53 protein-coding genes (2 of these 53 cut by a window edge) are annotated in these 55,905 nt (G+C 72.4%); 26 read left to right on the top strand and 27 right to left on the bottom strand.

Annotated features, from left to right (window positions below):
* Nucleotides 1–1,020, bottom strand: the 5' portion of a protein-coding gene (locus ACH499_RS06080) for a LuxR C-terminal-related transcriptional regulator (RefSeq protein ID WP_399014044.1). It extends 270 nt beyond the left edge of the window; only the first 1,020 of its 1,290 coding nucleotides appear in the window; its start codon is at nucleotides 1,018–1,020; its stop codon lies beyond the left edge, outside the window.
* 153 nt (nucleotides 1,021–1,173) lie between these two features.
* Here ACH499_RS06080 and ACH499_RS06085 point away from each other — a divergent pair, with 153 nt between their 5' ends.
* From ACH499_RS06085 to ACH499_RS06095, 3 genes are all read left to right on the top strand, one after another.
* A complete protein-coding gene (locus ACH499_RS06085; RefSeq protein ID WP_399014045.1) occupies nucleotides 1,174–2,259 on the top strand; it encodes an S-(hydroxymethyl)mycothiol dehydrogenase in 1,086 nt (361 codons plus the stop codon).
* A complete protein-coding gene (locus ACH499_RS06090; RefSeq protein ID WP_399014046.1) occupies nucleotides 2,256–2,885 on the top strand; it encodes an MBL fold metallo-hydrolase in 630 nt (209 codons plus the stop codon). The genes ACH499_RS06085 and ACH499_RS06090 overlap by 4 nt, the downstream gene beginning before the upstream one ends.
* A 247-nt stretch (nucleotides 2,886–3,132) precedes the next feature.
* A complete protein-coding gene (locus ACH499_RS06095) occupies nucleotides 3,133–4,620 on the top strand; it encodes a penicillin-binding protein 2 (RefSeq protein ID WP_356204768.1) in 1,488 nt (495 codons plus the stop codon).
* A 60-nt stretch (nucleotides 4,621–4,680) separates the two neighbouring features.
* Here ACH499_RS06095 and ACH499_RS06100 read toward each other — a convergent pair whose 3' ends face one another.
* From ACH499_RS06100 to ACH499_RS06125, 6 genes are read right to left on the bottom strand one after another with little or no spacing between them, the layout of a single operon-like run.
* Nucleotides 4,681–5,445 carry an ABC transporter ATP-binding protein gene (locus tag ACH499_RS06100; protein WP_399014047.1) on the bottom strand — a complete coding sequence of 255 codons (765 nt, stop codon included), beginning with the start codon at nucleotides 5,443–5,445 and terminating at the stop codon, nucleotides 4,681–4,683.
* Complete coding sequence (locus tag ACH499_RS06105) at nucleotides 5,442–6,242, bottom strand: ATP-binding cassette domain-containing protein (protein WP_399014048.1); 801 nt, start codon at nucleotides 6,240–6,242, stop codon at nucleotides 5,442–5,444. Before ACH499_RS06105 ends, ACH499_RS06100 begins: the two co-directional genes overlap by 4 nt.
* Nucleotides 6,239–7,111: an ABC transporter permease gene (locus ACH499_RS06110; protein WP_399014050.1), complete on the bottom strand. Its 873-nt coding sequence runs from the start codon at nucleotides 7,109–7,111 to the stop codon at nucleotides 6,239–6,241. The genes ACH499_RS06105 and ACH499_RS06110 overlap by 4 nt, the downstream gene beginning before the upstream one ends.
* The gene (locus ACH499_RS06115; RefSeq protein WP_399014051.1) at nucleotides 7,108–8,073 is read right to left on the bottom strand and encodes an ABC transporter permease; all 966 of its coding nucleotides are present in this window, start codon (nucleotides 8,071–8,073) and stop codon (nucleotides 7,108–7,110) included. Before ACH499_RS06115 ends, ACH499_RS06110 begins: the two co-directional genes overlap by 4 nt.
* A complete protein-coding gene (locus ACH499_RS06120) occupies nucleotides 8,073–9,590 on the bottom strand; it encodes an ABC transporter substrate-binding protein (RefSeq protein ID WP_399014052.1) in 1,518 nt (505 codons plus the stop codon). The genes ACH499_RS06115 and ACH499_RS06120 overlap by 1 nt, the downstream gene beginning before the upstream one ends.
* A gap of 46 nt (nucleotides 9,591–9,636) precedes the next feature.
* Nucleotides 9,637–10,365 (bottom strand): DUF1684 domain-containing protein, encoded by a 729-nt coding sequence (locus tag ACH499_RS06125; protein WP_399014053.1) that lies wholly within the window; start codon nucleotides 10,363–10,365, stop codon nucleotides 9,637–9,639.
* A 252-nt stretch (nucleotides 10,366–10,617) separates the two neighbouring features.
* Between ACH499_RS06125 and ACH499_RS06130 the strand changes: the two genes are divergently transcribed.
* Complete coding sequence (locus tag ACH499_RS06130; RefSeq protein WP_399014054.1) at nucleotides 10,618–11,328, top strand: class I SAM-dependent methyltransferase; 711 nt, start codon at nucleotides 10,618–10,620, stop codon at nucleotides 11,326–11,328.
* A gap of 37 nt (nucleotides 11,329–11,365) precedes the next feature.
* Here ACH499_RS06130 and ACH499_RS06135 read toward each other — a convergent pair whose 3' ends face one another.
* Entirely contained in the window at nucleotides 11,366–12,022 is a 657-nt protein-coding gene (locus ACH499_RS06135) for a DUF1326 domain-containing protein (RefSeq protein ID WP_399014055.1), read from the bottom strand.
* Nucleotides 12,023–12,136: 114 nt separating this feature from the next.
* Nucleotides 12,137–12,973: a DUF2182 domain-containing protein gene (locus ACH499_RS06140; protein ID WP_399014056.1), complete on the bottom strand. Its 837-nt coding sequence runs from the start codon at nucleotides 12,971–12,973 to the stop codon at nucleotides 12,137–12,139.
* A gap of 271 nt (nucleotides 12,974–13,244) precedes the next feature.
* Between ACH499_RS06140 and ACH499_RS06145 the strand changes: the two genes are divergently transcribed.
* Entirely contained in the window at nucleotides 13,245–14,003 is a 759-nt protein-coding gene (locus ACH499_RS06145) for a hypothetical protein (protein ID WP_399014057.1), read from the top strand.
* Between the two features lie 109 nt (nucleotides 14,004–14,112).
* On the opposite strand, the gene ACH499_RS06150 is transcribed toward ACH499_RS06145, so the two are convergent.
* The gene (locus tag ACH499_RS06150) at nucleotides 14,113–14,580 is read right to left on the bottom strand and encodes a hypothetical protein (protein WP_399014058.1); all 468 of its coding nucleotides are present in this window, start codon (nucleotides 14,578–14,580) and stop codon (nucleotides 14,113–14,115) included.
* 130 nt (nucleotides 14,581–14,710) lie between these two features.
* Here ACH499_RS06150 and ACH499_RS06155 point away from each other — a divergent pair, with 130 nt between their 5' ends.
* Nucleotides 14,711–15,097 (top strand): hypothetical protein, encoded by a 387-nt coding sequence (locus ACH499_RS06155; protein ID WP_399014059.1) that lies wholly within the window; start codon nucleotides 14,711–14,713, stop codon nucleotides 15,095–15,097.
* Nucleotides 15,098–15,220: 123 nt separating this feature from the next.
* On the opposite strand, the gene ACH499_RS06160 is transcribed toward ACH499_RS06155, so the two are convergent.
* Nucleotides 15,221–16,585 (bottom strand): serine/threonine-protein kinase, encoded by a 1,365-nt coding sequence (locus ACH499_RS06160; protein WP_399014060.1) that lies wholly within the window; start codon nucleotides 16,583–16,585, stop codon nucleotides 15,221–15,223.
* A gap of 589 nt (nucleotides 16,586–17,174) precedes the next feature.
* Between ACH499_RS06160 and ACH499_RS06165 the strand changes: the two genes are divergently transcribed.
* From ACH499_RS06165 to ACH499_RS06175, 3 genes are all read left to right on the top strand, one after another.
* Nucleotides 17,175–17,921, top strand: coding sequence for an IPT/TIG domain-containing protein (locus ACH499_RS06165; RefSeq protein WP_399014061.1), 747 nt, complete (start codon nucleotides 17,175–17,177; stop codon nucleotides 17,919–17,921).
* A 135-nt stretch (nucleotides 17,922–18,056) separates the two neighbouring features.
* Nucleotides 18,057–19,436 carry an IPT/TIG domain-containing protein gene (locus ACH499_RS06170; protein ID WP_399014062.1) on the top strand — a complete coding sequence of 460 codons (1,380 nt, stop codon included), beginning with the start codon at nucleotides 18,057–18,059 and terminating at the stop codon, nucleotides 19,434–19,436.
* Nucleotides 19,430–22,753, top strand: coding sequence for a beta strand repeat-containing protein (locus ACH499_RS06175; protein WP_399014063.1), 3,324 nt, complete (start codon nucleotides 19,430–19,432; stop codon nucleotides 22,751–22,753). Before ACH499_RS06170 ends, ACH499_RS06175 begins: the two co-directional genes overlap by 7 nt.
* Before the next feature lie 94 nt (nucleotides 22,754–22,847).
* Here ACH499_RS06175 and ACH499_RS06180 read toward each other — a convergent pair whose 3' ends face one another.
* From ACH499_RS06180 to ACH499_RS06190, 3 genes are all read right to left on the bottom strand, one after another.
* The gene (locus ACH499_RS06180) at nucleotides 22,848–24,194 is read right to left on the bottom strand and encodes an MFS transporter (RefSeq protein ID WP_356204793.1); all 1,347 of its coding nucleotides are present in this window, start codon (nucleotides 24,192–24,194) and stop codon (nucleotides 22,848–22,850) included.
* Complete coding sequence (locus tag ACH499_RS06185) at nucleotides 24,191–25,828, bottom strand: AMP-binding protein (protein ID WP_356204794.1); 1,638 nt, start codon at nucleotides 25,826–25,828, stop codon at nucleotides 24,191–24,193. Before ACH499_RS06185 ends, ACH499_RS06180 begins: the two co-directional genes overlap by 4 nt.
* 154 nt (nucleotides 25,829–25,982) lie before the next feature.
* Nucleotides 25,983–26,780, bottom strand: a complete 798-nt coding sequence (locus ACH499_RS06190) for an enoyl-CoA hydratase/isomerase family protein (protein ID WP_399014065.1) — start codon at nucleotides 26,778–26,780, stop codon at nucleotides 25,983–25,985.
* Nucleotides 26,781–26,970: 190 nt separating this feature from the next.
* Between ACH499_RS06190 and ACH499_RS06195 the strand changes: the two genes are divergently transcribed.
* Complete coding sequence (locus ACH499_RS06195) at nucleotides 26,971–27,891, top strand: LysR family transcriptional regulator (protein ID WP_399014066.1); 921 nt, start codon at nucleotides 26,971–26,973, stop codon at nucleotides 27,889–27,891.
* Nucleotides 27,892–27,934: 43 nt separating this feature from the next.
* On the opposite strand, the gene ACH499_RS06200 is transcribed toward ACH499_RS06195, so the two are convergent.
* From ACH499_RS06200 to ACH499_RS06210, 3 genes are all read right to left on the bottom strand, one after another.
* Complete coding sequence (locus tag ACH499_RS06200) at nucleotides 27,935–28,636, bottom strand: pyridoxamine 5'-phosphate oxidase family protein (protein ID WP_356204799.1); 702 nt, start codon at nucleotides 28,634–28,636, stop codon at nucleotides 27,935–27,937.
* 208 nt (nucleotides 28,637–28,844) lie between these two features.
* Entirely contained in the window at nucleotides 28,845–30,422 is a 1,578-nt protein-coding gene (locus ACH499_RS06205; protein WP_356204801.1) for a S8 family serine peptidase, read from the bottom strand.
* 305 nt (nucleotides 30,423–30,727) lie between these two features.
* The gene (locus ACH499_RS06210) at nucleotides 30,728–31,306 is read right to left on the bottom strand and encodes a Dps family protein (protein ID WP_399014069.1); all 579 of its coding nucleotides are present in this window, start codon (nucleotides 31,304–31,306) and stop codon (nucleotides 30,728–30,730) included.
* 355 nt (nucleotides 31,307–31,661) lie between these two features.
* Here ACH499_RS06210 and ACH499_RS06215 point away from each other — a divergent pair, with 355 nt between their 5' ends.
* Nucleotides 31,662–32,792, top strand: a complete 1,131-nt coding sequence (locus ACH499_RS06215) for a low temperature requirement protein A (protein WP_356204805.1) — start codon at nucleotides 31,662–31,664, stop codon at nucleotides 32,790–32,792.
* 102 nt (nucleotides 32,793–32,894) lie between these two features.
* Here ACH499_RS06215 and ACH499_RS06220 read toward each other — a convergent pair whose 3' ends face one another.
* Nucleotides 32,895–33,866, bottom strand: a complete 972-nt coding sequence (locus ACH499_RS06220; RefSeq protein ID WP_356204807.1) for an alpha/beta hydrolase — start codon at nucleotides 33,864–33,866, stop codon at nucleotides 32,895–32,897.
* A 354-nt stretch (nucleotides 33,867–34,220) separates the two neighbouring features.
* Here ACH499_RS06220 and ACH499_RS06225 point away from each other — a divergent pair, with 354 nt between their 5' ends.
* The 4 genes from ACH499_RS06225 (at nucleotide 34,221) to ACH499_RS06240 (ending at nucleotide 38,157) form a co-directional block, all read left to right on the top strand.
* Nucleotides 34,221–36,101, top strand: a complete 1,881-nt coding sequence (locus tag ACH499_RS06225) for an amidohydrolase (RefSeq protein WP_399014320.1) — start codon at nucleotides 34,221–34,223, stop codon at nucleotides 36,099–36,101.
* Between the two features lie 91 nt (nucleotides 36,102–36,192).
* Nucleotides 36,193–36,855, top strand: a complete 663-nt coding sequence (locus ACH499_RS06230; protein ID WP_399014070.1) for a hydrolase — start codon at nucleotides 36,193–36,195, stop codon at nucleotides 36,853–36,855.
* A 50-nt stretch (nucleotides 36,856–36,905) separates the two neighbouring features.
* The gene (locus ACH499_RS06235; protein WP_356204811.1) at nucleotides 36,906–37,439 is read left to right on the top strand and encodes a DoxX family protein; all 534 of its coding nucleotides are present in this window, start codon (nucleotides 36,906–36,908) and stop codon (nucleotides 37,437–37,439) included.
* Nucleotides 37,420–38,157 (top strand): YoaK family protein, encoded by a 738-nt coding sequence (locus tag ACH499_RS06240; RefSeq protein WP_399014071.1) that lies wholly within the window; start codon nucleotides 37,420–37,422, stop codon nucleotides 38,155–38,157. The genes ACH499_RS06235 and ACH499_RS06240 overlap by 20 nt, the downstream gene beginning before the upstream one ends.
* A gap of 39 nt (nucleotides 38,158–38,196) precedes the next feature.
* Here the strand turns inward: ACH499_RS06240 and ACH499_RS06245 are convergent, their stop codons facing one another.
* Nucleotides 38,197–39,048, bottom strand: a complete 852-nt coding sequence (locus ACH499_RS06245) for an NmrA/HSCARG family protein (RefSeq protein ID WP_399014072.1) — start codon at nucleotides 39,046–39,048, stop codon at nucleotides 38,197–38,199.
* A gap of 73 nt (nucleotides 39,049–39,121) precedes the next feature.
* On the bottom strand, nucleotides 39,122–39,958 hold the full coding sequence (locus ACH499_RS06250; RefSeq protein WP_356204908.1) for an alpha/beta hydrolase: 837 nt from the start codon (nucleotides 39,956–39,958) through the stop codon (nucleotides 39,122–39,124).
* 278 nt (nucleotides 39,959–40,236) lie between these two features.
* Here ACH499_RS06250 and ACH499_RS06255 point away from each other — a divergent pair, with 278 nt between their 5' ends.
* Nucleotides 40,237–41,316, top strand: coding sequence for a helix-turn-helix domain-containing protein (locus ACH499_RS06255; protein WP_399014073.1), 1,080 nt, complete (start codon nucleotides 40,237–40,239; stop codon nucleotides 41,314–41,316).
* A complete protein-coding gene (locus tag ACH499_RS06260; protein ID WP_399014075.1) occupies nucleotides 41,313–42,308 on the top strand; it encodes an alpha/beta hydrolase in 996 nt (331 codons plus the stop codon). The genes ACH499_RS06255 and ACH499_RS06260 overlap by 4 nt, the downstream gene beginning before the upstream one ends.
* Before the next feature lie 45 nt (nucleotides 42,309–42,353).
* Here the strand turns inward: ACH499_RS06260 and ACH499_RS06265 are convergent, their stop codons facing one another.
* Genes ACH499_RS06265 through ACH499_RS06275 form a run of 3 tightly spaced genes read right to left on the bottom strand, consistent with a single transcriptional unit; the run spans nucleotide 42,354 to nucleotide 47,385 of the window.
* The gene (locus tag ACH499_RS06265; protein WP_399014076.1) at nucleotides 42,354–44,612 is read right to left on the bottom strand and encodes an ATP-binding protein; all 2,259 of its coding nucleotides are present in this window, start codon (nucleotides 44,610–44,612) and stop codon (nucleotides 42,354–42,356) included.
* Nucleotides 44,613–44,671: 59 nt separating this feature from the next.
* A complete protein-coding gene (locus ACH499_RS06270) occupies nucleotides 44,672–45,973 on the bottom strand; it encodes an MFS transporter (RefSeq protein ID WP_399014077.1) in 1,302 nt (433 codons plus the stop codon).
* Nucleotides 45,970–47,385, bottom strand: coding sequence for a rhodanese-like domain-containing protein (locus ACH499_RS06275; protein WP_399014078.1), 1,416 nt, complete (start codon nucleotides 47,383–47,385; stop codon nucleotides 45,970–45,972). Before ACH499_RS06275 ends, ACH499_RS06270 begins: the two co-directional genes overlap by 4 nt.
* A 46-nt stretch (nucleotides 47,386–47,431) precedes the next feature.
* On the opposite strand from ACH499_RS06275, the gene ACH499_RS06280 reads away from it, so the two are divergent.
* The 5 genes from ACH499_RS06280 (at nucleotide 47,432) to ACH499_RS06300 (ending at nucleotide 50,699) form a co-directional block, all read left to right on the top strand.
* Entirely contained in the window at nucleotides 47,432–48,109 is a 678-nt protein-coding gene (locus tag ACH499_RS06280; RefSeq protein WP_399014079.1) for an ArsR/SmtB family transcription factor, read from the top strand.
* Nucleotides 48,106–48,309 carry a hypothetical protein gene (locus ACH499_RS06285; RefSeq protein WP_399014080.1) on the top strand — a complete coding sequence of 68 codons (204 nt, stop codon included), beginning with the start codon at nucleotides 48,106–48,108 and terminating at the stop codon, nucleotides 48,307–48,309. Before ACH499_RS06280 ends, ACH499_RS06285 begins: the two co-directional genes overlap by 4 nt.
* Before the next feature lie 91 nt (nucleotides 48,310–48,400).
* Nucleotides 48,401–49,660 (top strand): MFS transporter, encoded by a 1,260-nt coding sequence (locus ACH499_RS06290; RefSeq protein ID WP_399014081.1) that lies wholly within the window; start codon nucleotides 48,401–48,403, stop codon nucleotides 49,658–49,660.
* Entirely contained in the window at nucleotides 49,657–49,968 is a 312-nt protein-coding gene (locus ACH499_RS06295) for a sulfurtransferase TusA family protein (protein WP_399014082.1), read from the top strand. The genes ACH499_RS06290 and ACH499_RS06295 overlap by 4 nt, the downstream gene beginning before the upstream one ends.
* Before the next feature lie 158 nt (nucleotides 49,969–50,126).
* On the top strand, nucleotides 50,127–50,699 hold the full coding sequence (locus ACH499_RS06300) for an antibiotic biosynthesis monooxygenase (protein WP_356204831.1): 573 nt from the start codon (nucleotides 50,127–50,129) through the stop codon (nucleotides 50,697–50,699).
* 47 nt (nucleotides 50,700–50,746) lie between these two features.
* On the opposite strand, the gene ACH499_RS06305 is transcribed toward ACH499_RS06300, so the two are convergent.
* Both ACH499_RS06305 and ACH499_RS06310 read right to left on the bottom strand, forming a co-directional pair.
* Nucleotides 50,747–51,649, bottom strand: coding sequence for an aminoglycoside phosphotransferase family protein (locus ACH499_RS06305; RefSeq protein WP_399014083.1), 903 nt, complete (start codon nucleotides 51,647–51,649; stop codon nucleotides 50,747–50,749).
* Between the two features lie 62 nt (nucleotides 51,650–51,711).
* Nucleotides 51,712–52,149: a hypothetical protein gene (locus ACH499_RS06310; protein ID WP_399014084.1), complete on the bottom strand. Its 438-nt coding sequence runs from the start codon at nucleotides 52,147–52,149 to the stop codon at nucleotides 51,712–51,714.
* A 135-nt stretch (nucleotides 52,150–52,284) separates the two neighbouring features.
* On the opposite strand from ACH499_RS06310, the gene ACH499_RS06315 reads away from it, so the two are divergent.
* Both ACH499_RS06315 and ACH499_RS06320 read left to right on the top strand, forming a co-directional pair.
* The gene (locus ACH499_RS06315) at nucleotides 52,285–52,821 is read left to right on the top strand and encodes a GNAT family N-acetyltransferase (RefSeq protein ID WP_399014085.1); all 537 of its coding nucleotides are present in this window, start codon (nucleotides 52,285–52,287) and stop codon (nucleotides 52,819–52,821) included.
* Between the two features lie 334 nt (nucleotides 52,822–53,155).
* Nucleotides 53,156–53,536 carry an antibiotic biosynthesis monooxygenase gene (locus ACH499_RS06320; RefSeq protein WP_356204911.1) on the top strand — a complete coding sequence of 127 codons (381 nt, stop codon included), beginning with the start codon at nucleotides 53,156–53,158 and terminating at the stop codon, nucleotides 53,534–53,536.
* 209 nt (nucleotides 53,537–53,745) lie between these two features.
* Here the strand turns inward: ACH499_RS06320 and ACH499_RS06325 are convergent, their stop codons facing one another.
* On the bottom strand, nucleotides 53,746–54,066 hold the full coding sequence (locus ACH499_RS06325) for a multidrug efflux SMR transporter (RefSeq protein WP_356204837.1): 321 nt from the start codon (nucleotides 54,064–54,066) through the stop codon (nucleotides 53,746–53,748).
* The gene (locus ACH499_RS06330; RefSeq protein ID WP_399014086.1) at nucleotides 54,063–54,713 is read right to left on the bottom strand and encodes an FMN-dependent NADH-azoreductase; all 651 of its coding nucleotides are present in this window, start codon (nucleotides 54,711–54,713) and stop codon (nucleotides 54,063–54,065) included. Before ACH499_RS06330 ends, ACH499_RS06325 begins: the two co-directional genes overlap by 4 nt.
* Before the next feature lie 110 nt (nucleotides 54,714–54,823).
* On the opposite strand from ACH499_RS06330, the gene ACH499_RS06335 reads away from it, so the two are divergent.
* Entirely contained in the window at nucleotides 54,824–55,387 is a 564-nt protein-coding gene (locus ACH499_RS06335) for a TetR/AcrR family transcriptional regulator (protein ID WP_356204841.1), read from the top strand.
* 148 nt (nucleotides 55,388–55,535) lie between these two features.
* Nucleotides 55,536–55,905 carry the start of an LLM class flavin-dependent oxidoreductase gene (locus tag ACH499_RS06340; RefSeq protein ID WP_399014087.1) on the top strand. 662 nt of this gene lie beyond the right edge of the window, so only the first 370 of its 1,032 coding nucleotides appear in the window; it begins with the start codon at nucleotides 55,536–55,538; its stop codon lies beyond the right edge, outside the window.

Here is a 55,905-nt window from a genome sequence, read left to right on the forward strand (position 1 = left end):
GATGCCGGCCCGGCTGCCCCAGCCCGGTACGGCGTCGAGGTCGACCGTGGCACCGAGCGCGCGTGCGCGGCCCTCGAGTTGGCGGGACAGCGTGTGCGTGTCCATGCTCCCGGATTCCTGCTCCCGCACGTCGATCCGCAGCGACGTGCCGTCACAGGTCCAGGCGATGCGCAGGCGCGACGGGGCGGGCTGCGTGGTCAGGGCCAGCACTGCCGCCCGGGTCATCGCGCGAGCGGCGTAGGCGACTTCTCCGGGCAACGGCCGCGTCCCCTTGGCCGGCGGCACGAATTCGACGCGGGCCCGGTGGTGCTTGAGCACCTGCCGGACGTCCCTGCGCAGTTTCGTGAACGCGGCCGGGGCCGCTTCGTCGGTCAGGGCGAGGTCGGACTTCTGAGCGGAGCGCAGTGCCACCAGTGCGGCGGAGGCGGTCTCCGTCGCGGCCAGACGGGCCCGGCGGTCGTCGAGTGCGGCGGCGCGCAGTGTGTTCAGGACGGCGACCAGTGCGCTCTCGTGCGCCGCCGCCATCTCGGTGATGGTGCGGGCCCGCTCGCTGGACGCCGCGCGTGACTCGGCGAGGTAGTCCGGGCTGGCCTGGGCGACCTGCTGTCTGATCGACGTCGCGACGATCCCGAAGAGGGCCGACAGGGCCATGGGGTGAGGGAACTGCTTGCGGGAGGCGCGCGGCACGAGGACGAGCAGCGTGCCGACCGGGTCGCGGACGGCCCACACGGTGCGTGTGGCCCCGCCGATCGCCGCCGTGGTGCTTCGGGGCCGATCGGGCTCGACGAGGGCCTTGAGCTGCTCCAGCTCGTCGATCGTGACCTTGTTGACCATGTCGGCCGCGCCGGCGACCTTCCGGGGCCTCCCGGTGCACTCCCTGGTGAAGATGACGAGTGCGGTGTGCGGCCACCGGTCCGACAGGAAGCGGGAGAACCTGCGCGCGATCCCGTGCAGTGGCCCCTCGATGACCTCGCGCAGCGCCAGGAGATCCGCCTCCGGCAGTGTCGTGGTGTCGAGCATTCCCGTGACCATAGCCGGTCCGGCGGCCGGCCGGAAGTCGAGGTTTTACTAGTCGGCCGGACAGGTCGCCCGTACCCGGCCCGGAGCTAACGTCGCGGAGTGTGTGCGCCGGTGCGCACACGTTGTCACCGACTGATGAGGGATACAGGTCAGATGCCACAGCAGGTCCGCGGAGTGATTGCCCGTTCCAAGGGGGCTCCGGTCGAGCTCACCGACATCGTGATTCCCGACCCGGGACCCGGTGAGGTCGTCGTCGCGATCGCCGCGTGCGGCGTGTGCCACACCGATCTGACCTACCGCGAAGGCGGGATCGACGACGCGTTCCCGTTCCTCCTCGGTCACGAGGCCGCCGGCACCGTGGAGAGTGTCGGCGAAGGTGTCGAATCGGTGCAGCCCGGCGACTTCGTCGTCCTGAACTGGCGTGCCGTGTGCGGGCGGTGCCGGGCGTGCAGGCGCGGCCGTCCCCAGTACTGCTTCGACACGTTCAACGCCCGCCAGAGGATGACCCTGACCGACGGGACGGAACTCACCCCGGCCCTCGGCATCGGCGCCTTCGCCGACAAGACCCTGGTCCATGCCGGGCAGTGCACCAAGGTGGACCCGTCCGCGGACCCCGCCGTCGCGGGTCTGCTCGGCTGCGGTGTCATGGCCGGTCTGGGCGCCGCCGTCAACACCGGCGGGGTGGGCCGCGGGGACTCGGTCGCGGTCATCGGCTGCGGCGGCGTGGGCGACGCGGCCGTCGTCGGGGCCCGGCTGGCGGGCGCCTCGAAGATCATCGCGGTGGACCGGGACGAGAAGAAGCTGGCCTGGGCCCTCGACCTGGGCGCCACGCACGCGGTCGACGCCGGCACGTCCGACGTCGTCTCCGCGATCGCCGAGCTGACGGGTGGCTTCGGCGCCGACGTCGTCATCGACGCGGTCGGCCGGCCCGAGACGTGGAAGCAGGCGTTCTACGCGCGGGATCTCGCGGGCACCGTCGTGCTGGTGGGCGTTCCCACGCCGGACATGGAGCTGGAGATGCCTCTGCTCGACTTCTTCTCCCGCGGTGGTGCGCTGAAGTCGTCCTGGTACGGCGACTGCCTGCCGGAACGCGACTTCCCGATGCTCGTCGACCTGTACCTCCAGGGCAGGTTGCCCCTGGAGAGGTTCGTCTCGGAGCGCATCGCGCTCGAAGACGTCGAGAAGGCCTTTCACACCATGCACGCCGGTGAGGTGCTGCGTTCGGTGGTGGTCCTGTGAGCGGCCTGCGTGTCGAGCGCGTGGCCACCTCCGGTGTCTTCGCCCTCGACGGCGGCACCTGGGAGGTCGACAACAACGTCTGGCTCGTGGGTGACGACCACGAGGTCGTGATCATCGACGCGGCACACGACGAGCGGAGGATCATCGACGCGGTGGGGGACCGCGACGTGGTGGCCGTCGTGTGCACGCACGGCCACAACGACCACGTCACCGTCGCGCCGCGGTTGTCGCTTGAAGTCCAGGCGCCGGTCCTGCTGCATCCCGGCGACCGGGAGCTGTGGGAGATGACCCACCCCGGCCAGGCCTTCGGGCACGTGAGCGACAGGCAGCGCGTCGACGTGGCCGGCACGGCGCTCGAGGTGATCCACACTCCGGGACACTCCCCCGGGTCCGTCTGCCTGCACCTGCCCGAGGCCAAGGTGCTGTTCACCGGGGACACCCTGTTCTCGGGCGGCCCGGGGGCCACCGGACGCTCGTTCTCGGACTTCCCCACCATCATCGGGTCGATCCGCGACAGGCTGTTCACGCTGCCCGAGGACACCCGCGTCCACACCGGGCACGGGGACGGCACCACGATCGGCACGGAGGCACCGCACCTCGCCGAATGGATCGCACGCGGTCACTGAGCCGCTTCCGGGGCCGGCGAAGGGGCGAACAGCGCGTCCGCCCGCTTCCCCGGCCCGCAGGGCGGCATCGTCCGCCGCACGGTCCCGGTCCCTCGGCCGTACGGTCACCGGCCGGAGATCTTGTGACGGAACGGGGAGGCTAGGGTGTCGGCATGTTACGACGAACCACCTCCATATCCGCCCTGACCGGGCCCGGTTACCCCTTCTCCCGGACTGCCTCCTCCCCGAACGTCGACGGAGGCCGCCGGTGAACAAGCCGCTGAGGGCTGTGGCGATCTTCTGCGGGTTGCTGATGCTCGGGCTGCTGCTGCGCGCGAACTGGCTCCAGCACGTTCGGGCTCCCGAACTCGCCGCCGACACGAAGAACCGTCGGGTGCAGATCGAGCAGTTCTCCGCCCCGCGCGGGGACATCGTCGTCGGGGGCAAGGCCGTCACCGGCTCCGCCGAGGTGGAGGGCACCGACCTCAAGTACAAGCGCACCTACGCCGACGGACCGATGTACGCGCCGGTGACGGGATACGCGTCCCAGGCGCAGGGCATGACACTGCTGGAGAAGACGTACGACGGCATCCTGACCGGCAAGGACGACCGTCTGGCGTTCCAGCGGTTCGCCGATGTGATCGGCGGCAAGGGCCGGCGGGCCGGCTCGGTGGTCACCACCATCGACCCGAAGGCACAGAAGGCCGCCTACGAGGGGCTGACCGAACTGAAGGGCGCGCGGGGAGCCGTGGTCGCGCTGGAGCCCCGCACGGGCAAGGTGCTGGCTCTCGTCTCGGCGCCCTCCTACGACCCGTCGCAGTTCGCGGGCGGCACGTTCAAGGAGTCCGACCGTTTCGTGGCGCTCGACAAGGACAAGCGCAAGCCGCTGGCCAACCGCGCGCTGCGGGAGACCTATCCGCCGGGCTCCACCTTCAAGATCCTCACCGCGGCGGCCGCCCTGGAGCACGGGATCGTCACCGACATCGACGCCCCCACGGGCGCCGTCTCCCCGTACCCCCTGCCGCAGTCCACCAACAGGATCGGCAGTGAGGCGGGCGACGCGGTGTGCGGCAAGGCGTCGCTGAAGACCGCGATGCAGCACTCGTGCAACAACGTCTTCCTGGACGCCGCGTCCCGACTGGGGCAGGACAAACTGCGGGAGACGGCCGAGAAGTTCGGCTTCAACGAGGACGTCTACTCCGACGACTTCGGTGACCTGCTCGCCACCAAGAGCCTCTACCCCGAGGACCTCGACGCGCCCGGTACGGCGCTCACCGGTATGGGACAGGGCAGCCTCACCAGTACGCCGATGCAGATGGCGATGGTCACCGCGGCGCTGGCCAACGACGGCAAGCTGATGCAGCCCTACATCGTCGACGAGGTCCGCGGCCCGGACCTCAGCACCCTGGAGAAGACGCAGCCCGCGGTGATGAGCGAGGCGGTCTCCGCGGAGACCGCGCAGAAGGTGCAGCAGATGATGGAGTTCACCGCGAAGGAGGGCAGCGCCCGCCGCGCCCGGATCGACGGGATCACGGTCGGGGGCAAGACCGGTACCGCCCAGCGCGGTGTGAACGTGGCCGACGAGGTGCCGTACGGCTGGTTCGTCTCCTACGGCGAGAAGGAGGACGGCTCGTCGGTCGCGGTGGCCGTCTTCATCGACCCGACCGACATGGACATCTCGCGTGCGGACATCTCCGGCGGCCGTCTCGGAGCGCCCATCGCACGCAGTGTCATGAAGGCGGTCCTCCAGCCCTAGCGCCGGGCTGCCCCGCGACGCGGCGCGGCCGACCGCCGGGAGTGGTTCCCCTCCCGGCGGTCAGGCGGGCAGGCGGGGCACGCTGTCGATCAGGCGGCGGGTGTACGGGTGGGCGGGGTCGCCGAGGACACGCGCGGTGTCGCCCTGTTCCACGACCCGGCCGCCCTCCAGAACGGCGGTGCGTTCGCACAGGGTCGCCACGACCGACAGGTCGTGGGAGACCATCACCAGCGTCAGGCCGCGTTCCCGTTTCAGCTCGGCCAGCAGCTCGACGACCTTCACGCGGGTGGTGACGTCGAGGGCGCTGACGGGCTCGTCGGCGAGCAGGACCCGGGGCTCGCACACCGTGGCGCGGGCGATGGCGATGCGCTGGCGCTGGCCGCCGGAGAACTCGTGCGGATACCGCTCGGCGGCGTCGGCCGGCAGCCCCACCGCCTCCAGCGCGGCGGCCACCTTCGAAGCGGCGCCCGCCCGGGTGTCCAGGCCGAGGGAGCGCAGGGGTTCGGCGACGATCGAGCCGACCCGGCGGCGCGGGTCGAGGGAGGAGTAGGGGTCCTGGAAGACGCACTGGACGCCGCGGCGGAAGCTCCGCATCTGCTGCCTGTCTCGCAGGGCGAGGGGCGCGCCGTCGAAGCGGACCGTGCCGGCGGTGGGGCGGGCGAGGCCGAGGAGCAGGCGCAGCAGCGTGGTCTTGCCCGCGCCGGACTCGCCGACGAGGGCCAGGCTCTCCCCCGGGCGAACGGCGAGGGACACGCCGGAGACCACGTCGGCGCTGGCCCCGCGGTAGCGGGCGGACACGTCGGCGAGTTCCAGCACGGGGGTCACGGCGCGCTCCTCAGGTTCAGGGCGGATTCCAGCGCGCGGGCGCTGGCGACCAGGTCCCGGGTGTACTCCTGGCGGGGGGCGCCCACGATGTCGCGTACCGCGCCCTCCTCGACGGCCCGCCCCTCCTTCATGACCAGGACCCGGTCGGTGACCTTGGCGACGACGGCGAGGTCGTGGCTGACGAACAGCACGGCCATCTCCCGTTCCCGGACGAGGGTGTCGATCAGGCCGAGCATCTCCGCCTGTACCGACACGTCGAGGGCGGTGGTCGGTTCGTCGGCGATGAGCAGCGCCGGCTCGCACGCGAGGGCGGCGGCGAGGGCGACACGCTGACGCTGGCCGCCGGAGATCTCGTGCGGGAAGGCGCGGGCGATGCGCTCGGGTTCGGGCAGCCGCACCTGGGCGAGGGCGTCGAGGGTGGCGGCGCGCAGTCTGCCGCCCTTCAGACCGGTGCGCCTGGCCAGGGGGCCGGCGATCTGCCGGCCGACCCGCATCAGGGGGTCGAGGGCGGTCAGCGGCTCCTGGAAGACGACGGCGGCGTCCCGGCCGCGGACGGCGGTCAGTTCCTTCTCCCGGGCGCCCAGGATCTGCGTGCCGGCGAGGACGACGCTGCCGGTGGCGGTCATACCCTCGGGGAGCAGGCCCAGCACCGCGAGGGTGGTCAGGGACTTGCCGGAGCCGGATTCGCCGATCAGGCCGAGGCGTTCGCCGCCCGCGAGGGTGAGGGACAGGTCACTGACGAGGGGCCGCCCGTCGGCGGTGCGGACGGTCAGGTGTCGGACGTCGAGCAGGGTCATGTCCGCCTCCCGCGGCCGGCCGGGTCGAGGACGTCGCGCAGTCCGTCGGCGATCAGGTTGACGCCGATCACGAGGAGCACGAGGAGGATGCCGGGGGCGAGGGCGCCGGCCGGGGCGGTGGTGAAGGTGGCCTGGGCCTCCTGGAGCAGGCGCCCCCAGGAGGCGTTGGGCGGCGGGGCGCCCAGTCCCAGGTAGGACAGGCCGGCCTCGGCGAGGACGGCGAGGCCGAACTGGAGGGCCAGGTTGACGACCAGGGTGGGCCAGATGTTCGGCAGGACGTGGCCCGCGACGGTGCGGGGCCAGGAGGTGCCGGAGGTACGGGCCGCGGTGATGTAGTCCTGCGTGAGGACCCGCTTGACCAGGATGCGGACGAGGCGGGCCACGACCGCGCTCTGCGCGAGGCCGATGGCGAGGACCGCCGAGCCGAGGGTGGCCGAGCGGGCGGCGACGACGAGCATCGCCAGCAGCAGCGTCGGGAAGGCGATGAGGATGTCGAGGAACGCGGAGAGCGTGTCGTCGAGCCAGCCCTGGGCGAAGGCCGCGAGCACGCCGAGGGTGACACCGATGAGCGCGGCGACGGTGACGGAGCCGAGGCCCGCGCCGAAGGCGATGCGCGCGCCGGTCATGAGCTGGGTGAACAGGTCCCTGCCCAGCTTGTCGGTGCCGAGCAGGTGTCCCCCGCCCGGTCCGGCGAGGCGTCCGCCCGAGGTGTCGTCGGGGCTGTAGGGCAGCCACACGAACGACACGACGGCGAGCAGCGCGACCAGGCCGGTCAGGACGCAGCCCACGACGAGGGTGACGGAGCGCCGGCGGGAGCGCCGGCCCGTGACCGTTCCGGCCGGGCGGACCAGGAGGTCCGTGGGGGTCATCGTGTGCCTCCCGAGAGCCGTCCGCGCAGCCGCGGGTCGACGATCCGCTGGACGAGGTCGGCCAGGAAGCCGATGAGCAGCACCGCGAGGGTGGAAACGAACAGCACGCCCTGGATCACCGGGTAGTCGTGCTGGGTGATGCCGGTGGCCAGCAGCGAGCCGAGGCCGGGCAGCGCGTACACGGACTCCACGACGACGGCCCCCAGCAGGGTCGAGGCGAGTTCGATGCCGAGGACGGAGATGACCGGGACCGAGGCGTTGCGCAGGCCGTGCCTGCGCATGGCGGTACCGAAGCTCTCGCCGAGGGCGCGGGCGGTGCGCAGGTAGTCGCTGCCGAGGACGTCGAGGGTGGCGGAGCGGACGTACCGGATGAGGGAGGCGCTCATCACCAGGGCGATGGTGACGACTGGCAGGACCAGGGAGCGGATGGCGTCGGCGGGTGCCGCCCAGCCGTCCTGCGGGAAGCCGCCGGAGGGCAGCCAGCCCGCGTTCAGCGCGAACACGGCGATGAGGATCATGCCGAGCCAGAAGACGGGCACGGCGATGCCGAGCTGGGAAACGCCGCTGAGCAGTGCCCCGTACCAGGTGCGGCGCTTGTACGCGGCGACGAACCCGGCGGGGACGGCGATGAGGACCGCCAGGACGAACGCGGCCAGGGTGAGCGGCACGGTGACGTTCAGGCGGGCGGTGACCTCGGGGCCGACGGGCAGCGAGCTGACGAAGGAGGTGCCGAGGTCGCCGGTCGCCAGTTGCCCGAGCCAGTGGACGAACTGCTCGGGCAGCGGCCGGTCGGAGCCGATGGAGCGGCGGGCCGCGGCGATCTGCTCGGGGCTGGCGCCGACCGACGTCAGGGCGTTGGCCGGGTCCCCGGGGAGCATGCGCAGCAGGACGAACAGCACCACGCTCGCCAGGACCAGCGACACGGCCAGGAAGGCGAGCCGGCGCAGCAGGTAGCGGCCCATCAGCCCTTCTTCTGGATGTCGTAGGCGTAGAACTGGGAGTTCAGGCCGTTGAGCGGGTAGCCGGAGAGCTTGCTGTTGGCCACCACGATCTGCGGGTACAGGTACAGCCAGTCGCTGGCCGCGTCCTCGGCGGTCTTGCGGTTGGCCTTCTTCAGCAGTTCGGTCTGCTCCGCGGTGGTGGAGGCCTTCTCGGCCTGGTCGATCCACGCGGTGACCTGCTTGTTGTCGTATCCCCAGTAGAAGTCGGGGTTGCCGTACCAGACGAGGTCGCGGTCGTTGACGTGCTCCTGGAGCGTCGCCGTGAAGTCGTGGTTCTGGTAGACCTTCGTGTACCACTCGTCGGGCGTGATCGTGTTGATCTTGACGGTGATGCCGACCTTGGCGAGTTCCGACTTGATGAACGTCGCGGCCGTCGGGTGCGGGTCGTAGTTGGGGGTGTCGAGGGTGAAGGTGAAGCCGTCCTCGTAACCGGCCTCGGCGAGCAGCTTCTTGGCCTTGTCCACGTCGTGGGCGTTGACGTCGGTGAGGTCCTCGTACCACGGGTCGGTGGGCGGGACCATCGATCCGATGAGCCGGCCGTAGTCGCCCCAGACGGACTGGAGCAGCTTCTTGTCGTCGATGGCGGCGGAGACCGCCTGCCGGACCTTGACGTCGTCGAAGGGCTTGGCCCGGTCGTTGAAGGCGAGCAGCAGCTTGGTGGTGGATTCGCCGTCGTTGACCTTGTAGTTCTGGTTGTTCTTGAACTGCTCCAGGGCGTCGGGCGACTGCTCGCTGGTGACCACGTCGACGGCGTTGGTCAGCAGCGCGTTGTTCAGGGCCGTGGCGTCCTTGTAGTAGTGGAAGACCACTTCCTTGTTGGCGGCGGCCTCGCCCCAGTAGCCCGCGAACCGCTGGAGGCCGAGGGCCGAGCCGCGGGTCCACTTGGCGAGGGTGTAGGGGCCGGTGCCGTCCTCGGTGGTCTTGAGGTTCTTCGCCTCGGAGTTGATGATCCAGACGTAGGACAGGTTGTAGACGAAGGAGATCGACTTCTGCGACAGCGTGACCTTCACGGTCTTCGTGTCGGGGGTGGCGATGTCCTTGACGACTTCCAGGTTGCTCTTGCGGGCGGACTGGGAGTCCTCGGCGAGGACCTTCTGCAGGCTGTACTTGACGTCGGCGCTGGTGAGTTCCTTGCCGCTGTGGAACTTCACGCCGTCGCGGAGGGTGAAGGTGTACGTCAGGCCGTCGTCGCCGACCTTGTAGTCCGCGACGAGGAGCTTCTCCACGTCGCCGTCGTCGGTGAGCCTGAACAGGCCTTCGTAGACGTTGCCGTTGAGGGCCTCGGTGACGCCCTGGCCGCCGCCCGCGGTGTTGTCGAGGTTCTGCGGTTCGTACAGGGAACCGATGTTGACCGTGGCGTCCTTGTCCCAGGTGCCGCCGGAGGAGGCGGACCCGGTGGATCCGCCGCAGGCGGTGAGGGCCAGGGAGAGGGCCGCGGCGGTGGTGACGGCGTACAGGGACGTCTTCTTGAGGCTCATGGCGTGCGGGCGCTTTCGTGCGGTGGGGCGGGAGGAAGGAGGACCGTCAGTGCTGTCCGGTGAAGCCGTCGCGGAAGACGGGGAGCTTCTCGCCGGCCTCGACGGGCAGGTGGAAGCGGTTCTGCCGCGGCGGCATCGGACAGTTGTACTGATCCGAGAACCCGCAGGGCGGTACGAAGGCCCGGTTGAAGTCGAGGACCACGCGCTGTTCGTCGTCGGTGCGCTCGACGAAGAGGAAGCGCCCGGCGCCGTAGGTGGTGTCGCCGTTGGTGGGGTCGCCGAAGACGAGAAGCAGGGTGCCGTCGTCGTCGAAGGCGCTCAGCGTGTAGTCGCGGCCGTCCACGGTGAGGGAGATGTCGCCGGGGACGACGAGGTCGCGGGTGCCGCCGTTGTCGCGGATGTGCTCGAAGGCGACGCGGCGGGCGCCGGGGACCGGGGTGTAGGCGGCCTCCAGGACCCAGGCGGGGTCGTAGTCGAAGACGTCCACACGGTCGAAGGCGGTCAGGGCCGGTGCCGCGGCGTCCCAGAAGCGCAGGCCGTGCTCGGGCTCGCCGGTGACCATGTCGGTGCGGCTGAGGGTGGTGACGGTGACGGTGTCCGGGGTGCCCGCCCGGGCCGCTTCGGCGTCGGGGCGCTCCCCCGCCGGCAGCCAGCGGGTCTCGACGAGGGCGAGGTTGCCCGTGGGGGCGGTCAGGGCCGCGCGGCGCCCGGCACACCAGTCCTTCCAGCGGTCCTCGGGGTCGGCGGGGGTCGCTGCGGGGGCGGGCTGGTGCACGGCATGCTCATTCGGCTAGGAGGACGGCCGGTCAACGACACTGCGTTAATACATGGCCAAAGCAAGTTCTTTATCCTCCATAAGGTCATCTAATGTCAAACGCGCGTTTCACCTGTTGAGACCGCTGATGGACGCGCCAGGCGCCCGGCCCCGCGGCAGCGGGCGGGGCGCCTGGCGTTTCGGAGCACGAGGCGTGTGACCCCGTCGCCGGACCATGGGTACATCACCTGGATGACGCCTCACCGCCGGGAAGTGACCGGGACGACGAACGCGGACGCGCGCACCACGAGGGTCCGCGAGGTGCGCCGCCGGCTCACGGAGGAAGGACCGCCGCGCACGCGGGAACGGCAGGGGGACTTCGAGACCGTTTCCGTGCCGCAGCGGCACTGCGACCGGCTCCGCGATCTGATGGTCGCCGAGCGGGCCGGGAAGGTCGTCGAGGTCGGTCTCGCCTACGCCGGCTCCGCACTGGCCATCGGCGAGGCGCTGATCACCGCCGGCCGTCCGTTCCCCCGGCACGTCGTCATCGACCCGTTCCAGGAGAGCGAGTACCGCAACGCGGGCTGGGACCTGCTGCGCGCCGCCGGGCTGGACTCGATCGCCACGCTCATGCCCGTCCCGTCGTCGGTCGCGCTCCCGCGGCTCCTCACCGAGGGTTTCGTGGCCGACGCGGCCTTCGTGGACGGCAGTCACCGGTTCCACGAGGTCTTCGTCGACCTCTACTTCCTGCGCGGGATCGTCCGCCCCGGGGGCCTGATCGTGATCGACGACGACTGGTGGCCGTCCGTGCACACGGCCGCGCGGTACTACGAACGGAACCTCGGGTGGACGGAGATCCCCGACGCCTTTCCCGGCGAGGCGACCGGCGCCGGACCTCGGGACGGAGACGGGGTGCGGTGCAGGGCCTATCGCTTGCCCGACCCCTCGTTCGAGCCGTCCTTCGATGACTTCCGCGCGTTCTGAGCCGGGCGGTGGCGTGGCGTCGTCACCTGCCCCGCTCTCAGTCGGGCCCCGCCCAGTCGAACGGGAAGTACTTGCTCGACTTTCCCGAGCGTTCCCAGGAGAAGCCGAACGCGTCGGCGCGGTCGGTGGTGGCCCGGCCCCAGGTGGCGACCTGCCCGGGTCCGACCTCGGCGCCCGGAGCGTTGTGGACCTGGACGCGGGCGCCCTCCGGCGTCGTCGGACCGGTGAGCGCCTCGGCGGTGGCCGTGACCCGTTCGGGGATCTCGGCGCGCCAGGTGGCCAGGTCCTCGTCGATCTCCACGCGGATCGGCGCGATGTCCATGCCGCGCATCTCGGGCCGGAGCATCTCCCCGAACCGCGCCGGCCAGCCGCCCGCCTCACCTCCGAAAACGGTCCCGAGCGCGGCGCGCTGCCGGTCGTCGGCACGTTCGTCGAGGAAGACCGCCGCGTACGCGTCGCTGTGCTCGCCGCCCCAGACGTTGCCGGTGAAGGCGCCCAGCATCAGGACGTTGAGATCGTCGAGGCGTACGTCGCCGTAGTTGCCCTCACGGATGTGCCAGACCAGTACGCCTTCGCAGTCGCCGTAGGTCGGGGGCTGCGCGAACGTGCAGGGGCACGGTATGGCGCATTTACACACGTCGAACCAGTCGCCGGCCAGATGCCAGCTCGTCCCGGTGGTGACCTGTTCCGTCATCTCGCTTCCCTCCCGTCGAGTCCGGGGGACTCACTCGGAGTGGCGAGACCGCGCTTCCCGAGCCCGCACGCGGATCCGCGAGGCGGCCTCTCTCTTCCAGCTTGCCGCACGTGCTCACATGCCGTCCATCGAGGGAGACGATTCCTGCAATCCCGGCAACAGCCAGTCCTGGAACGGCGCGAGCACGGCGAGGACGAGGAGGACGACTCCCACCGAGCGGGCGAGCAGCGGCCCCCGCGACCACAGCTTCTCCACGAAGATCACCACTGCCAGCCCGGCCATCGCCGCCACGTTCATCATCCCGAGCGGCACGAGGACGACCATCAGTCCGGCGCAGCAGCCGACGCAGTAGGTGCCGTGGTGGACGCCCACCCGCAGATCGCGCGCCGGCTGCCGGAACCCGGCGTAGCGCACCAACTGGCTCATGGGGTCGCGGCAGTGCCGCAGACAGACGTTCTTGAGGGGCCCGAGCTGGTAGAGGCCCGCCAGCAGGAAGGCGACGGCGCCGATCCAGCGCCCCGCCGCCGGGTGATCGTCCACCAGGTCCCCGGTGAGGGCCAGTGCCGCGTAGGCCAGCAGCCCGAAGGCCGTCCACACCAGCAGGTACCCGCCCACGAACTCCAGCGTGCGGCCCGCCCGCCTCCACCCGGACGACCGCCGCCCGATCCCCCGCACCCAGGTGAGGGCCACCGGCGCCATGGACGGCAGCATCATGGCCGCCGTCATCGTCACCCAGAGCACCAGGAACAGCGGGATCGCCATGCCCATCGTGCCGGGCCCGACCCCCATGTCCCGGGCCTGCCCGACGGTGAGGATCCAGGCGGGCACGGCGATCAGGACGATCAGCGACCACGCGACGGCGAGTTCCTTCGCCGGCAGCAGACCCCCGCCCGCCGCGGTCGGCGCGGGGGACCGGGCGGAGACGGGGACGGAAGTCCGGAGATGCCGCATCATTGCACTCCCCTGCCTACACCCCCAGGACAGCACGCCCTCCGCCCCGCCGCGACTCCGCTCCGGTGGGTGGTGCGGCCGGCGAGGCGGGCCCTCCGCAGCCTCGGGGGGCCGCGCGAGCGGCGGGTCGGCGACGCGCTGTCCACGAGGGCCGTCCGACGCCCCGAAGCCCGCAGGGCGCCGCGTTGCCGGGATCCGGCACCCGGGCCGGGGTCTGCGCTGCCGCTCCGGTGTCTGACGGGGTGAGCGGCGAACTCGTCATGCTGCGGCCATGGTCGCCTTCCGCCACACCGTGCTCGTCGACGCCCTGCCCCGCCCCTGGTGCGCGGACGCCGTCGGTGTCCTCCTCGACCTGGCGGGGGCGAGCCGCGCCGAAGCCGGGCGGCTCCTGCTGCCGGACGGGAGCGCGGTACCCGGGACGCGGCTGGCCGAAGGGCGGCATCTGCGGCCCGGCGCCGTGTACACCACCGAGGACGACGCCGGAACGGTCCGCGTCCGTATCCGGGAGTGGAACCGGCACAGCCGCCTGCGGGCAGCGGTCGACGTACGGACCCCGGAGGGACACCTCGCCCTCCAGGTGGCGCTGCACGGCGCCGACCGGCTGCGGCTGCTGGAGCTGAGCGGCCGTGCGCAAGGCGCGGGCGGGCGGCCGGCGTCGACGGCGTTTTGGGGCTCGGCGGTCCTGCGGGGCGACGCCTGGTGGGCCGCGGCGGACCAGGGGCGCGCCGCCCGCACACCGCCCCTCCACGGCCGGCTGGACCACCGACTGTTCCGGGCCGGGATACAGGCGGTGCCGCGACCGGCCGACCTCGGCCGCTGGGAGGTCGGCGTCACCGTGACCGTACGCGGCCGGCATCTGCTGCGCCCGGTGGCGGCTGTGGTGCTGCGGGTGGCCCGGCGACGGCTGCACCGGTCCCTGGCACGGGAGCTGGGCGGTATGGCCGCGCGGTGGAACGCGGCCCTGCCGGGCCTGCTGCGGCACGACCGGGACGGCCTGCGGGCGGCGGTCCTCGCCGAACTCCGGCCGTAGCACTCACGGTTCACGCCGGGGCCGAGCCCGGCGAAGGGCCCCGGTCACCGCGGTCCGGAACAGGTGACGAGGCGTCGCATCGGCCGGGCGGGCGCCCACCTCACCGGCCTCACGTGCCCTTGCGCTCGTCCGCGTTGCGGCGCTGGGTGGTCTTCCGCGCCGGGCGGCGGATGATGTCGTCGTCCTGCGGCTCCCGGGGTACGTAGAAGAAGCCCTCGGCCGTGTCCGGGTCGTAGTGGACGACCGCGTCCTCCTCCTCCAGCATCGCCCTCCAGGACGCCAGCCGGTTGAGCCGGTCCTCGTCCAGCTCCATGCCGGCGCGACGCCGCCCCTCGACCCGTAGCATCGCGACCGGGTAGAGCTGCCGGTGCTCGGGCTTCACGGCCCAGGGGATCAGGTCGTCGTTGCGTGCGATCCGCCTGGTCAGGCCCTTGCGGTAGCGGAAGTTCCCCCACATCGAAGAGACGGTCTCTATGCCGTACTTCCTCTTGTACTCATCCATCATCTGCTGGTAGGTCCACCCCTGCTCGAACCAGCGGATGACTTCTCCCTCATCGACGATCTTGCGCTTCGCCATGCTGCCCTCTCCCTTCGTCAGGGGCGCCTCAAGCCCGTGCAATATTCACACGAACCTCATCCCGCCCACGAAGGCCCACGTGCACGCGGCTAGGCTCACGACCGCGTGAGAGGCATGCACAGGGAGCACCATGAAGATCCAGGTCGTCGCGTGCGACAACGACGAGCGAACCCCCGCCAGGACCTACGAGATCAGGGCGGACGACGGCCGTTCGGTGGAGAGGGACCTCTGCGGGAGCTGCGCGGCACCGCTGGAGGCCCTGCTGGGCCACGCCGGCGCGAGCGAGTCGGCGCCCGCGCGCGCCTCCGCGGGGGATCTGCCCCCTGCCGTGCCCGCCGCGCGGTTCGACGCGTCCACCCCGCGCAGGCCGGCCGCCGGTGCCCCGGCGCACGAGAAGCCGGCCGGGCGAACCACCCGCAGGCGCACGCGCATAACGACCCTCGAGGAGATCGAGGCGATGAAGAAGGCGGCCGCCGAGGAGGCCCGGCAACGGGCCGCCCGCGGGTCCGGCGCCTGAGCACTCTTCGCCCACCGCGGAGGAACCCAGGCCTGCCAGGGGCCGCCCCCTGACTCCCGGTCGGTCGGCTTCGACTCCGTCGGCATGTCCCCCTGCCCCCGGAGCCACCTCGTTCAGGCTTCGTCAGCCCTCGTCGAATCCTCGGTGGGTGATGCTGGCCGCCACGCCCGCCACCTTCACGTCCACCACGACGTCGCCCCTCGTCCATTTCGTCGTCTTGCCGTCGGGCGCGCCCAGGGTCGTCAGGGCGGCCACCGGCAGCCGCTCGCGGTCCTCCGGCTCCGGGTAGAAGACCACGAGGTAGAGCCGGCCACGGTCGTTGAAGCCGTACTGCGTGTCCATCACGATCCCGCAGAACGACTCCGGGCCACGGCCGGTGACCCACCACTCCCCGTTCTGCTGCGCGGCGCCGGGGAACCGCGCACGGAACTGCTGGACCGTCGCCCCCCAGGGCAGGCCGTTCCAGCCGTGCTCCACCGTGGCGGGGTTCGTGACCGTCGGTGGTGCCTCGGCCCTGTCGCGCCGACGCGCCGGGAGGAAGCGCGACAGGCCACGGCGCCTCTCACGGGGCCGTGGCGTCCCGGCGTCACCGGTCTCGGCCTCGCCGTTCTCGTCGTCGAACTCGACGTCTCCGAACCGGACGTCTCCGAGCTCGGCTTCGCACTCGACGTCAGTGATCATGGTGGTGACGGGCTGCGGCAGCCAGTCGTCGCTCGCGTCCGCTCCGGTGAACGCGTCCAGTACCTCGGTCGTCGCCGGCCGGGCGGCGGGGTCCTTGGCCAGGCAGGCCGCGACCAGTCCGCGCAGTTCGTTGTCGACGAGCGACAGGTCGGGCTCCTCCTGAACGATCCGGTACAGCACGGAGGCGGGGTGCCCGTCGCCGAACGGCGAGGCACCGGTGGCGGCGAACGCCAGCACGGATCCGAGGGAGAACACGTCGCTGGCGGGAGTGATCTCGGCGTCGCCGCGCGCCTGTTCGGGCGACATGAAGGCGGGAGTACCCGCGATGACGCCGGTCACCGTCTGCGAGGTGGCCTCCAGAGCCCGGGCGATACCGAAGTCGATGACCCGTGGCCCGTCCGCGGCGAGGATGACATTGCCCGGCTTCAGATCGCGATGCACCAGTGCGCACTTGTGGATGGCGTCCAGGCCCTCGGCCAGCCCCGCCGCCAGTACCCGCAGGGTCCTGGCCGGGAGCGCACCGTGCTCGGCGACCGCCCGCTGCAACGACGGTCCCGGCACGTAGGCGCTGACGAGCCAGGGGCGTTCCGTGTCCGGATCGGCGTCGACGATCTGCGCGGTGAAGAACCCGCCCACCCGCCTCGCCGCCTCCACCTCCCGGGCGAAGCTCCGCCGGAACGCCGGGTCGGCTCCGTACTCCGGACGGATCAGCTTCACGGCCACCGGCCGGCCGCCGGCGGAACGACCGAGGAAGACCTGCCCCATGCCACCGGCGCCCAGCCGGCCCACCAGCCTGAAAGCGCCCACCCGGTCCGGATCTCCTGGCTGCAGAGCCTCCATGGACTGTCCCTTCGTCTGCCGACGTCCCCCGTGGGAATGAATCCTTCCAGAGGAGAACGGGCCGTGGGTGGAATCGACGACAATCCCAACACCCCTACAGAGAGGGCGAGTTGTGCAGTCGGCCGGGCCCGCCACTCCGAGTCGGGCGGGTGGAGGGAGAACACCCGGACTCCCCGGGGCGCAGGCGATCGCGGTGACCGGCGTCGCCACGAGCCCGACCACGTGCGGGACCGCCCGAGTGCTGGCCTCCGAACCGGAGGGTGACCCGATCGAGTGATTGAGGCAGGTGGGCCCTTGTCACTCGGTTGGCCCCGTGCGTCACTGGAACATGTGAACCGGCGGGCTGCCCATCCCCGGCCTGGGGGAACCATCAGACAGGCAGCCGTTGCCGGTTTTCTCTTTGCCTCCGAGGCGGGCCGGATGCTGTGGGTGTGACCGCCGCCGTTCGTGGTGCTGACCGCATGGCGTCACTGTCCCCGTGACGCTCACGGTGGCCGGCCTGCTGGGGGCTGCTGGTTCCTCGTCATGTCCCTGAGAGCGAGCGAGGAGTACCGTCATGCCCATTTCTCCGAACCAGGGTTCCACCGGTGGTGGCACGCTGGTGACCATCACGGGTACGAACCTCTCCGACACCAGCCAGGTGCTGTTCGGCAACAAGCCGGCCACCGGGATCACTCAGGTCTCCCCGACCCAGGTCACCGCCGTCTCCCCGTCCGGCACGGGCAGCGTCGGGGTCACGGTGAAGACGCCGGGCGGGACCAGCAACCCGGTGCCGTTCTTCTACGTCGGCGCCCCGTTCAAGTCCGCCCTGGGCACCAGCTCCGGTCCGCTGGCCGGCGGCAACACCATCACCGTCAGCGGCACCGGCCTGTCCACGGCCACCAGCGTGTCGTTCGGAGGCGTCACCGCCACCCCGACCGTGAACTCCGACAGTTCGCTCAGCGTCGTCGTGCCGGCGGGTACGGCGGCCGGACCCGTGAGCGTGAGCGTCACGACCGCGGGCGGCACCAACAACGGCCTCTCCTACACCTACGTCGACAGCCCGACGGTCGCAACCGTCGCCCCGGCCTCGGGTCCGGCCTCGGGCGGGACGGCGGTGACGATCACCGGAACCAACCTGGACACCACGGACTCGGTCACCTTCGGCGGTACCCCGGCGCCGTTCTCGGTGATCAACGCCACCACGCTGTCGGCTGTCACCCCGCCCGGCACCGCGGGGGCGGTGGACGTGGTGGTGACCAACCCGGCGGGATCGGACACGGCGACCGGCGCCTTCACGTACGTCGCCGGCCCCGGCATCTGATCCGCCCCCACCTCGGCGGGGCGCCGCGCCGTCGGCCCTGGCACGGCGCTCCGTCACCTGCCCGCCCACGAGACCCGACCGGCCTCATGGGCCGGGCACGCCCGGCGAGGGCCGTCCCGAGGAGAGGGAGCTGCCATGTCCGTCGATCTGTTTCCGGGCGCGCGTGCCGTCGCTGCCGCGCTTCCCGCCGTTCCGATTGCTGTCATTCCGGTGGGCGACAGCCCGGCCGGTGTCGCGCTGGGCCGTTTCGGTCGTTTCGGGTACGTGACGAACTTCGGCTCGGACTCGGTCACCGCCCTGGATCCCGTGACCCGTACCGCCGTCGCCACCGTCCCTGTGGGTACGGGCCCGTGGGGCGTCGCCGTGGACCCGGCCGGGGCGGAGGCGTACGTGGGCAACTCCGGTTCCGGGACGGTCAGTGTGATCGCCACCGCCACGAACACCGTCACGGCGACGATCGGCGGCATCTCCTGGCCGGCCGGCATCCGGTTCTCCCTCGACGGCAGCCGCGCCTACGTGGTCGACCGGGACACCGGCCGCCTCGTCGTGCTCGACACCGCCACGCGCACCGCCGTGACGAGCGTGCCGGTGGGCAGCACCCCGTACGAGGTGGCCCTCTCCCCGGACGACCCGTACGCGTACGTCAGCGCTTCCGGCGACGGCACCGTCACGGTCGTCGACACCGGCTCGAACACGGCGGTGGCCACGATCGACGGCTTCACCCAGCCGCGCGGGCTGGCCGTCACCCCGGACGGCCAGCGCCTGTACGTCGCCGACCAGGGGGCGGGCACGGTGAGCGTGGTGGACACCACCACGTACGCCGTCGCCACCGTGATCGGTGGATTCGACGCCCCCGTCTCGCTGGCCATGGGTCCCCGCGGCGTCCTGGCCTTCGTCGCCGAGAGCGGCTCCGGCTCGCTCACCGCGATCAACCTGGCCACCGACGACCGTGCCGCCACGGTCACCGGGCTCGGCGCGCGGGGCGGACTCGCCGTCACCCGCGACAGCCGCCACGTCTACGTGGCCGACGCCGGCACCGACACGGTCGCCGTGCTGAGGATCCCGGTGCCCGTCTCCCCCGACCAGGGGCCCACCGGCGGCGGCAGTCCGGTCATCCTCTCCGGACGAGGCTTCCTCGGCGCCACCCGGGTCCTGTTCGGAGACCGCTCGGCCGCCTCCTTCCTCGTGGTGGACGACACCACCATCACCGCCGTCGCCCCCGCCGGCACCGGCGCCGTCCCGGTCACCGTCACCGCCGCCGGCGTCACCCGCACGCTCGGCAGCTTCTTCTACCTGGAGGCCCCGCGGATCCGGGCCGTATCGCCCGCCACGGGCCACACGGCCGGAGGCAACACCCTCACGATCACCGGCATCGGCCTGTACACCACGCAGGAAGTACGCCTGGGCACCACCAGCGTGTATCCGACCGTCGTCTCCGACGGCCGGCTGACCCTCACCGTGCCGCCCGCTCCCCCGCTCCTCCCGGCACGGTCACCAAAGTCCCCGTGGTGGTGACCACACTGGGCGGCATCGCCGACGACCGCTCCTACACCTACGCCGACCCGCCGACGACGACCGCACTGACGTCCTCAGCCGCACAGTCCGTCGTCGGTGAGCTGGTCACCTTCACCGCGGCCGTCGCGCCAGCCGTCCCCGGGACGGGCACCCCCACGGGCACGGTCTGGTTCGACTTCGGGGACGGAGCCGTCCCCGTCACCGCCGTGGTGACGGACGGGGTGGCGACGGCGACGCACACCTACCTCGACACGGGTGGCAGCCCGTACACGGTCACCGCCGCCTACAGCGGGGACACCGACTTCGCGCCCTCGTCCGACTCCGCCGAACAGACGGTGGCATCCGCGCCGACCTCGACGACCGTCCTCTCCAGCCCCGAGCCGTCGGATCCGGTCGACTCGGCGTCCGTCACGGCGCGGGTCATCGTGGCGACCGCCAGCACCGGGCGGCCCACCGGCTCGGTGACGATCGATTTCGGCGACGGCACACCGGCCGTCGCGCAGCCACTCTCGGACGGCGTGGTCACAGCCACCCACACCTATCCGGCGGTCGACAACACGTACACGCTCACCGCCGCCTACAGCGGGGACACGTCCTACGCTCCCTCCAGCGACGTCGGCACCCACCGGGTGAGGGCCGGCGTCGTGGCCACCACCACGACGGTGACCTCCGCCCCGGACCCGTCGACCGTCTGGCAGCCGGTGACCTTCACCGCCACCGTCACATCCGCCGACCCGGAAGCGGGCACCCCCACCGGAACCGTCAGCTTCGACTTCGGCGACGGCACCCCTCCCACGACCGCCACGCCGACAGCGGGCACCGCCACCGCCGACCACACCTACACCTCCGGCTCTGGCAGCCCGTTCCCGGTCGTCGCCCTCTACACCAGCGACAACGCCCAGTTGAGCTCTTCCGCCGGGCACGACGGCCAGACGGTGAACCCGGCCTCCACGACCACCTCGGTCAGCTCCTCGCCCGAGCCGTCCGTGGCCGGGCAGCCGGTCACCTTCACCGCGACCGTCACGCCGGACGCCGCGGCCGCCGAGGCGCCGACGGGCCCGGTCGTCTTCGGCTTCGGCGACGGTACGGCACCGGCCGCCGCCCCGGTCGTGGACGGCACAGCGGTGATCACTCACGTCTACGCCTCCGCCGGCGGCAGCCCCTACACGGTCACGGCCGCCTACGACGACGAGCCGGACTTCGCCGGGTCCACCGGCACGGACACGCAGACCGTGGTCCAGGCGTCGACGCGCGTCTCTCTGGCGTCCGTGCCGAACCCCACGGTGGTCGGCGAGACGGTCGCCTTCACCGCCACCGTCGTGCCCGTGGCCCCGGGAGCAGGCACGCCCACCGGCACGGTCACGCTCGACTTCGGCGACGGGACCGCCCCGGTGTCCCTGCCTCTCACCGAGGCGGTGGCCACGACCCACCACACCTTCACGAGCGCCGCGAACAGCCCGTACACGATCACCCTCGCCTACGACGGCGACGCGGACTTCGCCGGCTCCACCGGAACGGACACCCACAGTGTGCGCCGGGCGCTGACCACGGTCGCCGTGACCTCGGCGCCGGATCCCTCGGTGGTCGGCGAGACGGTCACCTTCACCGCCACCATCGCGCCCGTCGCCCCCGGGGAAGGCACGCCGACCGGCACCGTCACGTTCGACTTCGGCGACGCGACCACCCCCGCCACCGCCACTCTGGCAGGCGGCACCGCCACCGTGAGCCACTCCTACACCAGCCGGTCCGGCGTCCCCTACCCGGTCGTCGTCACGTACAGCGGGAACCTCGACTTCGTCTCCTCCGCAGGCGCCGCACCGCACACCGTGAACCGGGGGTCCACCACGACCTCGGTGACGGTGACGCCGGAACCGTCGGTCGTGGGCCAGCCGGTCACCCTCACCGCCACCGTCACGCCCGTCAGCCCCGGCGCGGGCACCCCCACCGGCACCGTCACCTTCAACTTCGGCGACGGCACCACCCCCGCCACCGCCACTCTGACCGGCGGCACCGCCACCCTCACCCGCCCCTACACGAGCCGGTCCGGCGGCCTCATCACGGTGACCGCCACCTACGGCGGTGACACGGACTTCGCCGGCTCCAGTGACAGCCGCTCGCACACTCTGAACCGGGCGTCGACCACGACTTCCGTGACATCGGCGCCGGACCCCTCGGTCGTGGGCCAGCCGGTCGCCTACACCGCCACCGTCGCGCCCGTCAGCCCCGGCGCGGGCACCCCCACCGGCACCGTCACCTTCAACTTCGGCGACGGCACCACGCCGGTCACCGCCACTCTGGCCGGCGGCACCGCCACCGTGAGCCACTCCCACACCACCAGGAGCGGCAGCCCCTACACGGTCACGGCCACCTACAACGAGAGCACCGCGTTCGCCGGTTCCAGCGGGACGGACACCCAGACCGTCGACCGGGCGCCGACCACGACCTCGGTGACGGCGACGCCGGAACCGTCGGTCGTGGGCCAGCCGGTCACCGTGACGGCCACCGTCGCGCCCGTCAGCCCCGGCGCGGGCACCCCCACCGGCACCGTCACCCTCGACTTCGGCGACGGCACCACCCCCGTCACCACATCCCTGACCAACGGCACCGCCACCGTCACCCGCCCCTACACGGTCAGGTCCGCCAGCCCCTACACACTCACCGCCACCTACAACGGGAGCCCCGACTTCACCGGCTCCAGCGGCACCGTCCCGCACACCGTCAACCGGGCGTCGACCACCACGACCACGGCCTCCGCGCCCGATCCGTCGGTGGTGGGCCAGCCGGTGACGTTCACCGCCACCGTCGCGCCCGTCGCCCCCGGGGCCGGCACCCCCACCGGCACCGTCGCCTTCAACTTCGGCGACGGCAGCAGCCTCGCCCCCGTTCCCCTGACCGCAGGCTCCGCCCGTGTCACCCGCCCCTACACGAGCCGGGGCAGCGGCCTCTACACGGTCACGGCCACCTACATCGGCAGCACCGAATTCACCGGCTCCAGCGGCACCGACCCGCACACCGTCAACCGGGCGCTGACGACCACCACCCTGGTCTCCTCGCCGGACCCGTCGCTGCCGAACCAGACCGTGACCCTCACGGCGACCGTCGCACCCGTCACGCCCGGAGCCGGGACCCCCACCGGCAGCGTCGCCTTCTCCATCGGCAACCGGTCGCCCGTCAGCTCCCCCCTCGTCAACGGCAGCGCCTCCCTCACCGTCAACGTCCCCCTGAGCATCGGCGTCCACCCCGTGACCGCCGCCTACGGGGGCAGCGCCGACTTCTCGGGCTCCACGGGCACGGACACGCACACCGTCATTCCCTGACCCTCCCGCGGTACGCGCCGAAGGGGCGCACACGACGCCGTGGCCGGCCCGGAGAGACCCGGGCCGGCCACCGGCTCGCCGTCCTGCCGACCGGCTACTTCTCGAGCACGGTCGTCCGCGTCAGCGGCAGGTGCAGCGTCTCCCGGAAGGAGAACAGCACCACCAGGGCCGACACGGCCGCCAGGCTCATCAGGTAGAAGCCGGGCGCGAGCGGGGTGCCCGCCAGGGAGACGAGGCCGGTCGCCACGAAGGGCGCGGTCCCGCCGAACAGGACGTACGCGGCGGTGTAGCCGATGGCGGACCCGCTCGCCCGCAACTGGCCCGGGAACATCTCCACCATCGCCGGCACATTGGACGTACCGATCACGGAGACCAGCACGGCGAGCACCATCGTGCCGGCGATCGCTCCCGGCAGTCCGGTGCCTATCAGCCAGAAGGCGGGCAGCGTGGCCACGGCGAAACCGCCGCACGCCACGAGCAGCATCGGCTTGCGTCCGAACCGGTCGCTCGCGGCCGCCATCAGCGGGCAGGCAGCGCTGTAGGCGAGCATCGCCAGCACACTCGTCAGCATGGCCTGCGACTTCGAGTAGCCGACCTCCTCCGACATGTACGCGATCATGTAGCTGCTCATCAGGTAGTACCCGACGGCGTTCGTGATGCTGTAGCCGAACAGAGTCAGCACCTGCCTGCGGCAGACCTTCCACGCCTCGCGCAGCGGCGCTTCCTGGACCGCCTCGCGCTTCTCCATCGCCCGGAAGACCGGGGTGTCGTCGATCCGGCTGCGCAGGTACAGGCCGATGAGGCCGAGCGGCCCGGCCAGCAGGAACGGCACCCGCCAGCCCCAGCTCTCCAGCGCCGTCTCGCTGAGCGACGACGTGATCGCCAGGCCGGTCAGCGCGCCGGCGACGGACGCCAGCCCGACGGTGAGCGGGACCACGCTCGCATAGCGGGCGCGCCGGCCCGCCGGGGCGTACTCCATGATGAACGCCGAGGCGCCCGTGTACTCGCCTCCCGTGGAGAAGCCCTGCACGGCACGGAGGAGGAAGAGCAGGACCGGCGCGGCGATGCCGAGTGTGGCGTAGCTCGGCAGCAGACCGATCAGGAGCGTCGAGCCGCTCATGCACAGCACGCTCAGTGCCAGCATCCGGTTGCGGCCGATGCGGTCGCCGTAGCGGCCGAAGAACGCGGCACCGACCGGCCTGGCGACGAAGCCGCCGGCGAACACGGCCCAGGTGGCCAGCAGGGCCGCGGTCTTGTCGTACTGCGGGAAGAACAGTCCGGCGATGGTGGCGGACATGATGGCGTACGCCCCGGAGTCGAACCACTCCACGAAGTTGCCGATGGCGGTCGCCGTGGCGACCTTGCGGCGCACCGCCGGCGCGTCGGGGGCCTCCTCGGCCGGGACGGCGGGCGACTGGGGGGTGCGGCTGTCGGTCGTCATGTCCGTGCGTCCTTCCGGGATGGCGTCACGGCCGCGGGGCCGGCGGGGCCGAGGTCTCGGGCGCGCAGCGCGGCCCGCTGGATCTTGCCGGTGGCCGACCTGGGCAGTGCGTCGACGAATTCGACCAGCCGCGGGTAGGCGAACCTGGAGTGCGTCTCACGGGCGAAGCGGGAGATGTCCCGGGCCAGGCCCTCGTCCGGCTCGTAGCCGGGGTTCAGCTCGATCCAGGCCTTGACCGCCTGGCCGCGCACCGGGTCCGGGACGCCCACGACACCGGCGTCGGCGACGGCGGGGTGGCCTCGCAGCACTGCCTCCACTTCGTACGGTCCGACACGGTAGCCGGACGTCTTGATGACGTCGTCGGTGCGGCCGAGGAACCAGAAGTACCCGTCCTCGTCCCTCACGGCCTGGTCCTTGGTGCGGTACCAGGTGCCGCCGAACGACTCCGCGGACGCCTCGGGGCGGTTCCAGTAGCCCAGCGGGAACTGGGGGTTGGAGCCCGCCCGCAGGCAGATCTCCCCGGGCTGCCCGACCGGGACCTCCCGGCCCTCGGCGTCCAGCAGCGCGACGTCCCAGCCGGGCAGCGGGCGGCCCATGGAGCCGGGCTTGACCGGCACGCCGGGGAAGTTGCCGAGCAGCGGGTACGACTCGGTGGACCCGTAGTAGTCCAGCGGCGTGACGCCGAACTCGGCCCTGAACCACTCGATGAGATCCGGGGTGAGCGGCTCGTTCGAGCAGCACACCACCCGCAGTGACTGGGGGTGACGGCTGCCCGCATCCGGGACATCCTGCATCATCTTACGCAGGAAGGTCGGGTTGACCAGGGCCGTGGTGACCTTGTTGCGGGACATGCTCGCCAGCAGCCCCGCCGGGTCGAAACCGCCGGCCGGCCGGTACACGAGGTGCACGGCGCCGGCCCGCAGCGGACCCATCAGCTTGGCCATCGACCAGGCCCAGTCCCCCGCGCCGTAGAACACGTCCCCGGGGCGCAGATCGTGGCAGTAGCGGAACTCGTTGTGCCCGAGCAGGGTGCGGTGGGCGTGCACGATGCCCTTGGCCGTCCCCGTCGTGCCCGACGTGTAGAAGATGAGCGCCGGGTCGTCCGCGGCGGTGTCGGCGGTCTCGTACACCGGGGGCAGCGCGCCGATCTCCGGGTCGTCGACGTTCACCACGACGCCGTCGAACCCGCCGGTGCGGTCGAGTGCCGCGGTCTCGGTGACCAGCACGGTGGTGCCGGAGTCGGCCAGCCGGTAGCGGATGGGGTCGTCGGCCCACAGCAGCGACATCGTCACCAGCACGGCGCCCGTGCGCAGCACGCCGAGGTAGGTGGCCGGGGTGTCGGGGCGCTGCGGCAGCAGGACCGCGACCCGGTCGCCCTTGCGCACGCCGAGTGCGTGGAGGTGGGCGGCGATCTGCCGCGAGCGGTCCTGGATCTGCTGCCAGCGGACCTCCTCCCGGTGGCCGGTGTGGTCCTCGAAGACGAGTGCGAGCCGGTCGCCGGGGTGGCGGTCGGCGACGTCCGCCGCCATGTTGTACCGGTCCGGGACCTGCCACTGGTGGTCCTCGACGAGGCGGCGGTAGGCGCGCTCGCCGTCGGAGGCCGCATCGGTGTGCGGCGTGACGCTGGTGGTCATGGAGGGTCCTCTCGTGCGAATGGGGGTGGGGAGGGGTGCGGCGGGCCCCCGTACTCGGGACGCGGAGCGACGCGCCGGCGGGCGGGGCGGGGGTGCGGGGCGTGCGGTACGGGGCCGGCGGGAGCGGTGGCCGGGTTCTGTGGGGGCGCCCGGCTCAGCGGCGGCGTCCCGCGAGGAAGCGGGCCATCTCCTGCTGGGGCTCGCCGGTGGCGTAGGCGGCGGTGTGCACCTTCTTGGCGGCCTCGATCGCCTCGTCCAGTCCGGCGTCGTCGAGTTCGCGCAGCCGGCCCTTGGTGAGGGCGACGGCACCCGGCGGGAGCGCGGCGAGGCGGGCCGCCTCGGCCAGCGCCTCGGCCTTGACCCGGTCCTCGTCGACGAGGCGGGACAGCAGTCCGAGCCGCTGGGCCTCCACCCCGTCGACGAGGCGTCCGGTGAGCGCGAACTCGGCGGTCTTCGCGCGGCCGAGGATGCCGCGCATGGCCCAGATGCCGGTGATGCTGGGAATGCCGGAAAGCACCTCCGGCTGTCCCATCCGGACGCCCGCGTGTCCGATGCGCAGGTCGGCGAGGAGCGCGAACTGGAAGCCGGAGCCGGCGGCGACACCGTTGACGGCGGCGACGACGGGCTTGTCCAGGGCGCGGACGGCACGGAAGAGACGGCCGAAGTCGTCGATCCACGCCTCGGCGGCCGCGTGGTCGTCGGGGTCGATGGCCGCGGTCTCCGCGAGGTCCTGACCGGCGCAGAAGGCGCGCCCGGCCCCGGTGAGCACGACTCCGCGGCAGGTGTCGTCGGCGGCGGCGCCCTCCAGGGCGGCGACCAGGAGGCCGCGCATCTCGCCGGTCCACGCGTTGAGCTTCTCGGGGCGGTTGAGCGTGACTTCGGCGACGTGGGCGTCGGCGGACAGGCCGTCCACCGGATGGCGGGTGACGACGACGGTGCTGTGTGCGGTCATGAGGACATGCCTTTCTGCGGCGTGCGGGGGCCACGGCGCGGGTGGCGGAAGGGGGGCGGTGACGGGACGGTGTCCGTGCGGGGACGTCCCGTGAGCAGTCATGCAAACAGGCACCGATGTGATCCGGCCAACACCAATGAGGACTGACGGTGATATCGGATCGATATGACCGCACGGTTAGGGTCGGGTCATGGAGCTACGTCATCTGCGCTACTTCGCCGTGCTCGCCGACGAGCTGCACTTCGGCCGGGCCGCGGAGCGGCTGCACATGGCCCAGCCCCCGCTGTCGCAGCGCATCCGCGACCTGGAGCGGGAGCTCGGAGTACGGCTGTTCGACCGCACCCGGCACCGGGTCCAGCTCACCGAGGCGGGAGCGCTGCTGCTGGAGCACGTGCGGCCGGTGCTCGCCGGCGTCGACACGGCGCGCGAGGCGATGCGCAGGATCCGGCCGGGCGAGGCGGGCGCGCTGCGCGTCGGCGTGCCCCCGGACACCGGCGCCCTGGCGCTGCGCACCCTGACCGCCGGTTTCGCCCGGCGGGCCCCCGATGTGCTCATCGATCTGCACGAACTCACCACGGACGAGCAGCTCGCCCGGCTGCGGGAGGGCGAGCTGGACGCCGGCGTCGTCCGTCATCCCGCGGACACGGTGGGGCTCGAATCGGGTCCGGTGGCCCGGCGTGAGCTGGGGGTGGTGCTGCGCGCGGACCACCCGGCCGCGGCCGGCGGGGGTGCGGTGCGGCTGCGGGACCTGGACGGGACCCCGCTGGTGATCTTCCCGCGGGCCATGGCCCCTCGCCTGTACGACCACATGCTGACCCTCTGCCGCGACGAGGGTTTCCTGCCCGGCTCCATCCGGCACGCACGCAACCCGAACTTCGTCCACGGGCTGGTGCTCGCGGGCCGGGGCATCCACCTCAACGAGGCGCCGGCCACTCCACTCACCGAGGGCCTCGTGTGGCGGCCGCTGGAGACCGGGGCCCTGGCGTGGCAGACCTCCGTGGTGTGGGTTCCGAGCCGTCACAACGAGGCGATCGCCGCGTTCACCGAGGCGGTCTCGGAGGGCCTCGCCGAGGCCGGGCACCTCGTCGCCGAGGCGGGCACGGCCGAGTGAACGCAGCGGCCGGTGGGCCCGCCCGGGGCAGCGGGTCCTGCGGCTATTCCTCGCGGAGCGGCCGGATGACGCGGCCGGTCACCTCGTGCGGGCGGACCCTGACCCACAGGTCGCGCCTGCCCCCGGCCCACGGCTTCGACCCGTGCCGCCGTGCGAGGGCTTCGAGCGCCTCGGGATCGGCGGGGTGTTCGGCGGTGCCCCTCAGCAGAACGCTCCATCCCAGACCGGTCGCCTCGTCGAGGTGATCGGTCTCGAAGGCGACCGGGGCTCCGGCGCGGACCGCGGCCACGCCGGACGGGTCGGTGCGGTAGACGACGCTCCGCCCGTCCACCAGGAAGTTGACCGGCACCACCACGGGAGCCTCACCGGCCGTGCCGGACGGTGAGGAGAGACGGCCGATGCCGTGCGTGCCCAGGCGCTGCCAGCACTCCTGCTCGGACAGCCGCATCAGAACGGGATGTGCCGCCGGCCCGCCCCGGCCCGGCGGCGTGTCGCGGCGGCCCCTCGTCAGCTCCTCGTACGACATGTCCAGCACGGCGGCGAGCCGCCTGAGCGCCCCCGGGTCGAAGCCGGTCGCCAGCTCCTCGACCTGGCGCAGATAGGCCGTCGACATCCCGGCCCGCGTTGCCAGTTCCTCGCGGGACATGCCCATCAGCTCCCGCCGCGACGCGAGGCGGCCGGCAACGCTGTCGTCCCCGGAGGAGGGGCCTTTGGCGGCCCCGGACCGGTCCCGATCGCCTCGCACGGCGGTTCACCCCACTTCGTCCGGCTCCCTTTCAGGGGAGCAGACGGTCCGCCGATCCGCCAGCGCAGAGGCGCCTGCCGGGACGGGAGCCGCGAGGCCCGCCCCGCCCGGCGTCGGCGCGCTCACGCCTCGTCCTCGCGGCGGTCCGGGTCACCGGACCCTGGGCCGTGCCGCGAGGACGAGGAGGTTCACCGGGTGCGAACCGGGGTCAGAACTGCAGGGCCCAGGCGTCGATCCGCCCGGTGTCGTACGTCGCGTTGTCGGAGACGCGCAGCTTCCACGTACCGTTCGCGGTCTCCGAGGAGGCGTTCACGGTGTACGTGGTGTCGATGTTGTCCGCGCTGCCGCCGGTCCCGTACGACTTCAGCGTGTAAGCCGAGCCGTCGGGGGCGATCAACTGGACCTGGAGGTCACCGATGTAGCTGTGGACGATGTGCACCTCGACGGCCAGGGACGAGGGCGCGTTGCCCGCGACGCCGGAGACGGTCACCGGGGACTCGACGGTGGCCCTGTCGTTGATGGTGTAGTCGCTCGTGTTCTCGAAGCGGGCGCCGGGCGGGGTCGTCGTGCCGCCGCCGACGTACAGCAGCCGGTTGGGCGAGCCGGTGCCCGGGTTCGAGACGACGCCGCTGGTCGCGGCGGTGGTCAGCGCGGACGAGACCTGGGCGGGAGTGGCCGTGGGGTTGTCGGCCAGGTACAGCGCGGCGGCGCCGGCGACGTGCGGGCTCGCCATGGACGTGCCGGAGATGGTGTTCGTGGCCGAGTCGCCGGTGTTCCACGCCGAGGTGATGGAGGAGCCGGGCGCGAACAGGTCCAGGACGGAACCGTAGTTGGAGTAGCTCGCGCGGGCGTCGCTCGACGTCGTGGCGCCGACCGTGATCGCCTCGGTCACCCGGGCGGGGGACTTGGTGGAGGCGTCGGTCGACTCGTTGCCGGCCGCGACGGCGAAGGTGACGCCGGAGGCGATGGCGTTGCGGACGGCCGTGTCGAGGACGGAGTCGGCGCCGCCGCCGAGCGACATGTTGGCGACGGCCGGCTTCACCGCGTTGCGGGCGACCCAGTCGATGCCGGCGACGACCTGGGCGGTGGTCCCGGAGCCGGAGTTGTTGAGCACCCGGACGCCGACGATCTTCGCCTTCTTCGCCACGCCGTGCGCGGTCCCGGCGACCGTGCCGGCGACGTGGGTGCCGTGGCCGTGGCCGTCCTGGGCGGTGTTGTCGTTGTCGATGGCGTCGTAGCCGTAGGAGGCACGGCCGCCGAAGTCGCTGTGGGTGATGCGGACGCCGGTGTCGATGACGTACGCCGTCACCCCCTGGCCCGCGGAGTCCGGGTAGGTGTACGAGCTGTTCAGCGGCAGGTTCTTCTGGTCGATGCGGTCCAGGCCCCAGGAGGGCGGGCTGGGCTGGGTCGCGGTGATGTGGAAGGTGCGGTTCTGCACGACGGAGGCGACGGCCGGGTCGGCTGCGAGACGCTTCGCCTCGGTCTCGGAGGCCTCGATCGCGTAGCCGTTGAGGGCCTTGGTGTACGTGCGCTCGATGTCGGCGCCGTAACGTTCGGCGAGGGCGCGGCCCTTGGCGGTGCCGGCCTTCGCCTCGTCCGCCTTGAGGGTCACGATGTAGCTGCCGGGGACGGCGTTCGCCGCGTCCTCGTACTGGATGCGGCCTTCGGCGGCCGAGGCGGGCAGGGCGGAGACGAGACTCGCGGCGAGTACCGCGGAGGCCGCCGCGCCGATGGCGGCCAGTCTTCGCCGGGTGGTGCCGTGGGGGTGGTGACGCAGCGCTGCCATGTGAGGGGTCCTCCTCAGTCGGTGGTGCGTGGTGGGGGTCGTGCACGCCGAGCAGACCGCCCATAGACATGGTCATGTCAACCTTGGGCGGCATTGGTGCGTCAGCCGAAAGATTGAGGCCTCCAGAGGAATTGCACAAGGGTCCTGCACGCCTGCGCAGGACCCTTGTCCGTATGAGCGCGTTCGTTTTCGGCCTCGGTCGGCCGAAGCCGGTGGCCGGGTGCGCTTCTTCCCGGCCTCGATCTCCGCGGGTATCCGGCCGAGGTGGCCGAGAACCGCCGCCCGCCGTTCGGCGGCCAGGTGGGTCAGGACCGGATGAGGGGCGTGTCCACCAAGTGCTCGGCCAGGAACCAGGACTGGAGCTCGCCGGTCCTGATCACTTGCGAGACGAAGAGGTCGTTGGTGCCGTCGTCGCCCAGGGCGGCGGTACGTGCGGCGGCGTCGTGGGCGTCGACGAGAATGGCCTCGTGCGCTTCCAGCAGCCGCGACAGCATCGCGGGGACCTCCTCCACACCGTCCGGGGGCCGCGGGACGGACGTGATCTCCGCGACGTGCCGGGGGTCTCCCACCGCGACTCCGCCGAGTGACTGGACGCGTTCGGCGAGGGTGTCGACCAGTTCCAACTGCTCGCCCGCGTGCTTGTCCAGCACCAGGTGAAGCTGGTAGAAGGTCGCGCCGCGCATCAGCCAGTGGTGCTTCTTGTAGAGGCCGTACAGGATCTGGGTGTCCGCCAGGACCTTGTTCAGGCGCTGGCACGAGTACATCCGGGCCTCGTACGAGAGGCCGAGCGGGAACTGCTTGACGGTCCCGAAGTCCTGGATCACCTCGCCCTTCTGATGCAGCCACGGCTGGCTGCCGCTCACGTGGTGGGAGCTGGTGGTCATGATCCGCCTCCTGCGGTGCCGTGCTGTGCGTACCCCGGCGACGCTAGGCGGCACCGCGCCGGCCGCTTGCCCGGCAGCGCATGCGCCGGTGCCCCTCCGTGCACGGCACGGCTCCGGGAGCACCCGTTCGCTGTCGTGCAAGCATCCGTGCACCGGCGGACTCCCGCGGCCCTCCCGGACTCCTAGCCTCTGCGGGCAACCGCGCCCGGCAGACGGGCCGAAGAGGAACGGCAGTGAGCATGAACAACCGCACGTACCCCGCCCTCCACCGGACGGTCGGGACAGCCCAGGGAGCCCCCCGCTGAACCGCACGAGAACCCGCCGGCCGGTCCCCTCCGAACGCCGGCGGCACACGATGACCGGGCGCGACCCCGGGCAGGCCCACCGGTCCGCCACCCCGCTGGAACTCTTCGTCGACCTGTGCTTCGTCGTCGCCGTGGCCCAGGCGTCGGAGAGTCTGCACGAGGCACTCGCCCACGGGCACCACGCCTCGGGCGTCCTGCGCTTCGCGCTGGTCTTCTTCACCGTCTGGTGGGCCTGGATGAACTTCACCTGGTTCGCCTCCGCCTACGACCCGGACGACACTCCCTACCGGCTGACGGTACTGGTGCAGATCACGGGCTCCCTCGTCCTCGCCGCCGGCGTCGGCCGCGCCTTCGACCACGGGGACCTGCTCGTCATCACCCTCGGGTACGTGGTGCTGCGCACGGCACTGGCGGCGCTGTGGCTCCGGGCGGGGCTCGCCGACCCCGCCCGGCGCAGGACCACGGTCCGGTTCGCGGCGGGGGTGACGGTCTGCCAGCTCGGCTGGGTCGGACTGCTGTTCCTTCCGGCGCAGGCGCGGCTGCCCGGGATCGCCGTGATGATCCTCGCGGAGGTCACGGTCCCGGTGTGGGCGCAGTCCGCGGGGATGACCCCCTGGCATCCGCGCCACATCGCCGAGCGCTACGAGCTGTTCACCCTGATCGTGCTCGGCGAGTCCGTCGCGGCCGCCACGGTGGCCGTCCGGGGAGCGTTCGACCGGCATCAGGGCACCGGCGCCCTGTACGCGCTGGCCGGCGGTGGCCTGCTGATGGCCTTCGGCATGTGGTGGCTGTACTTCGCCCGGCCCGCGCACACGCTGCTCGCCACCACGCACCGGGCGCACGGCAGGCGTTTCACCTGGGCCTACGGCCACTACCTGGTCTTCGCCTCGGCCACGGCCGAGGGAGCGGGCCTGGCCGCCTACGCCGATCACCTCACGCGCCCCACCGGCACGTCGCCCGTGGGTGCCGCGATGGCGGTCACCGTCCCCGCCGCCGTCTTCGTGACCACGGTGTGGGCGGTGCACCTGCGGCCGCACCAGAGACGGACCGCCGAGTGCGTCCCGTTCGCCGCCGCCGTCGCCGGGATACTGCTCGCGGCATGGTCCCCGGCGCCCGCGCTCGTCGCCGGGGTGTCGCTGAGCGGGCTGGTCGCGGTGGTCACCGTGCGGCAGAGGACGTGAGACGACCACGCGCGAAGGCCGCGCGGCCCCTCGGGGGGGGATCCGCGCGGCCTTCGCGCCGGCCGCCGGTCACGGCGGCACCAGGGGGTGGCGCGCCCCTCGTCAGCGGCTGTGCAGCGCGCCGCGGAGGACGGTGACGGCCTGGTTGATGGCCGCGTCGGCGCCGTGGGTCTCGCGCAGGGCGTTGAGCATGACGAAGTCGTGGATGACGCCCTGGTAGCGGACGGCGGTGACGGGGACTCCGGCCTGGCGGAGCTTGCCCGCGTAGGCTTCGCCCTCGTCCCGCAGGACGTCGGCCTCGGCGGTGACGACCAGGGCCGGGGGGAGGCCGGTGAGCTGTTCGGTGGTGGCGCGCAGCGGGGAGGCGGTGATCTCGGCGCGCTGCGTCTCGTCCGTCGTGTACTGGTCCCAGAACCACTGCATGCCGTCGCGGCGCAGGAAGTACCCGGTGGCGAACTGGTGGTAGGAGCCGGTGTCGAAAGCGGCGTCGGTGACGGGGTAGAACAGGACCTGGTGGACCAGTGGGACGTCACCGCGTTCCTTGGCCATGAGGGTCAGTGCGGCGGCCATGTTGCCGCCGACCGAGTCGCCGGCCACCGCCAGCCGTGCGCCGTCCAGGCCCTTGGTGGCGCCCTGCTGGACGATCCACCGGGCGACGGCGTAGTTCTGCTCGATGGCGACGGGGTAGCGGGCCTCGGGCGAGAGGTCGTACTCGGGGAACACGACGGCTGCTCCGGCGCCGACGGCGAGTTCCCGCACGAGGCGGTCGTGGGTGTGGGCGTTGCCGAAGACCCAGCCGGCGCCGTGGATGTAGAGGATCACGGGCAGGGGGCCCTCGGTCCCGGCGGGCCTGACGACGCGGGCGCGCACGCTGCCCGTCGGGCCGCCGGAAACGGTGATCCACTCCTCGTCGACGACGGGCTTGTCGATCTCGCCGGACTGCACCTCGTCGACGGCCTTGCGGCCCTCGGCCGGCGGCAGGTCGAACAGGTAGGGCGGGTTGGCGGTGGCCTCGGCGAAGGCGGCGGCCGCGGGCTCCAGCACCGGCTCGACCGGCTCAAAGGTGTGGGACATCTGCACTCCTGGGATTCATGTTCGTGCCAGTGGTTCCGGCGCGGCGGCCGTCGGCGGAGGGGGGATCCGCCGGGCCGTCCACAGCCACGTTAGGAGCGGGGGACGGCGGTCCTTGCACACCTGCGCACCGGCTCTGACCCCAGCGTGCACGGCGGGCCGCCCAGTGCGCTGACGGGCAAGTTCCCGTGCGCCGATCAGAAACGGGGCCAGGACCGTCCGGCGTAGCGTGACCGGCGAAGCAGCCGCGGCACGCCCTTCGTGCACCTCGCCGATGTCCCCTCCGGCTCGAGCGCGCGGCCCTGACGCAGATCCCATGCTGTACGCCCCGCAGGAGGTTGTCGAAAGGTGTCCACGATGCCGGTCGGCGGGCTGATTCCCCGCGCCACCGACGACGCGGCGGACCTGATTGTCCGCAACGCCAAGATTTATACCGGTGATCCCCGCCTCCCGCAGGCCGAGGCGATCGCCGTCCGCGACGGCGTCATCACCACGGTCGGCGGTGACAAGGACGTGGCCGACCAGGTCGGTCCCGCCACGCGCGTGGTCGACGCGCTCGGCCGCAGGATGATCCCCGGCCTCAACGACGCGCATCTGCACGTGATCCGCGGCGGCCTCAACTACGTACTGGAGCTGCGCTGGGACGGCGTCCGCAGCCTGCGCCAGGCCCTGGCCATGCTGCGGGAGCAGGCGGCCCGCACGCCCAAGGGCCAGTGGGTGCGGGTGGTCGGCGGCTGGTCGGCCGAGCAGTTCGCCGAGCGGCGGCTGCCCAACGTCGCCGAACTGAACGCCGCCGCACCGGACACCCCGGTGTTCGTGCTGCACCTGTACCAGTCCGCGATCCTCAACCGCGCGGCGCTCAAGGCGGCGGGCTACGGCAAGGACACCCCCGACCCGCGCGGCGGTCAGATCATGCGGGGACGTGACGGCGAACCCACGGGCATGCTGCTGGCGGCCCCGAGCGCCCTGATCCTCTACTCGACCCTGGCCAAGGCGCCGGTGCTGGACGAGGAGCACCGGAAGACGTCCACCCGTCACTTCCTGCGGGAGCTGAACCGGTTCGGGCTCACCTCGGCGATCGACGCGGCGGGCGGCTTCCAGAACTTCCCCGACAACTACGAGACGGTCACGGAACTGGCCAGGGAGGGCGAGCTGTCCCTGCGCATCGCCTACCACCTGTTCCCGCAGACCGCGGGCCAGGAGATCGACGACCTCACCCGCTGGATCGGCATGGTCCGCCCCGAGGACGGAGACTCATGGCTGCGCCTCAACGGCGCCGGCGAGAACCTCACCTGGGCGGCGGCGGACTTCGAGAACTTCGCCGAGCCGCGCCCCGAACACACGCCCGACTACGAGGTGGAGTTCGAGAAGGCGGTACGCCTCCTCATGGAGAACGGCTGGGGCTTCCGCCTGCACGCCACCTATGACGAGACCATCCGCCGCGACCTGGCCGTGTTCGAGAAACTCGCCGCGGAGGGACTCTTCCCCGGCGGGAACCGATGGCTGTTCGACCACGCGGAGACCGTGTCCGCCGACAGCCTCGACCGCATCGTCGCCCTCGGCGGGGCCATGTCGGTGCAGAACCGGCTGTCCTTCCAGGGCGAGGCGTTCGTACGCCGCTACGGGATCGGAGCCGCCGCCGACGCCCCGCCCATCCGGGCGATGCTGGGCCGGGGCCTGACCGTGGGCGCCGGCACCGACGCCACCCGGGTCTCCTCGTACAACCCGTGGATCGCGCTGCACTGGCTGGTCACCGGCCGTACGGTCGGCGACCTGACCCTCCACCCGCCGCACAACCGGGTCGACCGGGAAACAGCACTGGGGATGTTCACCGCGGCCGGTGCCGCGCTCACCGGTGAGCAGGACCTCAAGGGCGTCCTGCGCCCGGGCTTCCTCGCGGACCTCACCGTGCTGTCGGAGGACTACTTCACGGTTCCCGACCCGGAGATCGCGCACATCGAGGCCCTGCTGACGGTCGTCGGCGGCCGGATCGTCTACGCCGCCGGCGAGTACGAGGGCATCGACGAGCTGCTGCCTCCGGTGACCCCGGAGTGGAGCCCGGTGGCACACTTCGGCGGCTACCAGGCGAACCCGGTGCAGGGCAGGTCGGGAGTCCGCCAGGCCGAGCTCCTCGGCGAGGCCGCCGCCGAGTCGGAACAGCACCGCCGGTGGCGCGCCCGCCGGGGCCTCGTTCCCGAGACCGCCGGCCCGGTCTTCGATCCCTGCTTCTCCCTCTGAGCCAGGCACACCACCACCCGGCCCCAACACCTTCTCTCCCGGTCGCGGACGACCGTCCGCGACCGACAACCCTCGATGGAAAGGCATTCTCATGGTCAACATCTCCGAGGTCACCGCTGCCCCCGGCCCCGACCTGCTGACGCCCGACAACTGCGCGGTGCTGTTCGTGGACCACCAGCCGCAGATGTTCTTCGGCACCGGCAGCGGCGACCGCACCGCGATCATCAACGCGACGGTGGGCCTCGCGAAGGCCGCCAAGGTCTTCGACGTTCCCACGGTCCTGAGCACCGTGGCCGCCGAGTCCTTCTCCGGTCCGCTCATGCCGCAGCTCGCGGACGTCTTCCCCGGCCAAAAGATCATCGACCGCACCACGATGAACGCCTGGGAGGACGAGGCCTTCGTCGAGGCCGTCAAGGCGACCGGCCGCGAGAAGCTGGTCATCGCCGGCCTGTGGACCGAGGTCTGCGTCGTCCTGCCCGCGCTGTCCGCGCTCGCCCAGGGCTACGAGGTCTACGTCGTCACCGACGCGTCCGGCGGTGTCAGCCCCCAGGCCCACGAGCACGCCGTCCAGCGGATGGTCCAGGCCGGTGTGGTGCCGGTGACCTGGGTGCAGGTGCTCCTCGAGCTCCAGCGCGACTGGGCGCGTACGGAGACGTACCTGCCGGTCATGGACGTCGTGAAGGAGAACTCCGGCACCTACGGTCTCGGCGTCGTCTACGCCCAGGCCTTCATCGGCGAGCACGCCGCCGGCTGACCGGCTCCTCACGATCGACGACGGACGTCAGGAACAGGCAGACGAACGCGATGGACAACGGATTGTTGGTGCTCCGGCTGGTGGTGGGACTCCTCGTCGCCGGGCACGGAGTGCAGAAGGTCAGTTTCCGGCTGGGGGGTGACGGGCTGGCCGGCGGGGCGGAGGAGTTCCGCCGTGACGGCTTCCGCGGTGGGAGACTGACCGCCGTCGCCGCCGGGGCCGGCCAGATCGGTTCCGGCCTGTTCCTGGCGGCCGGCCTGCTCACTCCGCTGGCGGCGACGGCCGCCATGGGAGTGATGACGGTGGCCGGCACCGTCAAGTGGCACAAGGGGCTCTGGGTCCAGAACGACGGCTACGAGTACCCGCTGGTCCTCGTCGCCGTCGCCGCTGCCCTCGCCCTCACCGGACCGGGCCGTTGGTCGCTCGACCACGTCCTCGGGACGGTGCCCTGGCCGCTGTGGGTCTCGCTCGCGGCGGTCGTTCTCGGCCCGGCCAGTGGACTGGTCACCCGCACGGTGCTGCGGCGCCCCGCCGCCGGTGACACGACGAAAGGAAGGACGCGGCATGCGCACGCTGCTGACTGACGCCGCCCGGACCCTCGTCCCGCCGAAGGACGACCGGCACGGGCCGCTGCCGCCGCTGATGCTGGTGCTCACGGTGGTGACGGGCCTCATCGATGCCGTGAGCTACCTGGCGCTCGGGCGGGTCTTCGTCGCCAACATGACCGGCAACGTGGTCTTCCTGGGCTTCGCCCTGGCGGGCGCGCCCGGTCTGTCCGCGCCCGCGTCCCTCGTGTCGATGGTGTCGTTCCTCGTCGGGGCACTGGCGGGAGGACGGTTCGGCACCCGGTTCGCGGCACACCGCGGCCGGCTGCTGGCCACGGCGACCGCCGTCCAGGCCCTGCTCGTCACCGGGACGGTGATCGCGGTGGCGGTCGCGCACGGCGAGGTGACCGGCCCGGTGCGCTACCTCCTGATCGTGCTGCTCGGCATCGCGATGGGGATCCAGAACGCGGTGGCGCGACGTCTCGGGGTCCCGGACCTGACCACGACGGTGCTGACGCTGACCCTGACGGGACTGGCCGCGGACTCGTCCCCGGCCGGCGGGGCGGCTCCCCGGCCCGGCCGGCGCGTCCTCTCCGTCCTCGCCATGTTCCTCGGGGCCCTCGCGGGCGCCCTGCTCCTGGGACACGCCGAGCTGCTGTTCGTTCTGGGTCTGTCGCTGCTGCTGCTGGTGGTGACGTCGGCGGCCGCCCACCGCCTGTCGGCCTCCGACCCCGCCTGGATCAGGCCGGGTTCGTGAGACCGGACGCAGGCGGCCGGCGGCGCCCGGGCGGACGGCTCAGCGCGTGCCGGTCCAGGTGTGCTCGGCCCAGTCGGCGAAGCGGGTCCACGCGATCTCCGGGTGCGCCTCGTGCAGCGCGGGGATGTCGACGCGGTAGCCGGGGCCGTTGAGGAACGTCCACATCGCGTGCATGTCGGGATTGCCGATCGCCGCCAGTGGGGCTTGCGCGTGGCGGACTTCCCGTCCCAGCGCCCTGCTCAGCGACGCCGCCATCTGCGCCGGAGTGGGAGCGTCGCCGGCCAGCTCGATGCGCTGCCCGATGTAGTCGGCGGGGTCGAGCATCACTTCCGCCGCGAACGCTCCGAGGTCGGCGCGGGCGAGCTGCTGCAACGGCCGGTCGGGGGGCAGCGGCAGGTCGAGGAAGCCGCCGAGGACGCGGTCGCGTCCGCCCAGCGCGTTGTCGAAGAAGTACGTCGGCCCGAGGATCGTGTACGGCACGTCGCCGGAGGCCAGGTCGGCCTCGATGCGGGCCTTGCTCTCGAAGTGGGGCACTCCGCTGTCCTGGTCGGCTCCCGCCACGGAGCTGAACACGAGGTGCGGGACGCGCTCCCGCGTGGCGGCGGACAGGATCGCCCGCCCCTGGCCCACTTCCGCCTCCAGCCCCGCCTCGAAGGGGGTGGTGAACGCGAAGACGCTCGCCACCCCCCTCATGGCCGTGGCGAGGGAGCCGTCGTCGCTCAGCGAGCCCGCCACCACCTCCGCTCCCCGGTCCGCCAGTTCGCGCGCGTCTTTGCGGTCGGGGTCACGGACCAGCACCCGGATCCGGGCGCGGCGTCGCAGCAGCGCCTCCGTCACGGCTCTGCCCTGGCCGCCGGTGGCCGCGAGTACCAGTACGGGTGCGTCGGACATCGAAGTCTCCTCTTCTCCAGTGGTGCATTGATCATCACAGGCCCACAGCGTGCTGTGGGCCTGTGATGCGGCGTCACTTCTTCAGGAAGGTGAGCAGCGCGGCGTTGACCTCCTCCGCGTGGGTCCACAGCAGCCCGTGCGGGGCGCCCTCGACCTCGACGTAGTCGGCGGACGGGAGGGCCTTGCGGAAGAGCCTCGCGGTTCCCTCGACCGGCAGGATCCTGTCGGCCGTGCCGTGCAGGATGAGGGCCGGTACGTCGATGGCGGGGATGTCGGCCCTGAAGTCCGTGGGCCAGGTCGACGGCGCGGCGGCGGCGGCGAAGAAGCCGCCGCCCGCGGCGACGTTCCAGCTCTTGCGGACGGCCTCCTCACTGATCCTGGTGCCCAGGTTCTCGTCCAGGTTGTAGAAGTCCTCGTAGAAGGCGGTGTAGTACGCGTAGCGGTCCGCCTTCACGGCCGCCGCCACGCCGTCGAAGAACTCCCGCGGGGCGACCCCGTCGGGGTTGTCCTCGCTCTTGAGCAGGCAGGGTTCCAGCGAGGCGAGGAAGGCGGCCTTGGCCACCCGGGCGGAGCCGTGGGCCGAGAGGTACCGGGCGACCTCACCGGTGCCCATGGAGAACCCGACCAGGACGGCGTCGTGCAGGTCGAGGGTCTCCATGACGGTGTTCAGGTCGGCCGCGAAGGTGTCGTAGTCGTACCCGGTCGTCGGCCGGCTGGACCTGCCGAAACCGCGGCGGTCGTAGGTGATCACGCGGTGGCCGGCGTCGAGCAGGGCGGCGGTCTGCCGCTCCCAGGAGCCGCCGTCCAGCGGGAAGCCGTGGATGAGGACGACGGGCTGTCCGGATCCGTGGTCCTCGTAGTAGAGGTCGATGGTGGTGGAGTTCTCCTGGCCCACGGTGATGTACGGCAAGGTCTTTTCCTTCGTCTCGAACGGTCGGTGCCGCACCACGCTAGGACGCGATGTTCCGCCCTGTTTGTCCACGAACGTACCGCTCCTTGCCCGCACGTGCCCGAGGTCGAGCCGGGCGCGGGCGGCGGAAGTTTCTGCCTGCGGTTCTGCCTGGGATCACCGGCCGTCCGCTGCTTGGCTGTTCTCGCGGGCGGCAACCGGACCTCGCCGAAGACACGGCGGTCCGTTCCGTTTCCGTCCCACGCAGCCTTCGGACATTCCCCTGAGCGGAGAGCAACTTGAGCCTGGTGCTGACGACCGCTTCCGTACCCGACCAGGACAAGGTCGCGTACTGGAACGAGGTGGTGAGCAGGACGCTGGTACCGATGACGGTCGCCCCGCGCGACGACGGTCCCTTCGACGGCCGGATCACCGCCCACCGCCTCGCGTATCTCCAGGTGTCCACCCTGGAGGCCGACGCGGAACGCGTCAGCCGCACTCCGGCGCTGATCTCCCGGTCCTCCGAGGCGCTGATGGCGGTCGGGGTCCAGATATCCGGCACGGCCACCTTCGTCCAGGACGGCCGGCGGACTCAGGTGCACGAGGGAGACCTCGTCGTGTACGACACGACACGGCCCTACTCCTTCGACTATCCGGGGCGTTTCGCCGCGCACGTCTTCCAACTGCCGCGCCGCGCGCTGGGCGTGTCGGACGCCGACATCCGCCGGGTGACGGGGGATGCCATCGGCACGGGGGACGGCTTCGGCGCGATGCTGCTCCCCTTCCTGGCCACCCTCGCCTCCTCGGCCGACAGCTACCCCGCGGGCGTCGCCAACCGGCTGGCCGGCAACGTCGTGGACCTGTTCGCCACTCTGATCGCCGAGCGGGCCCACCCCGGCGGCGACGCCCCGGACACCGCGCGCAGCCACCTGCTGCTCCGGGTCCGCGAGCACATCGACCGGAACCTGGGCGACCCGGGTCTGTCGCCGGAGAGCATCGCCCGGACGTTCCGGATCTCGGTCCGGTATCTGCACCGGCTGTTCGAGGGCGAGCACGTCACCGTGGCCCGGCTCATCCAGCGACGGCGTCTTGAGGAGTGCAGCCGGGAACTGGCCCGCCGTGCCGGGACGGCGCCCACTGTCTCCTCGGTGGCCCAGCGGTGGGGTTTCGTCAGTCCCGCCCACTTCAGCCGTGCCTTCCGCGCCGCCTACGGCGTCTCCCCCCGTGAGTGGCGGAGCCTGCGCACCGCCCAGGACCGGGGCGGGCGGCTCCCGGCCGATCCGTCCGTGCGGTCGTCGGCGGTGACCGAGAGGTACCCGGTGTCCCGCACCGCCGTCCCGCTCCGTACCGCCCTGCCTTCCCGGCTGGAGACGGTGTGAGCGAGTTTGTCCCCGAGCCCGGCCCCCGTACGGTCCTGAACGAGTCCACGCGAGCGTTCGTGGACAGGTACTCCTGCCCGCGGTCGGCGCACGCCCCGGACCCGCGACAGGCCAGGCTGGAGCTGGCCCGCCTCCAGGTGGGGAGCGGCGCCGGCCCTCTCGACGAGGAAGCCACCTCCGCACAGTGGTTCACCCTGCCGGGCGGGCCGACCGGTCACGTACGGGTGCAGGTGGTCAGGCCCGCCGACAGCGCCGGCAGGATCCCTGTCGTGCTCTTCCTGCACGGGCTGGGCTGGGTCCTGGGCGATGCCGGCACGCACGAGCGCCTGGTGCGCGCGTTCGCCCTCGGCGCGGACGCGGCCGTCGTCTTCGTCGAGTACCAGCGTGCCCCGGAGGCGCGGTACCCGGTCGCCGTCGAGCAGTGCTACGCGGCGGCGAGATGGATCTGCGAGCGAGGAGGGGAGATCGGTCTGGACGGCAGCCGGATGGCCGCCGTGGGCGACTCGGCCGGCGGCAACCTGGTCGCGGCGCTCACCTTGCTCGCCAAGGAGCGCGGCGGCGTGCGGCTGCTGCACCAGGTGCTGCTCTGCCCGGTCACCGACGCCGACTTCGACACCCCTTCGTACCGTGAGTTCGCCGAGGGGTATTTCGTCGGCCGCGAGGCCATGCGCTGGTTCTGGGACCAGTACCTGCCCGATGTGCGGCAGCGGAGCACGGCCACCGCGTCACCGCTGCGGGCGACGGTGGAGCAGCTCACCGGGCTCCCCCCGGCGCTGGTGGTGACCAGCGAGGCCGACGTGGTGCGCGACGAGGGCGAGGCCTATGCCGCGAAGCTCCGCGCGGCCGGCGTCGCCGTGGTCTCCATGCGGTACCACGGGACCATCCACGACTTCATGGTGCTCGACCCGCTGTGCGACACGGCTGCCGCCCGGGCGGCGCTCGTCCAGGCCCTGGACACCGTCCACGTCGCGCTCCACCGGCATCCCCGGTGACCCTCGCCCGCGGCCCGCGCCGCCTCCCCGCCGGGGGGGCGTTCCTCACTCGGCCGGGAGCGAGTCCAGGAGCTTCTGCGCCTTCGTCAGGACCACGCCGTCGGCCGCGTCGCCGAGGTCGAGGGCCTGACGGAAGCAGGACCGGGCTTCCGCGCCCGCTCCCAGCTCGCTCAGGGCCTCGCCCAGGCCCACGAGCGCGCCCCCCTCCATGTGGGGCATGCCGAGGCGGCGGAACTGGGCCACGGCATCGCGGTGGTGGCCGGCGGCCTCGGTCCACCGTTCGAGGGCGATGTGGTCGAGACCGAGTGCGTAGGTCGTGTGCGCGCGGGTCATGTCGGCGACGTGTGCGCTGACCGGGCGGTCCGGCGCGTCGAGAAAGGCGATGATGCGCCTGTGCTGGACCTGCGCCTCGTCGGCGCTGCCGAGGAAGCGCAGGGAGGAACCGTAGGTGACCATGGCCCCCAGCCAGCCCTCGCAGTCGTCGGCCTCCTCGTACAGGTCGACGGCGGCCCGGGCCTTGTCGACGGCCGCCTGTGCCTCACCGAGTTTGCGGTGCGCGACCGCCGCGTGCGACAGGGCCGAGGCCTGCTGGGGGACGTTGCCGGCCAGGCGGGCGCACCGCAGGCCTTCGTCGGCCCGTTCGACGGCCTCCCGGTATCTGTGGTCGCACTCGATCAGGGCCCAGGAGTGCATGTTGAGGTGGAAGGCCCGCAGGCCGGGGTCGTCGAGCGCGGCAGCGGCCCGACTGGAGAGGTCGTAGACCTCGGACCAGTGCCCCCAGAAGACCCACAGGTCGCAGAACCACTCCATGGCGTCCGCGGTCTCGACGACCCGTGTGTGCTCCCCCTTGTCTGCGGCGCTGAGCAGTGCCGCGCGCCAGGCGGGGGCCTCGCTCTGCAGCCAGGACCGGGCCTGCTCCGCGTCGTCCAGGGCGACCAGGCCCCGCCAGGAGGGCGGCGGCGCCCCGTACCGGGGCTTGTACCAGCGGCCGGCGATCACGGCCGTGTCCAGCAGCCAGGCACGCAGTCGGTCCTCTGCCGCTTCCCGCGGGCCCGGTTCCTCCTCCTGGGAGAGCCGCGCGCGGGCGAACAGCCGCAGCAGGTCGTGCAGTTGGTAACGGCCGGTGAAGGCGGCCTGCAGGAGTCCGGCCTCGACCAGTTCCTCCATGACGTCCTCGGCCTCGAAGACCCCGGTCCCGGTCAGCGCGGCGCCGTACGCGGCGGTCATGTCCGGCCCCGGGACCAGGCTCAGCAGCCGCAGCATCCGTGCGGCCTGGCCGCTCAGCTCCCGGTAGGACAGCTCGAACGCCGCCTCCACCCGCACATCGCCCGCGGCCAGGGCGCCCAGACGGCGCTCCTCGTCGGCCAGGCGCCGGACCAGGTGGTCGACACGCCATCCGGACCGCACCGTCAGCCAGTTCCCCGCCACGCGCAGGGCCAGCGGCAGACGTCCGCACAGTTCCGCCACCCGGGCGACCGCTTCCGGTTCCGCGTCCGCCCGGTCCGTGCCCAGGATGCGGCGCAGCAGTTCGACCGCCTCGTCCTGCGCCAGCTCCGACAGCGTCAGCCGGTCGACGTCCTCCAGGCCCGTCAACGGCCTCCGGCTGGTGACCAGCACCAGGCTCCGCGCGCCCGCGGGCAGCAACGGACGTACCTGGCGCTCGTCGCGCGCGTTGTCCAGCACCACCAGGCACCGTCGCTCGCCCAGCAGCGCCCTCAGCAGCCCCGCGCGCCCGGCCGCGTCCTCCTGCGCCAGCCGGCGGTCCGTCACCCCCAGGGCCTTCAGCAGCTTCAGCAGCGGTTCGGCCGTGTCCACGGGGCCGTCGACTCCGTGCAGGTCCACGACGAAGCACCCGTCGGGGAACATCTCCGCCAGATCCGCCGCCGCCTTCAGCGCCAGCGTCGTCTTCCCGCACCCCGGGGGGCCCGAGACGACCGAGACCCGCATGCCCCCGCCGGCGTCCGCCGCTTCCGCCGCTTCCCGCAGGCGGGCGAGTTCGGGGCCGCGCCCCGTGAAGTCGCCCACCGACCGCGGCGGCACCGCGGTCCCGGCGACCGCCGCGGCACGCGTCGGACGCCCGGACCGTGCGGCGGCGAGCAGCGCCTCCCGTTCCGGCTCCGCGAGTTTCAGCCCCTCCGCCAGCGCCACGACCGTACGGCGCTGCGGTACCCGGCTGCGTCCCCGCTCCATGTCGCCGATGGCACGGACGCTGACACCCGACGCGTCGGCCAGCTCCTCCATGGTCAAGCGACCCTGCTGCCGCAGACCACGCAAAACGGCCCCGAACGGCTTCTGCCCTGACATGTACTCCCCTGTTCTCCCCGCACCGAAGAGTATCCGCCTCCTTCACGGTCACCGGTCATTCACATCGACTTGTCGACTTTCCGGGCGTCGGGGCGGTGCTCGGTGATCCAGCGGGCGGCGAGGAGTCCGGAGGCCGCGGTGAGGACGGCGGCGGCGAGGACGGTGGCGTTGAGGCCCAGCGCGTCGGCGAGGATGCCGGCCAGCAGGGCGCCGGCCGCGTAGCCGATGTCCCGCCAGAACCGGTAGGTCCCGAGCGCGTTGGCCCGCCAGGCCGGGTGGGCGTGGTCGGAGATGGACGCGATGAGCGCCGGGTAGACCATGGCCGTGCCCAGGCCGAGGGCGACGGCGGACAGGATCCCGGCGAGCAGCGGCCGGTCCAGCAGGACGAGGGCGAGCGCGAAGCCCGCGGCCTGGACGAGCATGCCGTGGACGATGAGCGGCTTGCGGCCGATGCGGTCGGCGAGATGGCCGGTGGGTATCTGGCCCAGGCCCCAGAGGATCGGGTAGAGGCCCTTGATCAGGCCGACAGCGGCCAGGCCGAGGCCGTGGTCGGTGAACAGCAGGGGGAAGACGCCCCAGGTGAGACCGTCGTTGAGGTTGTTGATCAGTCCGGCCTGGCTGGCGCCGCGCAGGGAGCGGTCGCGCCACGAGGTCCGTGTGAAGGTGGCCTTCAGGCCGGTGTCCTCGCCGGTGGGCACCGGCACGCCGTGACGGGCGAGTTCGAGGGCGACGTGGGCGGCGGTGTCACGGACCACCAGGGCCAGGGCGAGGCCGGCGGCGACGAAGACGGCGCCGATGAGTTCGGGGACGGGGCGCAGACCGTAATGGGTGGCAAGGTAACCGGTGAGCAGGGCGGTGACGCCGACCGCGGTGTATCCGGCGGCCTCGTTCAGGCCGGTGGCCAGACCGCGGCGGGAGGGGCCGACGAGGTCGATCTTCATGTTGACGGTCATCGACCAGGTCAGGCCCTGATTCAGGCCGAGCAGCACGTTGGCGGCGACGATCCAGCCCCAGGAAGGTGCCCAGGCGAGCGCGAAGGGGACGGGGACGCCGAGCAGCCAGCCCGCCACCAGCAACTGCTTGCGGCGGAACCGGGAGGTGAGCGCTCCGGCCGCGAGGTTGGTCAGGGCCTTGGCGAGGCCGAAGGCGATGATGAAGGAGAAGACGGCCAGGTCGCTCGTCAGGCCGAACGACTCGGAGCCGATGAGCGGGACGGTGGTGCGTTCCAGGCCGACCAGGCCGCCGACGCAGACGTTGACGACGACCAGCAGCGTGAACTGCGGCCAGTTCTCCCGCAGACCGAGCCGCACCGGCCGTCCGACGGCACCGGTCGCCGTGGCGGCGGCAGGGGTGGGGTTCACGCGGTGCCCTCCGTGCCCCGCACGAGCCGCAGCCCTCGCGCGGCGGCGTAGTCGTCGGGCCCGCCGCGGAGGACGGCGACGTCGGTGCGGCCGGCGCGTTCCAGGAGGCTGGCGGCGGTCATGGCGCGCTCGCCGTGTCCGCAGGCCACGACCGCGCCGGGTGGAGCGTCGGCGGCAGCGGCGGCGAGTCCGCCGAGTTCCAGGTGCCGGGCGCCCGGGACGTGGCCGGCGGCGAACTCCGCCTCCTGCCTCACGTCGAGGTAGGGGCGGCCCGCGGCACGGTCGGCGGTGAGGAACGCGGTGGCGGCCTGGGGGTTGCCGTCGGCGCGCCAGGCGTCCATGCCGCCGTCGAGACGGCCTGCGAGGCGCTCGTACCCGATCTTGTAGGCCTGCCAGACGATCTCGCTCGGGTCCTGGTCCTCACCCGTGACGAAGGCCACGGGGGCGGTGTCGGGCAGGAGCCAGCCGAGCCACGTGGCGAACTGGTCGCGCAGCGGGATGGACAGGGAGCCGGGGATGTGACCGGCGGCGTAGTCGGCCGCCGGCCGGACGTCGACGACGTGGCCGCCGTCGGCGATCAGGCCCCGGACCCGCCGCGGGGGCAGGGCGGGCAGCACCGGGTCCCGGGTCAGCACCGCGGGTCCGCGCCTGTTGAGCTCGCCGAGGCGGTCGAAGTAGGCGGGGTGGCTGCCGAGGCCGGCCGTCAGACGGGAGACGAAGGTGTCCTCGTCGGGCACGGCCAGCAGCGGGTTGGCCCGCTTCTGGGCGCGGATGGTGGTGGTCCGCTCGGTACCGGGAGGGGCGGTGCAGAAGGAACCGGCACCGTGGGTGGGCCACACCGCGGTGGTGTCGGGCAGTTCGGCCAGCCGGCGCAGGGACCGGTACTGGGCCCGGGCGAGTTCCTCGGCGCGGCCGGCGCCGAGGAGGTCGGTGCGGGCGGCGGAGTTCACGATCAGCGATCCGCCGGTGAACACCCCCAGCTCCTGGCCGCCGTCCAGCAGCAGGAACGACAGGTGCTCGTCCGTGTGCCCGGGGGTGGCGAGCGCCCGCAGCGTCAGCCCGCCCAGGTCGACGTCGTCGCCGTCCACCAGGCCCCGGTGCGGGAAGGCGCGCCGTCCGGCCGCGGAGGCGAGGATCACCGCTCCGGTGTCGTGGCCGAGCTGGACGGCGCCGGAGAGGAAGTCGGCGTGCAGATGCGTGTCCGCGGCGAACGCGACGCGCAGTCCGCGCCGCAGCGCCGCAGCGTTCAGGGCGCGCAGGTCCCGGCCGGCGTCCACGGCCAGGGCGCGCCCGTCGCCGAGATCGAGCAGGTAGGCGCTGTTGCCCAGCCCCTCGTCGACGAGCGGGATGAGGTGATCGTCCGCGAAGCCCACGACGGCCTCCAGGATCTCGGGAGTGAAGGGGTGGGTCACAGCCCCCGACTCCTCTACACTAATCCATGGATTTATGGAGGATGCCTTGTCGGAGAGCACGAAGAGCGGGACGAAGGCGCGGCTGTACGACGCGTTCGCGGCCAGCGGCAAGGCCCTGGCCAGCGGAAAGCGTCTGGAGCTGCTTGATCTGCTGGCCCAGGGCGAGCGCACCGTCGACGCGCTCGCGAAGGCGGCCGGGCTGAATCTGACCACCGCGTCGGCGCATCTGCAGACCCTCAAGCGGGCCGGCTTCGTCGCCACCCGCCGTGACGGCGTGCGCATCCACTACCGGCTCGCCGGCGAGGACGTCGCCCGGCTCTTCGCGCTGCTGCGCAAGGTCGCCGAGAGTCACCAGGACGCGGTCCCGACCGCCCGCGACGCCTACCTCGGGGAGGACGCCGGCACGGAAGTCACCCGCGAGGAGCTGCGCCGTCGCGTGGAGGCCGGCGACGTCGTCGTCCTCGACGTGCGGCCGGTGGAGGAGTACGAGGCCGGACACATCCCCGGAGCGATCTCCATCCCGGTCGAGGAGCTCGCCGAGCGCATCGACGAGCTGTCCGAGGGCGTGGAGATCGTCGTCTACTGCCGCGGCGCGTACTGCGTTCTGGCCTACGACGCCGTGCGGCTGCTGACCGACCGCGGGCGGCGGGCGGTCCGTCTCAACGACGGCATGCTGGAGTGGCGCCTGTCGGAACTGCCCGTCGACGCCTCGGACGTGACGTGACGGGCCCGGCCGGCGCTCTGCCGCCACCCCCGGGGCCGGCCGGCGGACCGGTCACCACCATCGGCCCGCGCACGGCCGGTACGACGGGGTCGTACCCGCCCGGGCGCGGCATCGGCGACGGCACGTCCTGCCTCTCCACCGGCCGTGAAGACGCCGACGACCTGATCGCCGACCCCTCCCGGGCCGCCGACGCCGACTGACTCATCACCCGCGCGCACCGGCCGACGTCCGGCCGAGCCGTGCCCGGACCCGTACGCCACCACGCCCTGTCCCCCTGCTCCGGAAGGCACCATGACCAGCACCGCACCGGCCGGCACGACGGCCCGCATATCCGACCCCGAGCAGGCACAGCGCCGCATCCTGCGCGTCCTGGTCGCCTCCCAGGTCCTCAGCGGAGCGGGGCTCGCGGCGGGCGTCACCGTCGGCGCCCTCCTCGCCCAGGACATGCTCGGCACCACCAGCCTCGCCGGGCTGCCCAGTGCCCTGTTCACCGCCGGGTCCGCGCTCGCCGCCGTCGCGGTCGGCCGCATCTCCCAGAGCCGCGGCCGCCGCCCCGGTCTCGCGGCCGGCTACCTCACCGGCGCCGTCGGCTCGGCCGGCGTCATCGTCGCCGCCGTCCTGGACAACCCCGTTCTGCTGTTCGTCGCCCTGTTCGTCTACGGCGCGGGCACCGCCACCAACCTCCAGGCCCGCTACGCCGGAGCCGACCTCGCCGCACCCGGCCACCGCGCGCGGGCCGTCTCCACCGTCCTGGTCGCCACCACCCTCGGCGGCGTCGCCGGCCCCAACCTCGCCGCCCCCACCGGCACCTTCGCCGAACACCTCGGCATCCCCGACCTCGCCGGGCCCTTCATCCTCTCCGGTGCCGCCTACGCCCTGGCCGCACTCGTCCTCGCCCTGTGGCTGCGCCCCGACCCGCTGCTCCTGGCCCGTACCCTCGCGCGGGCCGAGGAAGCCGCCGCCACCGGCCCGGCCGCCGAGAGCGTCGACACGGGCGAGGGCCGCGGCGGCGTCGTGCTCGGTGCGCTGGTCATGGTCCTCACCCAGCTCGTGATGGTCGCCGTCATGACGATGACGCCGGTCCACATGCACGACCACGGCCACGGCACCGCCGCCTCCGGCCTCGTCATCGCGATCCACATCGGCGCCATGTATCTGCCCTCCCCGCTCACGGGCTGGCTCGTCGACCGCCACGGCCGCATGAAGGTGGCCGCCGCATCCGGCATCACCCTGCTCGCCGCCGGCGTCCTCGCGGCCGCGGCTCCCGGCGACTCCGTCGCCCTTCTCGCGCTCGCCCTCGCGCTGCTGGGACTGGGCTGGAACTTCGGCCTCGTCTCCGGTACGGCGATCATCACCGACACCGTCCCGCTGGCCACCCGCGCCAAGACCCAGGGCACGGTCGACGTCTCCATCGCCCTCGCCGGCGCCACCGGCGGCATGGCCTCCGGCATCATGGTCGCCGCCACCAGCTACCCCGTCCTCGCCCTCACCGGCGGCGTGCTCTCCCTCGCCCTGCTGCCCGCCGTCGCCGCCACCGCCCACCGCCGATGAAGCCGACGGCCTCCGAGACTCACGCCCCCGGCATCACCGTCGACGGCACCGGCCTGCTCTGCGTCACCCTCCTGCTGCGCCTGCGCGACGAGATCGGCGGTGCCGCCCCGGGCACCGTCGTCCACGTCGTCGCCACCGACCCGGCCGCCCCGCTCGACCTGCCCGCCTGGTGCCACATGACCGGCCACCACTTCCTGGGCCCCGTGGCGGGCGCCGCGGACGCGCCCGTGTACGCACTGCGGATCGCCGCCGACGCCCGCCCCACCCGGGCCGGGGCACCCTGGCACGCGGTGGACCCCGAACACTGACCAAGTCTCGGCGAAGAGAAAGGAGTTCTCCGGCACCACCGACCCCGTGAACCCGGAGTTCCTCACGTCCCGGCGCCCGGCCCGCAGGCCGGGGCCCTCCCGCGGCGGGCAACGCGTACAGTGTTCGACGGGCGCGGTGAGATCACGAGGAGTCTGAGTTGACCGCGGTCAGCCTTGAGCACGCCACCGTCCCCGCCGACACCGGCGAGGTGACCCTTCTGATAGCCCGCCGGGTGGACCCCGGCCACGAAGCGTCCTTCGAGCGGTGGGCGAAGGGCATCCTCGAAACCGCGGCGACCTTCCCGGGTCACCTCGGATACGGGCTCTTCCGTTCCTCCGGCGGCGACGCCCCGTGGTTCCTCGTCCACCGCTTCCGGGACGCGGAGGCCTGCCGGGCCTGGCAGGAGTCGCCCGAGCGCGCGGCCTGGTTCGCCCACTGCGACGGACACCACCACACCGAGATCGCCCGGCGGAAGCTGACGGGCATGGAGACCTGGTTCGCCAAGCCGGGCTCCACCCGGCCCGCGCCGCCCCGGTGGAAGATGGCGATCAGCGCGACCGTGGCGATCTACCCCATCTCCGTCCTCGGCGGCATCTTCCTGGTGCCCCGCCTGACCGCGCTCCCCCTCCTGCTCAGCAGCGCGGTCGTGGCCTGCGTCTTCAACGTGCTCATGACGTACGTGTCGATGCCCGCCGTGAGCAGGCTCCTGCGCCGCTGGCTCACCTCGTAGAGGGCCCGCCGGTGACGAGGACCGGTTCCGGGCAGGGCGCCGCGTGCCTACGTCGGTCCGCCTCGCAGAACGCGGTCGAGCGCCGCACGGCCGGCGGGCCCCCACGCCGGCTTGCCCCCGGGAAGGCCCTCGTCGCCGTTGCGGCCCATCAGCATGAGGAACAGGCTCTTCAGGACGGCCAGCCCGCGGGCGCGCCGGATCGTCGCCTCGTCCGCATGCTCGTAGACGTCGAAGAACCGTGGCGCGGCGCCCTCGGGAAGGACCACCCAGGCGGCGGCGAGGTCCCATGCCGGATCGCCGGCGAACAGGTCACCGAAGTCGATCACGCCGGACAGTGTGCCGTCCGAGACGACGACGTTCGCGGGGTGGAGGTCGCCGTGCACCCACAGCGGCGGCCCCTCCCACCCGGGGGCCGCGACGGCGTCGTCCCACACGGCCCGCAGTCCGTCGGCGATGCCGACGGGCGCGACGGTGCGGAAGAGGTGGTCGAAGCCGTCGGCGTACGTGCCGGGACGAGCGCCGCGGTCCGAACCGGCCGGCGCGTCGTCCGGCGCCACCGCATGAAGCGCGTTGAGGAAGCCGGCCAGGGCATCGGCCGCGTGGTCGCCGCGGCTGATCGAGGTGTGGTCCAGTGGCTCGCCGGGGACCCAGGTCATGACGGTCCAGGGCTTGGGGAAGCGTGCGGACGGTTCACCGGTCCGTACGGGGGTCGGGACGGGGAGCGGCAGGCGCGGGGCCAGGACGGGAAGCCATCGGCACTCCTTGCGCTGGAGATCGGGCGCACGTTCCGTACGCGGCATGCGCACGGCCAACTCCTCCCCCAGCCGCCACTGTTGGTTGTCCCACCCGCCCGCCACCTCGCGGACGGCCAGACCTGCGAGGTCCGGATGCTGCTCCCGCAACAGCTCGCGGACCAGATCCGCGGTGATCTCGATGTCGGAGTCGGTCATACGCGGCCACGGTACCGGGTCCGGCGAAGCCGCTCGCCTCCGAGCCGTCTCGCCGGAGGGAGTCATGTCGTTCGACGACCCCGTCGCACCCGGCCCGCCGTGGGAGCCGGGCGCGCCGTCCGCAGTGGGGAGAGGGGGACGGGCAGGGAGCTCAGCGTCATGCCGGCCGCGCCGACCCACAGGGTGCCCGTCGCTCCGAAGGATGAGCCCAGGGCCCCGCCGAGGAGCCCGCCGAGGGGAATGCCCGTCCTGGCGATGAAACGGGCTGTCGCGTTCATCCGGCCCAGCAACCCGTCCGGGGTGAGGGACTGCTGGTAGCTCGACTGAGCGACCACGCGGACGACTGCGCCCAGGGAGAGAGCCGCCAGTCCCACGGCGGCCGCCCACACGGGCCACCCCGGTCGAGCGAGCGGCATCAGGGCCGACGCAGGACAAGTGACCAGCGGCGCGAGCCAGATGACCCGGCCCTGCCCGACCCGCTGCGCGACGGTGGTGGCCATCAGCGCACCGCACAAGACACCGCAGCCCATCCCCGACAGCACCAGGCCGATCCCGAAGGGCTCCAGTCCGGGCCGTTCCAGGAAGACGAGCAGTGCGTCTTGATCACCGCCGAGCCCGCTGGTTGGCTGACCTGCATGACCGATCTCGGACCCGTCGTCTGGCCACCCGCCCCGATCAGGACCGAGAGGCTGGTACTCCGCGAACCCGAGGCCCGGGATCGCGCGGCGACCGTCGAGTTGCTGGCCTCTCCGGAGGTGGGCGCCTACCTCGGAGGCGCCCGGCCGCGGGACGAACTCGAACGCGCGATGCCCGGGGCGCCCGGCCGGCGCCCCGGCCTGTTCGTCGTCGATCTCGACGGAGCGATGATCGGCCGGATCACGCTCACCAAGGGAACCGGGCACCTGCGTCAGGCCGCCGGGAGGGCCGAGCTCGGCTATCTGTTCCTGCCGCGGGCGTGGGGACACGGGTATGCCGCCGAGGCGTGCGGGGCGGCACTCGACTGGTTCGCCGGCGCCCTTCCCGGCGAACCAGTCGTACTCGCCACTCAGACGGCCAACGTCCGCTCGATGCGCCTCGCGGCGAAGCTGGGTTTCCTCGAGGTGGAGCGCTTCGAGGCCTACGGCGCCGAGCAGTGGTTCGGCGAGTGGTCCCCCGTCGCACCCTCCGCCTGAGCCTGTGCCGGGCAGTTCCCTTGAACCGCGCGGTCGGCGGGCGGTTGCCCCCGCCCCCGCGTCATGGTGGTGACTGGGGCCCAGAAGTGAACCCCGGTCGCCCATGTCACGTCCTACGTCCTGTCCCTGATTCGCCGGCTCCCCTGAGGGAGTTGCCCGGACCTTCTCGAGGATGGGCGTTCGTGACAGTGCCGAGAAGGGGGAGGCACTGAGCGAACTCACCGGCGCCCTGCCCAAGTGCGTCGGCCGGGCGGCCAGGTCCGTCCCCGACCGTGTCATCGACCTCACGGCGAGACGCTGGCTCGTCGGGCGCATCCCGCCTTACGGTGACGCCATGAGCGATCACTCGGAAGCGCCTGTCGCGCCCGTCGGGGCGTATGAACCCCCCTACTACGTGGCTGTGTTCACTACGGTGCGTACCCCGGACCAGAGCGGCTACAGCGAGACCAACGCACGCATGGAAGAGCTGGTGAAAGACGTCCCCGGGTTCCTGGGGATGGACCACGCGCAGACTCCTGGCGGGCTCGGCATCACCGTCGGGTACTTCCGTGACGCCGAGGCCCTCGCGGAGTGGCGGAGCAACACCGAGCACCGGGCGGCGCAGAAGCGCGGGCGCGCGGAGTGGTACGAGAGCTACACGCTGCACGTGGCGAAAGTGGAGCGGAGCCACGGGTTCACGCGCACGCGCGTCCCGCGGAGCCCGACGGCGGGCTGACCTCTGGGCTGGAGCCACACCTGGTAGGTGCCGTTCCCGGCCGTGGCACCTGTCCCGCTCCGCGACGTGCGCGCCACCCGGACCGGCCGTATCGACGTCCTGAGCGTGGTGCCGGCCGCCGCGGGCATCCTGTCCCGGCCGGGGCCGGACGGCGTCCGGCCCCGTCGGGCGGGGCCGCTCACGCAGGCACACCCGTGTCGCGACGGACCTCACTCCGCCGACGTCGCCCGTGCGAGGGCCACGCCCGCGATGATGAGGGCCAGGGCGGCGATGCGGCCGACACCGACCGGGTCCTTGTGGACGACGACGCCCAGCACGATCGCACCCGCCGCGCCGATCCCGGTGAACACCGCGTACGCCGTGCCCACCGGCAGGTCCCGCATCGCCAGGGACAGCAGGTACACCGCCAGTGCGGCGAGAAGGAAGCAGACCAGGGTCGGCAGCGGCCGGGTGAAGCCCATGGTGGGCTTGATGCTCTGCGACCAGGCCACCTCGACCCCGCCCGCGGCCAGGAGCAGCAGCCAGCTCACGGCTCGCCCCCGAGCTTGCGGGCGGCGGCCCGGGCGGCGGCCCGGGACTCGTCGTGCTGGGCGCGCCGGTCGGCCAGGGCCGGGTCGACGAGGGAGTTCACCAGCTCGGTACCGAGGAAGGTGACGTCCTCGACGGCGTAGTGCCCGAGGAAGAAGTCCCGCAGATAGCGCTCCTGGTGGTCGTACGGGTGGCGCGGCGTGCCGGGGCCGTACGCGCCGCCGCGGGCCTGGGCCACGACGAAGCGCCGCGGGGCCAGGTTCATCTTCGGGAAGGTCACCTGGTCGATCCAGGCCTTGAGGGACGCGGGTATCGAGAAGTTGTACATGGGCGCGGCGATCAGGACGACGTCCGCGGCGAGGAGTTCGGACAGCAGGGGTTCGATCACGGCCCAGGCCGCGGACTGTTCCGGGGTGCGCACCGCCTCCCGGTAGCGGTAGGGGTCGGTGAGCCCGTGCTCCAGCACGTGGTCGCACAGCTCCGTCCACGCCTGGCCGATGAAGGGGACGGGGTCGAGCGCGAGGTCGCGGTGGAGGTAGGTGCCGTCCGGATGGGCCTCCCGCCAGGCGCCGGCGACGGTGTCGCCGAGTTCGCGGCTGAAGGAGGTGCGGCGGGCGCTGGCGTCGAGGTGGAGCAGGGTCGTGTGCATGAGCGGTGCCTCCCGGCGGTTAAGTGGACGCTGCGTCCACTTATAGCATTCGAAGCCGGTCAACCGGACGCGCCGTCCACTTATTCCGGTGGAAGCCCTAGAGTGGTGACGTGACCAAGGAACGTGCCGACGCCGCCCGGAACCGCGAGAAGGTGCTCGCCGCCGCGGCCGAGCTGTTCGCCGCGAAGGACCCGCGGGGCGTCACCATGGAGGACGTCGCCCGGGCCGCCGGCGTCGGCCGCGGAACGCTGTACCGGCGCTACCCGGATGTCGCCTCCATCGCCACCGCGCTGCTGGACGAGCACGAGAAGGCCCTCCAGCACGAACTGCTCCGGGGCGCAGCGCCCCTCGGCCCCGGGGCCCCGCCCCGCGAGCGGCTGGCCGCCTTCTTCGCCGCCATGATCGAGCTGCTCGACCGCCACGCCCATCTGGCCCTCGCCGCCGAGACCGGCGCCGGACGGTACGCCACCGGCGCCTACGGCTTCTGGCGCGCGCACGTCCTGGTGCTCCTGCGTCAGGCCGGCGCGGCCGACCCCGAGGCCATGGCGGACGTCGTGCTGGCCCCTCTCGCCCCCGACGTCTTCACCCACCAGCGACGGCAGGGCATTTCCACGGCCCGGATGACGGCCGCGCTCACCGGCCTCGCCGACGTCGTCACCCGGCCCGGGGAATGAGCCGATGAAGCCCGGCGTGTTTCGTTCTCGTGAACACCCGGGCGAAAGACGTGTCCCAGGGCCCGCCCGGCGGGGACGGGGAAGCATGATCGGTGTGTGAGGGGACGGCAGGCCCGTGCGGGCACCGGTCGGCGGGAGTCGGGTGGAGATGGGCGACAGGGCGCTGAAGAGGCTCGGATTCCTCACGATCGGGCTGTTCGACGAGGACGATCCGGGCCGCGGGCACGAGGACACGCTGCGCATGCTGGAGCTGGGCGAACGGCTCGGCTACGACAGCGCCTGGGTGCGTCACCGCCACCTCCAGTACGGGATCGCCTCACCGGTGGCGGTGCTCGCGGCCGCCACCCAGCGCACCGGCCGCATCGAACTGGGCACCGCCGTCACGCCGCTCGGATGGGAGAACCCGCTGCGCCTCGCCGAGGACTGGGCGACCGTGGACATCCTGTCCGGCGGCCGCCTCAACCCCGGTGTGAGCACCGGACCGCCGATGCACTACGAACGGGTGAGGGGCGCGCTGT

The organism is Streptomyces sp. NPDC018947 (genome assembly GCF_044390505.1).
GTDB lineage: Bacteria > Actinomycetota > Actinomycetes > Streptomycetales > Streptomycetaceae > Streptomyces.

Excerpts from the sequence above, each read along its gene's own strand:
- ACH499_RS06185 (WP_356204794.1), bottom strand. The coding sequence starts at position 25,828 with ATGACCACCAGCGTCACGCCGCACACCGATGCGGCCTCCGACGGCGAG.
- ACH499_RS06265 (WP_399014076.1), bottom strand. The coding sequence starts at position 44,612 with ATGTCAGGGCAGAAGCCGTTCGGGGCCGTTTTGCGTGGTCTGCGGCAG.
- ACH499_RS06085 (WP_399014045.1), top strand. The coding sequence starts at position 1,174 with ATGCCACAGCAGGTCCGCGGAGTGATTGCCCGTTCCAAGGGGGCTCCG.
- ACH499_RS06305 (WP_399014083.1), bottom strand. The coding sequence starts at position 51,649 with ATGACCGACTCCGACATCGAGATCACCGCGGATCTGGTCCGCGAGCTG.
- ACH499_RS06290 (WP_399014081.1), top strand. The coding sequence starts at position 48,401 with ATGACCAGCACCGCACCGGCCGGCACGACGGCCCGCATATCCGACCCC.
- ACH499_RS06225 (WP_399014320.1), top strand. The coding sequence starts at position 34,221 with ATGCCGGTCGGCGGGCTGATTCCCCGCGCCACCGACGACGCGGCGGAC.
- ACH499_RS06190 (WP_399014065.1), bottom strand. The coding sequence starts at position 26,780 with ATGACCGCACACAGCACCGTCGTCGTCACCCGCCATCCGGTGGACGGC.
- ACH499_RS06240 (WP_399014071.1), top strand. The coding sequence starts at position 37,420 with ATGCGCACGCTGCTGACTGACGCCGCCCGGACCCTCGTCCCGCCGAAG.
- ACH499_RS06165 (WP_399014061.1), top strand. The coding sequence starts at position 17,175 with ATGCCCATTTCTCCGAACCAGGGTTCCACCGGTGGTGGCACGCTGGTG.
- ACH499_RS06110 (WP_399014050.1), bottom strand. The coding sequence starts at position 7,111 with ATGACCCCCACGGACCTCCTGGTCCGCCCGGCCGGAACGGTCACGGGC.
- ACH499_RS06330 (WP_399014086.1), bottom strand. The coding sequence starts at position 54,713 with ATGCACACGACCCTGCTCCACCTCGACGCCAGCGCCCGCCGCACCTCC.
- ACH499_RS06235 (WP_356204811.1), top strand. The coding sequence starts at position 36,906 with ATGGACAACGGATTGTTGGTGCTCCGGCTGGTGGTGGGACTCCTCGTC.
- ACH499_RS06170 (WP_399014062.1), top strand. The coding sequence starts at position 18,057 with ATGTCCGTCGATCTGTTTCCGGGCGCGCGTGCCGTCGCTGCCGCGCTT.
- ACH499_RS06295 (WP_399014082.1), top strand. The coding sequence starts at position 49,657 with ATGAAGCCGACGGCCTCCGAGACTCACGCCCCCGGCATCACCGTCGAC.
- ACH499_RS06230 (WP_399014070.1), top strand. The coding sequence starts at position 36,193 with ATGGTCAACATCTCCGAGGTCACCGCTGCCCCCGGCCCCGACCTGCTG.
- ACH499_RS06120 (WP_399014052.1), bottom strand. The coding sequence starts at position 9,590 with ATGAGCCTCAAGAAGACGTCCCTGTACGCCGTCACCACCGCCGCGGCC.
- ACH499_RS06215 (WP_356204805.1), top strand. The coding sequence starts at position 31,662 with ATGACCGGGCGCGACCCCGGGCAGGCCCACCGGTCCGCCACCCCGCTG.
- ACH499_RS06105 (WP_399014048.1), bottom strand. The coding sequence starts at position 6,242 with ATGACCCTGCTCGACGTCCGACACCTGACCGTCCGCACCGCCGACGGG.
- ACH499_RS06210 (WP_399014069.1), bottom strand. The coding sequence starts at position 31,306 with ATGACCACCAGCTCCCACCACGTGAGCGGCAGCCAGCCGTGGCTGCAT.
- ACH499_RS06115 (WP_399014051.1), bottom strand. The coding sequence starts at position 8,073 with ATGGGCCGCTACCTGCTGCGCCGGCTCGCCTTCCTGGCCGTGTCGCTG.
- ACH499_RS06180 (WP_356204793.1), bottom strand. The coding sequence starts at position 24,194 with ATGACGACCGACAGCCGCACCCCCCAGTCGCCCGCCGTCCCGGCCGAG.
- ACH499_RS06150 (WP_399014058.1), bottom strand. The coding sequence starts at position 14,580 with ATGGCGAAGCGCAAGATCGTCGATGAGGGAGAAGTCATCCGCTGGTTC.
- ACH499_RS06155 (WP_399014059.1), top strand. The coding sequence starts at position 14,711 with ATGAAGATCCAGGTCGTCGCGTGCGACAACGACGAGCGAACCCCCGCC.
- ACH499_RS06320 (WP_356204911.1), top strand. The coding sequence starts at position 53,156 with ATGAGCGATCACTCGGAAGCGCCTGTCGCGCCCGTCGGGGCGTATGAA.
- ACH499_RS06310 (WP_399014084.1), bottom strand. The coding sequence starts at position 52,149 with ATGGCCACCACCGTCGCGCAGCGGGTCGGGCAGGGCCGGGTCATCTGG.
- ACH499_RS06245 (WP_399014072.1), bottom strand. The coding sequence starts at position 39,048 with ATGTCCGACGCACCCGTACTGGTACTCGCGGCCACCGGCGGCCAGGGC.
- ACH499_RS06195 (WP_399014066.1), top strand. The coding sequence starts at position 26,971 with ATGGAGCTACGTCATCTGCGCTACTTCGCCGTGCTCGCCGACGAGCTG.
- ACH499_RS06315 (WP_399014085.1), top strand. The coding sequence starts at position 52,285 with ATGACCGATCTCGGACCCGTCGTCTGGCCACCCGCCCCGATCAGGACC.
- ACH499_RS06140 (WP_399014056.1), bottom strand. The coding sequence starts at position 12,973 with ATGCGGCATCTCCGGACTTCCGTCCCCGTCTCCGCCCGGTCCCCCGCG.
- ACH499_RS06145 (WP_399014057.1), top strand. The coding sequence starts at position 13,245 with ATGGTCGCCTTCCGCCACACCGTGCTCGTCGACGCCCTGCCCCGCCCC.
- ACH499_RS06205 (WP_356204801.1), bottom strand. The coding sequence starts at position 30,422 with ATGGCAGCGCTGCGTCACCACCCCCACGGCACCACCCGGCGAAGACTG.
- ACH499_RS06220 (WP_356204807.1), bottom strand. The coding sequence starts at position 33,866 with ATGTCCCACACCTTTGAGCCGGTCGAGCCGGTGCTGGAGCCCGCGGCC.
- ACH499_RS06135 (WP_399014055.1), bottom strand. The coding sequence starts at position 12,022 with ATGACGGAACAGGTCACCACCGGGACGAGCTGGCATCTGGCCGGCGAC.